Origin of the sequence: Pseudomonas putida (assembly GCF_028682455.1) — a bacterium.
GTDB lineage: Bacteria > Pseudomonadota > Gammaproteobacteria > Pseudomonadales > Pseudomonadaceae > Aquipseudomonas > Aquipseudomonas putida_AA.
In genome coordinates this window covers 228,947-286,617 of sequence record NZ_JANHLD010000002.1, presented here as the reverse complement: position 1 = coordinate 286,617, position 57,671 = coordinate 228,947, and the positions used below count along the sequence as shown (strand labels likewise).

Genomic DNA, 57,671 nt, shown 5'->3' with positions numbered 1-57,671 from the left:
CCGGCAGGTCCAGGTACTCCAGCCACAGCGGGTCGCGGTTGAACACGCATTTGTAGTGCTCGACCAGGCCGTTGTAGTCCCAGTGCTGGGGTTCGAGGTTGTCGATTGCCGCTTGCAGCTGTTCGATCTGCGCGCTGCCCAGCACCCTTGGTAACAACACGAAACCGTCACGGTGCAAGGCGCCCAGGGCCGACTGCAGGTCCATGCGCGGTTATTCACGCCAGTGCAGGTTGAGCTTGACCGGCGCGCCGCCATCGATCACCACCTGCTGGCGCTGCTGCTCGCCATTGAGGTTCGCCAGCACCTGGTAATGCCCGTTGGGCAGCTTGGCGTAGAGCATCGGGCCGACGTCCGAGAGGGTCAGTACCGGTTGACCGCCTGCCGACTCGATACGCACTTGCGCACCGCTCTGGTACTTGTTGTCCGGGCCCGATGACAGGGTGAGCTGCAGGTTGTAGCCTCGGATCTGCTGCATGGCCCGGGATTCGTCGATGCCAATGCCGCCCTTGAGGTAGCTGATGCCGTTCTGTTCCTGGGGCTGCAGTTGCACACCGGCAGGGTCGATAGGCGCCTCGTCCAGTGTTTGCGCGGCGGCCAGCGGCGCCACGCCGAGCATGACCAATGCCAGGGCGAGACCGCTCAGAAGGCTGTTCTGATGGCTGTTCATGGCGTGTCCTCCAACACGGATCCAGCCTTTATTATCCGCGCATCAGCGCCTGGGTTGCCCGGGCCTGACGCGCGGCGCGGCCGTCAGCGGTTGGAGCGCATGAAGGTGTCGAACTCAAGGTCGTCCAGGGCCGTGGACAACCGGGCCAGCCCCAGCAGCACGCAGGCCAGCAACGAAAAGGTGAAACCATAGCCGAAGAAGCTTGGCCCCAGGTGCAGGCTGAGCAGGGTCAGGCCGGCGTTGAGCACTACGAACAACAGGCACAGTTCCCGCACGATGGCGCGTTTGTCCAGGTAGAAGAACACGTTGAGGATGGCCATGAACACCACCTGGATACTCACCCCGATCAGGTCGATGTAGAACAGCGGCAGGTAGTAGCTGGAGATCCCGAGCCAGGCCAGCAGGCGCGGGCCGAACAGGAACAACAGCACCACGGTGAGACCCTGGACCTTGCAGATTTCCAGCAGGCCCTGGCGGATCGAGTAAGTCATCTCGACCTTGAGCTGGCTGATGTGCTGCAGGGTTTCGCCTTCCCGCACGGCGCGGAACAGGCGGTCGTACCACTCGGCAAAATCCGTCTCGATACGCACCAGGAAGACCGCCATGCCCGGGATGATCGCCAGGTACGCCAGGAAGATCGGCAAGTCGTAGAGGATCGAGGCGCGCAACGGACCAATCACCTGGCTGGAGGTGTAGGGGTTGAACCAGAAGATGAACTTGTCGATCCAGATTCCCAGGTTGTAGCAGAAGCCTGTGAGCAGCAGGCTGATGAACACCTTGCGCCGGTCGAGGAAATCAAACGCCACCAGCTTCTCGGCACGGTATTCGCGCAGGATGTCGAACAGGAACAGGAACAGCAGTGTGCTGTGGCCCAGCAGCAATGCCAGCAGCAGCCCTTCCATCTGCAGGTAGCGCAACCAGAAGGCGCTGCCGACCATCAACGAATAGCCCAGCAGCATCACCAGCAGGATCCGGTTGTAGGCCTTCATTCCCGACAGGAAGATGATCACCAGCCACAGGTTGCACAGCACCACGAAGTTGGCCAGCACCAACAGGCGGTAGATCAGCGGCTCATCGAACAAGGTCGCCAGTAGCACGATGCCCAGTAACCCCGAGCCCACCGTGACCAACAGCAGAATCCCCAGGAGGTTCGGCAGGATCTGGTCATAGTTGCGTTCGAACAGGCGGTCGGATACGAAGCGGGTGAAAAACAGCTGCAGGCCGCCGGTGAGGATCAGTGAGGTGGCCATCAGGTAGGTCACCGTGATCAGGAACTGGCGAATGAGCGTCTCGGGTATCACCAGCCCCAGGCTGATCACCCCCACCAGCATCACGCTCAGGATCGACAGTACCCACGGGCCGGAGCTGATCAGCCCGGCATAGACATAGGCATGCAAGGTCGAGGTGTAGGAGTCGCGCGAAAGAATCTTGCGCAGTTCGAAGCCGATGCCGGCCATATCAGACAGTCTCCATTGCAGCGTTATAGAGCGCGCGATAGCGGTCGATCATCAGGGTTTCACTGTAGTAGCGGTGCACCCGCTCGATGCCCACGGCCTGGGCCTGTTGCCAGCGCTGGCTGTCGCGCAGCAGCTCGATGATCGCAAGCGCGGTGGCCTGCGGGTCGGCAATCGCCACCACCTCGCCCGCCCGACCCAGGTCGCGGTCGGCCGCCTCGCCGCCTTCGATCAACTCGCGGCACGAGCCCACATCACTGCTGACCACCGGTGTCCCGGCGGCCCAGGCTTCAAGGATCACCAACGGCTGCGCTTCGCTGATCGAAGTCAGGACCATCAGCCCCAATTGCGGAAGGATCTCGTGGATCCGCTGGAAGCCCAGGAACTGCACTTGCTGCTCCAGGCCCAGGCTCACCACCAGGCTACGACACTCGGCGACGTACTCGGGGTCTTCCTCCTCGGGCCCGACGATCCAGCCCTGCACATCAGGCATCGCCGTGGCCACGCCACGCATGGCGCGCAGGAAGGTCTTCACATCCTTGATCGGTACCACCCGGCCGATCAGCCCGACCACCGGGGCAATGCCGGGGGCGCGCTCCTGGAGGATCTGGTCCCATTGCGTGAGGTTGATACCGTTGGGAATCACCTGGGTACGCGCAGGGTCTGCGCCGTCCTTGATCTGTCGCTGGCGGTTGCCGTCGTACAGGGCAATGATGCGGTCGGCGCTGTTGTAGATCAGGTGCCCCAGGCGCTCGAAAAAGCGCACCCAGAGCACGCGGATATACCCGGAGCCGGTGTCCAGGCTGTCGTTCAGTGCCTGGTCGGTGGACTCGGCGATCCAACTGGCCTGGGCCAGGTCGATCTTGCGTTCCTTGGTGTAGATGCCGTGTTCGCTGAGCAAGAAGGTGCACTGCCACAGCTGCTTGAGAATGCAGCCGACCAACCCTGCATAACCGGTGGAAATCGAGTGCAGTACCCGTGCCCGCGGCATGCGCCGGGCGACCTCGGCAAGCATCAGCAGGGGCGACTGCATGGTGCGCAAGGTCCAGAAATAGTTGACGAACGACGGGTCGGCGCAGTGCTGCAGGTAGCCTTCGGTCAAGGCTTCCCAGCTGGCCCGACTGTACAGTACGTCGTCCAGGCGGATGCGCCCCATGGCCAGCGAGTCCAGCATTCGCGTGCCCAGTTCGGCCGGTGGCCTGTCGGGGTGGTGCAGGTAGCGAAACAGCTCGCCAAGGTCTTCATAGGACGCTTTGTGCGCGCGCTGGGAGCGCTTGGGGTTCTGCCAGGCCTCTTCCAGGAACACTTCTTCGATGTGCACCACGTTGGGCGGCACCTCATAGCGCCGCTCGCCGTAGGCTTGGCGCTGGCCACCGATGAACAACACCGAGAATGTCAGCTGCGGCAGCCCGAGGATCAGTTGGTGTATCCAGCTCGAAACGCCACCGCGTACGTAGGGCCAGGTGCCTTCCAGCAGCAGGCAGACGTCGGCAATCGGCGCCTGGCTCGCAGTCTTTTTCATGTCCAGCTCCTGAGCAGCGAGGCGAAAGGCGGACGCTGCTGCATCTCGGCGGGGAGTTTGCGCAACAACAGTGGAATGTCGCGGTACAGCCCGGTTTCGAAGGCGATTTCAGCACGGAACGGCAGCACTTTTTCTGCCGCCATGCCGCTGCGTTCCGCCTCCAGCAAATGCACTTGGGCCTTGGCAATATCCCCCCGGCCCAAAGCGATGCGCCCGGCCAGCAGCAGCAACTCGCCGCCCCTGCCAGCGGCCAGGCCACGTTCGGCGTGCTCGCCGGCCTGCCCCAGCACGTGGTCCTGGACGCTGCCCTGGGCCAGCCCCAGGTAGGCCAGTTCGAAGTACCAACGTGCCAGCGTGGCGTGCAGCGGGCCGACCGCCTTGGGCCGCGCCTTGGCCAGCTTGCCCAGGGCGGTCTCGATACGTTGGTTGATATCGCTTTCCTGTTTATCGAGCATCGAATAGGCCAGCAGCCGCACATCGTCGCTAGGGTCACCCAGTGCCAGTTTGAGAATCGGCACTGCCTCGCGGCCCGGCATGCGCCGGGTAGCCAGCAGCGCGGCCAGACGCTGGTCGGGGTCGGGTGCGTGGCGCAATACATCCTGCAAGCCGCTGTCGGCGAAGGTCGGCGAGTGCAGTTGGGTCTTGGCCCGGAACGGCAGATCGGGAATGCCGATCGCTCGCCACAACTGGCGCTCACGCTTGCGCGGCAGGTAAAGCGCCGGGAAGATCGCGGCAATCACCCCGACACTGCCCAGGATCGGCACGAAAAACGCCAGGCTGAAAATAAACAGCGGGCTCCAGGGCAGTGGCCGGCGATAGCGCGCCGGCAACAGCAGCCAGATCGCCCCGGTCAGCATCAGGCAGGCCAGCAGGTGACTGGACGCATACAGCAGCGCCATCTGCAGGTCGGGCAACCCCAGGGTCAGGCTCGCCCAACTGCCAGCTTCGAGAAAAACCGCGCCGCTAAACAGCCACTTGCTGATCATTCAGGCCACACTCGTTATGCAGGAAGTTACGCAGCCCCCCACGATGCGGGGCTGCCTCCAGGTCATAGGCCAGCACCTTCACGCCCAGGCTGTCGAGGTCGACGTTCATGCCGAAGTGCTCGTGAATCAGCCGTCCCAGGCGGGTCAGATAGCCTTCGGCGCCCTCGGCCGAGGTCAGCGGCAGCAACACCAGCAGGCAGTCGTTGCCACGGTCGTTGCGCAGCGGCAGGTGCAGGTCCAGGCCGCGCTGGCTGCGTTCGAACAAACGCGCCAGTTCGTCATTGGGACGGGTCTGCTCGAAGATGTAGAGGCAGGCCGACAACTGATGTTTCTCGACATCGATCAACGAGCGCTTGAGCTGGCTGGTGAAATGCTGGGCATCGGCCGACGGCAGCTGCAGCACCTGCGGGTCGTGCTGGAGCAGGTCGGCGATGTGCCCGGCCAGCAGCATCAGCAGGCTCAGGGTGCGCTCGTGGAAGGCGAAGAAGGGCATCTGGCGCACCGCCAGGATTGCCTCGACCCGGCCATTGGTATCGACCAGCGGGATACACGCCTGCAGGGTCGACACGCTGGTGTGCTCGCCGGCATCCAGCACCTCCTCGAGCACACTGACCAACTCGCCCCGCTCCAGGCACAGGCTCACCAGCAGGTCGCGGTTGTCCAGTTCATCCATCACCCCGGTGGAGGCCAGCAGGGTCAGTTGCGGTGGCTGCTTGGGCGGCTGCTGGACCCGGTACAGGCCGGCCACCCGCAACGAGCCGTACTGGCCCAGCAAGGTCAGGATCGGATCGGCCAGCAATGCCAGGGCATCGCGCTCACCCGGTTGGGCCCGCAGGCGTTCGCGCAGCCCCAGCAACGAACTGCGCAGGCTCTGGTCGCTGCCGGCCAGGCGCTGTTCCAGGCGGTCATGGGATACACGCAGAATCTGGTGCGCGCGGGTGAAGTCGTCGAGGCGGTACTGGCGGTAGTCGTTGGCCATCTGCAGGCGTTGCAGGCGCCGCTCCCACAAGTCGCGCACCTCCCCCACCAACATGCCGCACACCAACACGCCTACGATGTAGGCCGGGGCGATCGCGGCGTAGGCTGCCAGGCCGTTGTGGCGCAGCACAAAGAACGCCGCCACCAGCAAACTGGCACTGAACAGCCCGCGCACGAAGCCGTAGCGCACACCGATGAGCAGTGGCGCCAGCAATGACCAGGGGAAGTCACCGTGGACCTGCAGCGGATCGTGAGGGGTGAACCACAATCCGACACCGACCACCAGGGCAGTGACCAGTACGGTCTCGACCCAGGTAGCAGGTCCATTGGCTCGCGGGGCGAGGCTGAAATCCATGTGTGGAGAGTTCATCACTATTACTCGAGCCGAAGGTCGCCAACCAGTTTGTCCAACACTTTCTGCGCAGAGCCGGCGAGGCTTTCACGCGACCAGCCGGCACGGGCGCCGCTGTTGCTCCACAGCACGCGGCCGGTGGCAGGCTCTACCACCCGCAGGCTGATGCCCACCGCCGGTTCGCCATCCAGGCCGTTCTTGTACTGCCATTCCTCGACGCTGCCGGTTACCACGTAGTCGAGCTTTTGCGAGCGCGCCCACTGCATGCCCGCCTCCTGGCGCTCGTTGTCTTCGAGCAGCGCCGTGTCGACCTTGGCCGACGGTGTATAGACCTGCGGCTGCAGGCCACGGCTGCTGAGCACACTGAGCAGGATCTGTTCGCTGCGCTCGCCGGCCTGGGGGGTCTGCGAATAGTTGACCAGCGGCAGCACACCCCATTGGGCACTGCTGGACAGTTCGGCGTTGTTCTTGCCGGTAAAACTGCTGCAACCGACCATGAGCGTCGCCGCCACGGCCAGACTCAGGCTACGAATGGCTTGCATACTGTGTACTCCTGTTGAAATTTTCATGTTCAGCGCCCGAACCGCAGGCTGTAGCTGACGCCCACGGTGCCGCCGGACTCGCCGCCGCCACCTTCGGGTGCCGATTGATACCCCACGGTCAACGCCAACTCGTCGTCGCCGAAGACCTCCATGCCGATGCCCGTGGCGAAGCCGTAGTTGACGGTGTTGTCGATCCACTGCCAGCCGGCGTTGACGTCCACCAGCCAGGTGTACTGCCCGCGGGTGCGGTTGAGCGCACCGGGGAAACCACGGCGCCACGAACTGCCGATGTACAGTTGGCCGTAACGGTCGGGCAGCAGGTCATCGGGGCGCAGCTGGTCAGGGTCGTCCAGGCCCAGGTCGGCGATATCGATAGCCCCGCCCCGGCTGCTGGCCAGGTGCGCGAGGTTGCGGTTGTCGAGGCTGTTGTGCTGGTAGTCCAGGCCGCTGCGCAGCTCCCAGTTGGGGCCGGCAAACTGCAGGGTGTGGACATACTCGATGCGCAGCGCCTGGCCGTTGCCGAGGTCGTCGCCCTCACGGGTTTCGAACCAGCGCTGGGCCAGGTTCCACGACAACAGGTCACGCGCCGAGTAGCGATGCGCACCGCCCAGCCAGGCACCGCTCTGTTGGCCCAGCGCGCGCATCAGGCCGGTGTCTTCGTTCTTGCGCTGCCATTCACCACCCACTTCGAGCATGTCGCCAGGGGTCACCTGCCAACTGCGGCTGATGCCCAGGCCGGTGCGGTCGTCGTCATCGCGCTGGCTGGTATCGGCCATGAGCTTGAGGACGCCGTCGCTCAACTGCCGTTGCAGGGTCAGCTCGACGTTACGCTCGGTGCCCAGGGCAGAACTGTCGAGGCTGTCGCCGTTATAGTCGCCCTGCTCCAGGTCGAGCCGGGTGTACCAATCGTCGCCCAGGAAACGCGCCATGCTCACCCGCGGGCCACTGAACTCCGGACCACCGTAGTTCTGCTGCTGCCAGCCGAACTGGATACCCTGGGGCGTGGCTTCGGTCAGCGAGATGGCTTGCTGGCGCAACTGGTCGCGCATGGCCGCCGTTTGCTCGTCACCGAGTTGCGAAAGGCTCGAGGCCAGGGCCTGGGCCGGACGACCAAGGCTGGTCAGTGCCTCGACCTTCTGCGCCGGGTCCAGCTCGTTGCCCGCAATCAATTGCTCCAGTGCGTTGCGATCACGCCCGCTGAGGATCTCCTGGATCTGGTCGGCCCGCTCGATGCGCAGGCCACGGCGTTGTGCCCAGGCCAACCAGTCGCCCTTCTGTGCCGACTGGTTGATGGTGTCCAGGCGCGCCAGCATCTGGTCGAACCACAGCTGCAGCATCGGATTGGAGCCGTCCTGCCACTGCAACGCCTGGCCCTGGGCCTTGCGCGCGGAGTAGCTGGTAGACAGCAGGCGCAACCAGGTGGCGTAGCCCTGCGGCGTGGCGACCACGGTCTCGGGAGTGATTTCCCGGGTGAGGCGCAAGCGCAGGCGCTGGGCGCGGTCCACCTGCCCGGCCGATTCCAGGGCGTCGGCATAGGCGGCCTGGATCAGCCAGTCGACGTCATTGCCCTTGAGGTACAGGCGGTACCAGGCCAGTGCCTCGCGGCTACGGCCAAGTTGCTGGTTGGCAGCGGCGAACGGCAGCCACAGGGTGCTGTCGCGCCGAGCCAGCGGCCGCCACTGCTGCAGCAAAGGCTTGAGCTCGTTGTTGCGGCCCATGTCCACGTACAGCCAGAGCAGACGCTCGCGGAACAGGTTGTCGTGGGGGTAGCGCTGCAACCCTTCCTGGTACAGACGGATCGCTTCGTCCGGCTGCTTGTTGTTCGCCGCCAGCGCCCCGCGTGCGGCCCATACTTCGGCACGGTCGGCCACCTGCGCAGCCTCCTTGGCTTCGTCGAGCAAGGAGGCAACCAGCGCCCACTCCTGCAGGTCCTGGGCCAGTTGCAAGGCGTAGATGAATTGCTCCGGCTCGTGGGTCCGGTGCCAGCTCTCGACCATCATGCTTAGCGCCTTGTGCGGGTCGGTCTGGCGGTAGAGGTTGATCAGCACGCTCTCGTCACCGCTGTTCAAGTGCCCCTTGAGCACCAGCAACTTTTCCAGGCTCTGGCGCAGGTCGTCGTCGCGCTCCAGGTTCCAGGCAATCTCGGAACGGGTTTCCCAGTATTCGACTTCCTTGATATTGCCGGTGTCGACCGCATCGATCACCTGCCAGGCCGACTCGTTGTCGAAGTGCTTGAGGTGGTTGCTGACCCAGTCCAGGCGCTCCGCCGTGGTCAACTTGAAGTGCGCACTGAAGTTGCTCCAGGCCACCAGGCGCTCGTCGTACTGGCCGGTGTTCTCGAGGTTCTGCAGCAGGCGCAGGTGCGCCAGGCGGTGGCCGGGGTACTTGCGCAGGTAGCTGCGCAACCAGTGCTCGGCATGCTCGGGAGTGCCGCGGGACTCTTCGGCATAGATCAGTGCATCGAGCTCGGTGTCGGTCAAGGCCCGGCTGTGCATGATGTCGGCCAGCAGCGGAATTCCCTGGTCGAACTCGAAGCCCTGCAAGGCCAGGCGCCAGGCGTGTTCGTACTGACCAGGCTCGTTGTGCAGCTTGAACAGCGCCACCCAGTGTTGCAGCGCACCGGGGATATCGCCCTGCCATTCGGCGATCAGCGCCAGCTGCTTGAGCAGGCCGATGTCTTCAGGCTCATGGACCAGCAATTGTTCCCCGGCGGCGCGGGCGCCAGCCAGGTCGCCGAAGGCCAGGCGCTTCTGTAGCTCGGTGCGCATGACCTGCGGTGTGTCGGGTTGCTGCTTGCGCCACAGAACAAAGAACTGCTCGGCCAGGTCCGGCCGGGCGTGGCCCACGGCGACGTCCACCGCCAGGTCGAGCAACTGCGGCTCGTAGGTGAGGTCCGGCTGGGCGTTGATCTCGCGGGCCAGCAACTCGATGGCTTCTTCGCCGCGGTCGGTGGCGACCAGGTCCTTGAAGGCGGCGATCAGGTATTGCTGGCGCAGGGCCGGGTCCTGGCTGCCTTCGAGCAATTGCACGTAGATGGCGGCGGCCTTGCCCGGCTGTTCGCTGGCCAGGTACCACTTGGCCGCCTGTTCGAGCCAACTGGTGGCCTGTTCGGGTTGGCGCTTGGCGAGCTCGACAAAACTGTCGGCAGCCACGGCCGGCACCTGGCTTGCCAGGGCCAGCTTGGCCAGGGTCTGCAGTTGCGCGTCGGGTAATGCCTTGTAGTCGAAAGCGCGGAACCGCTCGGCCAGGGCCAGGCGATCGGCATCGCTCACCGTGGCCGCGACACTTGCGTCGGCGTTGCTTTTGCTGGCCATTACCTGGGCGTCGAGCGCCAGTTGGTAGAACGGCTTGAGCACCGGGTCGGGGTTGGGCCACTGGTCCAGGTGCTTCTGCGCCCGGTCGAAGTTGTTCAGTTGCAACAGCAGGTCCAGCAACTGGGTGCGCAACTTCTGATCTTCGGGATAGGCACCGAGCAGCACTTCGGCGTAGCCGGCCGACACTTCATCCAGCTCCTGGCCGTTGGGCTGGAACACGTCTTCATTCTGCAGGGTGGCCCACAGCAGAATCCCCACCACCACGGCCACCGCGAGCAACGCCCAGCGGTTGAGCAGTCGTGGACTCTTAGTTACAGGAGAGTTTTGCATCGCTCACCTGCCTGTAAGGAAGTTGGAAGTGCCAGAGACCCTGGGCCGCCTTGCCGGCGAATTGCTTGCCATTGACCTGCACGCTGCAGGCGCTGGCCGAGCGCACCGAAAACTGCAGGTCGGTGTGCCCTGCAAAGCCGAAACTCACCTGCTGGTCGTTGAGGTAGCGCCAACCGGTCAGCGGCAGGTTGGCCTCCTCCAGTGCCGGGCGCGGATCGCGGTCGGGACGCAGCACCAGGCGGGCGTGGTCATCGCTCAAGTGCACATAGCGCCCTTGCGGCAAGTCGCGCACACCGGCCACCCCTTCGGAGCGGCCAAGGTCGGGCCAGCCTTGCTGGGCATCCAGGCGCAAGGTACGCAGGCCGTCCATGCCGCGTACCTGCCAGCTGCCATCGGCGCTACGCGCAAGGCTGGACTGATACAGCCCGTGCACCCGCGGCAGGTAGTCGGTCATCCACAATGAAATCGGCTGCTGCGCGTTCATGTGCTTGTAGATGTCGGCCATGACCTTGATCGAGGCCTGCTTGGTACCCGAATAGAAGTGGTAATACAGGTGCAGGCCGCGCAGGCGCCGGGGCTTGTCGGTCAGCTGGAACGTGTCGATGACATCGCGGAACCCGTAGTAAGGCCCTTTCCACAGGTTGGTGTACATGTTCTCGTTGATGATCGGCGCGTAGTACTGCAGGCCGCCGCTGGTGGGTCGCAACAGCGGCGAGAGGCCGGTCAGCGACGGGTTGGCGTTAGTCATGATGGTCTGGCCACCGTTGACGTTGGCCAGGCCCGCGTCATAGGCAATCTTGATGGTGTCGCCGCTGGGCAAGGCGTCACCAGGCCAGAACACCATCTTCACCGGCTTCTGCGGCGTGGTCAGGCGGCTGTTGATGTAGTCGCGCGAGCCGACGACTTCGCGGCGAAAATCCAGCTTGTCGTAGCCGGGGATCTTCAGGTGCAAACCGTACTCGGCGTGGAAATCATCGCGCTTGACGGTCTTCTCCGGCTGCAGGAAGAACGGGTGGCTGTAGGTGTGGGTGGCCACTTCGACCTTGGGGTCGGCCAGCACCTCCCGTGCCAGCGGCTCAAGCTCCTTGGCCAGGTACGGGAACATGCCCTTGGGCGAGGTTTCGCCTTCGATGATCGACACCGAGGTCAGGTAAGGGTTGGCGCGGATGAAGTCGTCCAGTACTACCCGACCGGAATACGGCGTGCCCGGGATCTCGGCGCGCGATGGGAAACCGTCGCCATCGATATGCACGGTGGCGATGCGCCGACCGTTTTCGGTAGTGGTGTCCGGGCGCGGCTGCATCGGCAGGCGCAGGGCCTTTTGCACGAACGCGAAGGGATCGAGCACCCAGCGGCTGCGCTCGGCATTGGACTCGATGACATAGGGTGCCAGGGCCATGCCGCCCCAGTCGGCAGTGACGATCGGGGTGTAGGTGCGGTTCTGGCCGTCGCCCAGCACCAGTCCGGGGGTCGGCCCGCCCGGCAGCGCCGTAACCAGGGTCAGGCCGCGGCTGCGCGGCACCAGCGGTGCCTCGAACTTGCCGACCAGGCTGTCGTCCTGGCTGATCACCTGCAGCGGGCCGGTTCTGGCCGGTGCACGCTCGCTCAGGCCCAGGCGTTGCAGCAGCGCACCGTCCTCGATTGGCAGGCCGGCCAGAATGGCCAACGGCACCTGTTCGTCCAGGCGCTTGTTCAGCCAGGTATAAAAGGCATTGCTGTCTTCGGGTACCCCGTTGGTCATCCACAACACCACACCGGCGTACAAGCCATCGAAACGATGCTGCGGCAGCGCCTGGTCGGTAGGCAGGTAATCGACCCGATAGCCCAGGTACTCGAGCAGCCCACCGAGAAACAGATGGCCGGGGTTCTCGGTGAGATCGCCCTCGCGCGGGTCGAACAACATGGCGATACGGCGCGGTTGCACTTCCACCGTGCTCAGGCTCATGCCGTCCAGGTCCGGGGTACTGATCACCGGGGTGAAACCTTCCTGGCTCAACTGCTTGGCCAGCTTGCGCGCTTCCTCGCGCCGCTCGCTGGGCAGGTAGTCGATGGCCACCAGCGGAATGTGCTTTTCGCGCAGCGGCTTGAGCTTGCCTTCGAGCCACTGCTGGTCGTCGGCAGGCACCGGGCGATAGCGCTTGGCGCCAGGGTCCCAACCGGCATGGATCGACTCAACCGCTACCGCGCTGGCCACGCCGTCCAATTCACCGAGCACTTCAAAGCCACGGTTGAAGAACAATTTGAGTTGCGGCTGGCGGCTGTGCAGCTCGCGCAGCAAAGAAGCCAGTGCCTTGCGCTGGGCCTCCTGGTCGGCCTTGGGCAGCAACTGGAAGCTGTCCAGGGTATCGAGGAACAACCCCGCGTAGCCTTGGGCCTTGAGCTGGGCCGCACGCTTGAACAGGTGCTCGCGCCAGGCGTCGGTGGTCAGGTCCATGACCTGGCTGTCCCAGGCCTGGTTGCGCTGGGCGCTGGCCGCCTGGGTCAGGGCGTTGCGCTGCAGCGCGGCACGGTCGCCATCGAACTCGCCGATGGACAGGTAGGCAAAGGGCTGGCTGCCCAGGCGGCGCAGGGTCTCGACATCGGCGGAGGTCAAATGGCCGGGCTCTACAACCGCCCAGTCGAACTGCGCAAGTTCGGGCAGCGGCGGATTGTCGGCGTACCAGAATGCAACACTTGCAGGCCCGTTGTCGCGAGCCTGGGCGGCAAACCCTGCCATGCACAAGGCCAGCGCCGAACACCAGCGCCAAGCCATTGAGCGAACACCTGAATTTTCCATAATCAACTCTTGAAGTACTCGAACGATACGACGATCAATCGTCAAGGGGTTCACAGGCTCTGCAGCAAAAACCTCAGGCCATCGGCCACCGTAGTGGGTTGATTGAGTTCGAAGCGTTGCTGCAATCGACGGTTGTCCGCCCGCGAGTGGCGGATGTCGCCCGGACGCGCGTCCTGATACGTGACTGTCAGGGGGGTGTCGGTGGCGGCGTCGATGGCCTTGATCAACTGATTGAGGCTGGTGGTACGCCCCAACCCGACATTCACCGCGCCACTTGCCGGGTCGTCCCCTTCCAGGGCCTGCAGGAGGATCTCGACCAGGTCGGCCACATAGACGAAGTCGCGGGTTTGCTCGCCATCACCGAACACGGTGACCGGCTGGCGCGTGCGCCCCTTCTCGGCAAAGATGCTGATGACCCCCGAGTACGGCGACGATGGATCCTGGCGCGGTCCGAAGATGTTGAAGAAGCGCAACACCACAGGCTCCAGGCCATGCTGGCGACGGTAGAAGTCGAGGTAGAACTCACTGGCCAGTTTGTCGGCGGCGTAGGGGGTCAGCGGGGCTTTTGGTGTGTCTTCATCAATGGCCGTGCCTTCGCCGTTGCTGCCGTAAACAGCGGCGCTGGAGGCGAACACCACGCGCTTGATACCGGCTGCCGCCATGCCCTGGCACACGTTGAGTGTGCCGATGAAGTTGCTGCGGTGGGTACCTGCCGGATCATCGACCGAGGCTTGTACCGAGGCGACGGCGGCCAGGTGCACGACGGCGCTGCAACCTTGCAAAGCCTGGTTCACCACCTCGGCATCGGCCACATCCCCCACTTGCAACTGCAGGGCGGGATTGTCGAGTGGCAGGTTGCTTCGCTTGCCACTGGACAGGTTATCCAACACGCGCACTTGGTAGTGTCTGCTCAGTAACTTATCGACCAGGTGCGAGCCGATAAATCCGGCGCCGCCGGTAACCAGAATGCGTTCAGCAGACATAGAGCGTCCCCCGATAAAACTCAGATAATGACCTCGGCAACAAGTTGTTTAAGGCCGCATTAATTCAATGAATAGGGCGCCTCGGGCAACACCGTCTGGAAGTTGTATTCGCCGACACTTTCGGCTTCGTCCTGAGGCCTTTTTTATATTCACTAATAGCTAATCGCCATAATGTACTGCATGCATGATGACAGTTTTAATTTGCCAATGTCAATAATCCGTTCTTTTTTGCTTCGAACCTTAAAATCGTCGGTTTTTTGTCGCTAGCATGCTCGGATCGCGGCAAAATGCCTGTGTTTCCGGGGGTTTCGCCCGGATTCGTACCTCACAACCTGTAAGCAAAACGGACACTTCTGTTAATGGGTACTGTAGTCGGCGTTATTCAGAAGTCCAATTGCCATCACCCTTCAGGTAGACAGCCTTCTGACGCCAATGAATTAGCGCCCAATAAAAAACAGCCGCAGCACGCCCCGCTTCCGGGGTTCGCTACGGCTGTTAATTGATGGTAATTACTTGTTTCTACGCGTTTTATTGCACCCGCTGGCAGCGTTTCCAGGCGTGCCATTTTCGGGCCTGCGACCCTACATGCAGCCGCCCTTTTCGCCCTTTAGTCGCAATAATCTGGCGCGACTTTCTTTACCAGGCGCAACAGTGCAGCCCACGCCAGCTGCATACCGTCCGGGTCACTCAACTCCCCCTCTTTCAAGGGGCGCGCGGGTTGGTTGAACTGGCGCTCGGTATGCGTGCATACCGCGTCCGGCGGCAGCACGATTTCGCCGGCCGCTTGCGCTGCCAACTGTATTTCACAGGCTTTTTCCAGGTAGTACATGCGCAGGAACGCCTGGCTGACGCTCTGGCCGACGGTCAGCAGGCCATGATTGCGCAGCATCAGCACCGGCTTGTCGCCCAGGTCGCGCACCAGGCGCTGCTGCTCGTCCATGTCCAGGGCCACCCCTTCATAGTCGTGGTAGGCAACCTGGCCGTAGAACTCCATGGAGATCTGATTGACCGGCAACAGCCCGCATTTGAGCGCTGCCACGGCGCAGCCGGCCTTGGTGTGGGTATGCAATACGCATTGGGCATCTTCGCGGGCACCGTGAATGGCGCTGTGGATTACGAAGCCCGCTGGGTTCACCGGGTGGGCCGAGGGCTCCAGCGCACGGCCCTGCAGGTCGATCTTGACCAGGTTCGAAGCGGTGATTTCATCGAACATCAGTCCGTAGGGGTTGATCAGAAAATGATGCTCAGGGCCCGGAATGCGCACCGAGATGTGAGTGAAGATCAGGTCGGTCATGCGAAAGTGCGCGATCAGGCGGTAGCAGGCGGCAAGTTCCTGACGCAGGCGAAGCTCGGTAGTGGACGGGTTCATTCTTATCGTTCTCAGGCAAAGACTCGCCAGACAATAGGGCTGGACATCAGGCGATGTCCAGCCAGCGGATTTACTTGCTGGCCCAGGCGTTGAAGCGCTCCTCGAGCTCATCACCGTGGTCGACCCAGAATTCCACATTCATCGACAGGGCGCCTTCCAGGTTCTGCCGGGAGGTCGGCACCCAATTGGCCAGGGACGGGTCGAGCTGGGCAGCAGCCTGGGTGTTGGTCGGCCCATAGGGGATCTGCTTGACGTAGCGCACCTGCGACTCCGGCTGGTTGGCATAGGCAATCAGGCGCTTGGCCTGCTCGGCATGGCGCGAGCCCTTGATGATCGCCCAGTAGTCCATACCGTACAGGCTCCCCGGCCACACCAGCGCCAGCGAGCTGCCCTGTTGCGCCGCCACCGCCACCCGGCCGCTGTAGGTCGAGGTCATCACCACGTCACCGGCGCTGAGCCATTGCGCCGGTTGCGCCCCCGCTTCCCACCACTGGATATAGGGCTTGAGTTCGGTGAGCTTGGCAAAGGCCCGGTCCACGCCCTGGGGCGTGGCCAGTACCTTGTAGACATCCTCGACCTTGACGCCATCGGCCATCAGGGCGAATTCAAGGTTGTACACCGCACGCTTGCGCAGGCCGCGCTTGCCGGGGATTTTCCGTACATCCCAGAAGTCGGCCCAGGACGCGGGTGCCTGGGCCAGCTTGGCGCGGTCATAGGCAATGGCCACGCTCCACACCAAGGCTGCCGACCCGCAAGGCTGGGCGGCATCGGCAATCAACGGCTGCGCCGGCCCCATGTGGCTCCAGTCGAGGGGCTCGTACATGCCCTCGTCACAGCCTCGCATCAGGTCGGGCCCCTCGATCTGCACCAGGTCCCAGTCGACGTTGCCGGTGTCGACCATCACCTTGATCCGGGCCATTTCGCCGTTGTACTCGGTCTGCATCAACGTGCTGCCGTCCTGGGCACTGAAGGGCTGGAAGATCGCCACATCCTGGGCTTTCTGGCCGGCGCCGCCGTAGCCGACGACGACCATGTCCGGTGCTGCCTGGGCACTGCCGAAGGCGAGCGCAAGCAGCCACGGGGAACGTTTGATCAGGTTCAATGACATCTGTGCGTCCTCATGCCGGTACCTCACGGGGAGGTCCGTTTTCTTGTTGTAGTGAGGTGTGCCCCTGGGCGCGGGGTGAATCGAACGCTAGTCAAAGGACAGTAAAAAAACAAGTTGATTTTTTACTGGCGGTACACTTTTATAGAGAAATAATAACAACACCCCCGCTGGAGCCTGCACAGCATGTCGACCTTCCCGCACTTGTTCACGCCACTGGACATCCGTGGCAAACGCTTGAAAAACCGCATCATGTCCAGCGGGCACGACACCTCGATCCCCACCGACAATCTGGTCAACGACCGCCTGATCGCCTACCACAAGGCCCGTGCCGAGGGTGGCGTAGGCCTGATCGTGCTGCAGGTGGCCGGGGTGCACGACAGTGCGCGATACACCTCCCACGTGCTGATGGCCACCGACGATGCCTGCATCGACGGCTACCGCCAACTGGCCCAGGCCTGCCATGCCCACGGCACGCTGGTGTTGTCGCAGATCTTTCACCCGGGGCGGGAAATCATGGAGTCCAGCGATGGCCTGCTGGCGGTGGCCTACTCGGCCTCGGCGGTGCCCAACGAACGCTTCAGGGTGATGCCCCGGGCACTGGACCAGCAAATGATCGATGACATCGTGCAGGGTTATGCCGATGCCGCCCGGCGCCTGCACCAGGCCGGGCTCGATGGCGTCGAGGTCGTCGCCAGCCACGGCTACCTGCCGGCGCAGTTCATCAACCCGCGGGTCAACCGCCGTACCGACGGCTACAACGGCGAGCTGGAGCAGCGCCTGCGCTTTTTGCGCGAGGTGATCGGTGCGGTGCGTGCCGCCACCGCCGACGACTTCATCATTGGCCTGCGCATCAGCGCCGATGAGCGCGATGCCGAGGGCCTGAGCGAAGACGAATCGCTGGCGGCGGTGCAAGCCCTGCAGGGCTCGCTCGACTACGTGCACATCGTGGCCGGTACTTCAGCGTCACTCGGCGGCGCAGTGCATATCGTGCCGCCCATGGCCATCGAGGCCGCCTACCTTGCCCGCGAAGCCGGCACCTTCAAGGCGAGCCTGGGGATACCGCTGTTCGTCACCGGGCGCATCAACCAGCCCCAGGAAGCCGAGCTCATCCTCGCCCGCGGCCAGGCCGATGTCTGCGGCATGACCCGGGCGCTGATCTGCGACCCGCAGATGCCCAACAAGTCCGACAGCGGCCATGCCGACGATGTACGCGCTTGCATTGCCTGCAACCAGGCTTGCATCGGTCACTTCCATCGAGGCTTGCCGATCTCCTGCATCCAGCACCCGGAAACCGGCCGCGAACAACAGTTCGGCCAACTGCAGCCGGCTACTGTGCGCAAGCGCGTCATGGTCGTCGGGGGTGGCCCGGCCGGCATGAAAGCGGCGGCCGTGGCGGCGGCCCGCGGGCACCAGGTGACCTTGTACGAGGCCAGCACGCAGCTGGGTGGCCAGGTATTGCTCGCGCAACTGTTGCCCCGGCGCGCCGAATTCGGCGGTGCCAGCACCAACCTGCAGCGCGAGATGCAACTGGCCGGCGTCGAGGTGGTGCGCAATACCCGGGTCGATCGTGCCCTGGTCGAACGCGAAAGACCGGACGTGGTGATCGTCGCCACCGGCGCCGAGCCCTACTGGCCCGCCTTCGAGCGTGGCGGTGAGCTGCAGGTGGTCGATGCCTGGCAGGTGCTGCGCGAGCAGGTAACCCTGGGCAGCTCGGTACTGGTGGTGGACTGGCGCTGCGACTGGATCGGCCCCGGCATCGCCGAACGCCTGGTACGCGCCGGGCACCGGGTGCAACTGGCAGTCAACGGTACCCACTGCGGCGAGAACCTGCCGCTGTACGTGCGCGACCAGATGGCGGGCGAACTGCATAGACTGGGTATTCCCATCACCCCCTATGCCCGTCTCTACGGCTGCGACGACAGCACCGTGTACCTGCAACACACGGCCAGTGGCGAAGCGATGATCTTCGAGAACATCGACACCCTGGTGCTGTGCCAGGGGCACCAACCGGTCGATACCCTGGCCGGGGAACTGCAAGGCCTGGTGCAGGTGAAACGGATCGGCGACTGCCTGGCACCGCGCACCGCCGAAGAGGCGATCTATGAAGGATTGAAAGTCGCCTGGACGCTCTGAGCCTGTTTATACTCCGGGGCTTTGCAGCGTGCGGTTCGGAGCACCCCATGAGCAACAGCAGCAAGATGCCGCCCGCCGGTGCCGTCCCCAGCCAGGATGGCACCGCCGCCCCCCAGTTTCTCGGTACGCGCATTCGCGGCCTGCGCAAGCGCCGCGGCATGACCCTGGCCGAACTTGCCCAGCAGAGCGAATTGACCGCCGGCTACATCAGCCAACTGGAACGCAACCTCTCCTACCCATCGATCCCGGCGCTGTTCAACATCGCCCGCAGCCTGGGCGTGACCATCCAGTGGTTCTTCGCCAGCGAAGCCAGTACCGACCCTGAAGACAACGGCTACGTGGTGCGCAAGCACAGCCGCCTGAGCGTGCACTACGAAGACGGCATCGTCGACCAATTGCTCACCCCGCAACCCAACCGTCAGTTGGAGATGCTTCATTCGCGCTTCCCGCCGGGCACCTATAGCCAGCAGAGCTACAGCCATGAAGGCGAAGAAGCCGGCTACCTGCTGTCGGGCAGTTTCGAGCTGTGGGTGGGGGACCGTTATTTCCAGCTGAGCGAAGGCGACAGCTTCAGTTTTTCCAGCCAGGAGCCCCATCGCTATGGCAACCCTGGCGAGGTCGATGCGGTGGTGATCTGGGTGATCACACCGCCGACCTTCTGACACCTACGACAAAGACAACAGACAAAAACAACAAAGGCTTGCCATGAACGACCTGATTGCACGTGACCTCCACAATGGCCTGTTGACCCTGACCTTCAACCGGCCAGACAAACTCAATGCTCTGAACAATGCCATGTACAGCCGCCTGGGCGACCTGCTGGTGGCAGCTGCAGAAGATGCCCAGGTCGAGGTCATCCTCATTACCGGTGGTGCCCAGTGCTTCAGCGCAGGCAACGACTTGAAGGACTTTCTCGACAACCCACCCAGCGACATGGACAGCCCTGTGTTTCGCCTGATGCGCGTGGTGATGGCGCTGGACAAGCCATTGATCGCAGCGGTGTCCGGCGCGGCCATTGGTATCGGCACGACTCTGCTGCTGCACTGCGACCAGGTCCTGGTCAGCCGCTCGGCCAAATTGCGCATGCCGTTCGTGCCGTTGGGCGTATGCCCGGAGTTCGGCTCCAGTCTGCTGTTGCCACGGCTGCTGGGCCATGCCCGCGCAGCGCGCCTGCTGCTGTGCAACGAATTGCTCAGCGGCGAACAGGCGGTCGAATGGGGACTGGCCAACGAACTGCATGAAGATGGCGAGCAGTGCCTGGCGGCGGCGCGGCAACTGGCGGCGCGGCTGCAGGCCATGCCACAGGCTGCGTTGCGGGTCAGCAAGCGGCTGCTCAAGGACACCCACCGGGCAGAGCTGGAAGCCGCCGTTCGCCGTGAAAGCCTGCTGTTTATAGAGCGACTGCATGCGCCGGAGACCAAGGCGGCGTTGCGAGCATTGGTCAAGGACTGAAGGGCTGGGAATCGGGCCTTGTCCCGCGAAGCGGTCGCATTACGGCAACAGCGGATTGATAGGCTTCACCGGCCTCTCGCGGGGCAAGCCCGCTCCTGCATCCGGGAGCGCCCTTGATAATGGATATCTCTACCAAAACCACGGAACAGCGCTGGCGAGCAAGCCGAGAACTGCTAGCGTTGTTCAGGTAATCTTCCCCCCTGCCCTGCGGCATTTGCCAAGGAACGAAAGCCGATGAACTCCACCCTGCGTTCTACCCTGCTTTGCTCTGCGCTCATTGTGTTGGCCGGTTGTGCCAGTTCCCGGGTCGATCCCAGCCAGTACTCCGGTTTTCTCAAGGACTACAGCCGTTTGAAGGAAGCAGAAAGTATCTCCGGCGCGCCGGTGATGCGTTGGATCGACCCTAACCTGAAAGCCGCCCGCTTCACCCAGGTGTTCATCGAGCCCAGCCAGTTCTACCCCAAGCCCCAACCCACCGAAGTGATTTCATCGCAAACACTGCAGGAGATCACCCGCTACTACGACACCGCGCTCAAGCGTGAGCTCGGCGCCGTGGTACCGCTGGCCAAGGCCCCCGGGCCGAACGTGCTGGTGGTGCGCCCGGCAATCACCGCGGTGGCGACCCACAACGAAGGCCTGAGGCCCTATGAAGTGATCCCCATCGCCCTGGTAGCGGCAGCGGTCAACACGGCTGCAGGCGGGCGCGACCAGGACGTGGACATCGCCACCGAAGCTGCGTTTCTCGACGGTGGCAACAATGCGGTACTAGCCCAGGTGGTGCGCAAGGGTGCCGGCAAGGAGCTCGAGAACGACACCACCAAGCTGACCGTCCAGGACGTCAAGCCGGTGCTCGACAGTTGGGCAACCGACATGCGCCGCAGCTTCGTGAAGTTCAAGAGCGAGGCACATTAATCACTCAGTTGGCTGTCGATGACGATGCTGCCGCTGAGCAGCTTGTGCACCGGACAGGCATTGGCCACGCCCAGCAGGCGCTCGCGCTGGGCTGCATCGAGATCACCGTGCAGTTCGATCACACGCTTGATCTCGGTGCGCATTGGCGTGCTCTTCTCTTCCTTGACGATATCCAACTGCACATGCACGTGCTGCAGCGGCCATTCCTTGCGCCGGGCATACATCGACAGGGTGATCGCGGTGCACGCGCCCAACGCCGAGAGCAACAGCTGGTGGGGGTTCGGGCCGCTGTCGCGGCCACCGAGCGCCTGGCTCTCGTCGGCCAGCCACTGGTTCACGCCGGCGGACAGGTTGACGCTGTAGGGGATCTCTCCCAGCTCGGCATGAACGGTCGAATCGGTCATTTGCGGGGGCTTCCTTGGCAACGGCCAAGCCAATAGGGCCTGGCGCAGGTGTGTTTACACTAGCGTCAGGCCCTTTGCCTGTGAAGTCATAATCTCAACCTTCAGCGTCCTGGCGTTAGAACAGCTTGAGGAAGTTGAAGTACAAGCGCGGCTCCTTGCCGTTATGATCTTCCAGCTCCTCGGCCGACACCGAGCGTGTCAGCGGGAACGCCAGTTCAGGCGACAGGAACATGTCCTTGGCAACCTGGAAGTGAGCACCAAAACCTGCAGACGACAGGCTCTGCGAGCCGAAATAGTCAGGGCTGTTGTTCCACACCTTTCCCACGTCCCAGAAGCCGTAGTACTGCGTCGGCACACGGTAGTCCTTGACCTGGTGCGCGGTGTTGTACTGCAACTCGACCTTGGCCGCCACGCCGTTGTCGGCGGCGATTTCCGAAGGATCGTAGCCGCGACCGAACTGGCTGCCACCCACACCGAACTGCTCGGGCGACAACAGCGCATTGCCGAAGGACGTCTGCCCTGTCAACGCCAGATAGAGGTTCAGGCCTTCGAGCACCTTGCTCATGTCCTGTATGCGCTGGGCGTCATACTGCAGTTTGGTGAAGTCGGTCTGGCCGCCCTCGCGCGACGGGTTGGCGCGACCTTCGTCGCTGGCCCCGAGCACGTCCAGGCCCTTGCTGACTTCGGCCTTGAGCAGGTTGCGGCCACCGTACTTGTCGGTGAAGTCCCAGCTGGCGCCCAGGCGCAGGGCACGAATGCGGTCGTCGCTGGAAGGCGCATGGTCAGGGTCGTCCAGGTACTCGGCCTTGCCGTTGAACCAGGTAAAGGCGGCGGACGTCTTGAAGGTCTCGGCACGGGTACGTATCCACGGGTGGGCGATGCGCACGGCCAGGGTGTCGCCACTGCTGTTGGCATTGAGGAAATCGAAGGTATCGGCATTGCCATCGTTGTGCTGGGCGAGCACGCTCAGCACCGTGCCCTGGCTGCCCAGCGGCAGCTCGTACTGCCCTTCGTAGAAGGACATCTTGTTACCCTCGACCGAACGACCAAGGCGTACCGACAGGTGATCGCCCAGGCCCAGCGGATCGTTCAGGCCGACCCCGCCATACACCTGCCAGGGCCCGAAATAGCGGCTGTCGCGGTTGTCGAAGCCGATGAAGCCTTCCCAGCGGCGCAGTTCGTTGGCGACATCGAGGTCAGTCCCCTGCCCCACGCTCGAAGGCGACAGCACCGCCCGGCTGTCCAGGCCGGAGAGGTCGTTCATCAGCAGCAGGTTGCGCTCCAGGGTCTTGCCGGTCAGTGGCGCTTCGTTGCGAATGTTCGCGGCGTAGCGTTCCACCGCCTTGTTGCTGGGGCCGCTGATCTTGACCTGGTTGACCTTGCCCTCGACCACCTGCAGGCGCAACAGGCCCTGGTCGACTTTCTGTGCCGGTACGAAGGTGCGCACCAGCAAGAAGCCGTCGTCACGGTAATGCTGGGTGATCTGGTCGGTCACCGCGTTCACTTCACCGAGCGTCACCTGGCGACCTTCGAGGCCCTTGAGCAAGCTGGCGAAGGTGCCTTGAGGATAGTGATCGGCACCTTCGAGGGTCACTTTCTTGACTTCGAAACGGGTGCTGCTGGCGGTCAATGGCCGTGGTTGGGCAGGTGCCTGTACCTCGGGCGCCTGCGGCGAGACCCGGGTGGGCGACAGCTCCAGGCTGCCGGGCATCTGCACTGCCGGGCTGCGCCGACCGTCGGGGCCGGGGGTTTCCACCCGTCCTGGGTCCAGGCCGCTCAGCGGCGCTGCCAATATCGGTTGAACAGCCAGGGCCACGGCAATGCACAGGGCCAGGGCCGATTTTTGCGCGAAAGTGTTCATGATTACTTGCCTCCTTTTTGAGGCTGTTCCAGGTGACGGGGGATCACACTGCGGTTCCAGTCAGGGATCTGGAATTTGCCGTCCTTGAGTAAGCCGTTGGCGTAGGTCAGCACGTCGGAGACGTCTGGCAGGCGGTCCTGCTTGTCGCCATAGGCGCGGGGCTTGCACACCAGCTGAACATCGTAGGTACGGGCAACGGCCGGGGTGACCGAGTAGTTGGCAACCACCGCCGACGGCGACTCCAGGGCGGTGCAGCGTTCGTTGCCCGGCGCCTGGGCGCTGATTGCCACGCCTTGGGCGCGGGGTTGGGCTGGCGTTTGCGGATCGGCGGGATCGCTCGGTTTGACCGGCGTGGGCACGTCTCCCGGAACATCAACGGGCACATCGGGAGGAACCATGGGGCCGGTAATGGTCAAGGTGCCGTCGTAGAAGGTCACCTGGTAGTTGGCGCCGGCATCGATGCCGTTCTGGCGAATGGCATAAGGGCCGACGGCCTCGCCCGGATCACGCTGAAGGCCTACCGCGATCGAGTCGTTGTACTTGAGGCCCTCGACGCTGTGGGTCAGCGCGGGATCGGCCTGGCCCTGGACCTTGGTCTTGTCATCGGCACGGATCACCAGCGGCGCCGGGCTGATGGTCAGCACACCATCCTTGAAGGTCAGGCTGTAGTTGCCGCTGGTACTGCGCAGTTCGCCCTGGCCAATCTGGTACTGGCCGACGTTTTCACCGCTGCGGGTACCGGCTCCGGCCCGTGCCAGGGCACCACCATTGAGCAACTGGTCCGGGGTTTCATCGAATTTCTGCCCGCTCACGCCGTAGGTGAGGTGCGGGTCGCTGTCGCCGTAGACTTTGCTCTGGTCATTAGCGGTAACGGTCAAGGGTGCCGGCGTAATGCTCAGTACCCCGTCGCGCACTTGGGTCTGGTAGCGCTGGCTGACGAAATCGCCGGTGGTGGCGGTGCCGTTGATGGCATAGCGGCCAACATCGGAGCGCTGGGTGGCGGAGGTCTGCGGAGTCAGGCCGACGGCAAAGCGCGGGTCGCCCAGTTGCTCGCCCACGTACTGGTCAAGTGCCTTGACCGCCTGGGTGTTGCTGTCGGCCGGGTCGGCCAGTACCAGTGGCCCGTGGCTGAAGGTGGGATTGGCATCGCCGTACTGGCGGCTGGCGTCGTCGATCTGCACGGCCAGCTTGGCCTGGTTGGCATTGAGCTTGACGGCATCGGCTCCGGCGTTCTGGGTTTCCAGGAAGTGCACCCGCGCCCGTTCCAGGAGTGGGCCGGAAGGCGCCTGGCCATCCTTGGGCTGGGCCCAGGCCTGGTCGTTCATCAGCCAGGCCAGCACCCCGTCCACGCGGCTGACCTTGTCGCCCAGGGCAACCACCAATTGTTCGGAGGTACCGTTCTGGCTGTTGTGCTGGATCTCGCCCTGGTTCATGGCACCGCCGATGGCGTAGTCATCCACGCCCCAACCGGCATCGGCGCCATTGCGCGGATCCTTGGCGACCATCACCACCCCTTTGTAGGCGTCCAGGGCAAAGCCCACCGGCAGCTCGCCTACCACCGCACCGTTTTTCTCGACCCGGGTCAGCGATGCGCTGCCGGTATCGGGCATCAGTTTCCAGTGGTCGCCTCGGCTGTCGGTGAAGCTCAGGCCGTTGACAAGATAGTCGGAGCTATCGAGGTAGTTCATCAGGATGTTCGGATCGATCGCCCGGCCATTGCCATCGACAAAGCCTGCGGCCTCGAACACCAGATAATCGAAGCGCTGGCCACCCTGCTCCAGCGTCACATTGACCGGGGCATCCACGCCCGACCACGGCGTGGCGGTGACATCCTGATAGCCCACGTACTTGATCTGCTGGGCACTGACGCCAGTCATGGATTCACCTGAATATGGCGCCGCCACGGTACCGGTAGTGGTAGTGCCGCTGGCGTTGCTCTGGTTGAAGTGGAACACCCCGTTGCTGGCCTGGCCGGCCAGGGTGCCCGCGTGGTTCAGGGGGCTGTCGAGCAGGACGCTGGCGCCCTGCACGGCCACCTTGGAGCCGATCAGGGCTGTGTTGGCGTCCTGGATCACCGATGCGGTGTTGGCGGTCTTGATCCAGATGGTGCCGTTGCCGACATCGATGATCGCGCGCTTGCCATAGGCAGCCGCGCCACTGTCGGCCGGGGTCGAGAGATCGTTCAGGCGTACATCGCCGGTGGCGGCGATATACAGGTTGCCGTCCTTGAGCAGGATCGGCGCGTTGATGTGGACCGAGCCGCTGTCGTTGCGCTTGGCCTTGTCCAGCGCAGAGCCGCTGCCCTGGCTGTCGTAGTCGGTGACGGAGCCCACGGTGCCACTGGCAATCAGTGCGAGGGTCTTGCCGCTGCCCACCACCGGGGCAACGATCGGTGCATTGACGTTGATTCGCTCGCGCGCCTCGACGCGCACATCGTTGTTGGCCAGGCTATTGGCGATCACCGCGCTGTTGACGTTATCGCCAGTAGGCACCTCGACGATGTCGACGCGATCCGGGTCCAGCAGCCAGAGGCCAGAATGCGCGCCACCGGAGGCATCCACCGCGGCGTCGCCGGTTACGCTCAGGCGCTTGCCCGAGGTTTCCACCACCCCGCCCTGGGTGCCGCCCTTGGCGCTGGCCTTGCCGGCGAACTCGGTGTTGCCCGAGGACCAGACCACCACCTTGCCACCTTCGCGGCCGCCATCGGCCTTGAGCTGCGCGCCCTTTTCCACCCGGGTGGCCTTGGCGGCCTGCTCCGGGCCCTTGCCCTGGAAGCTGCCGCCGATCAGGGCGGTCCCGCCTTTACCGGCGCTACCGGACACATCGACGTTGGCGTTGCCGGCCAGCGTGACCTGGTCGCCCAGTACACTGACCTGGCCACCGTCCCGGCCCTTGGCCGACAGATTGCCTGCCACCTGGGTCTGCTCGGCGTTGCCGAGCACGATGGTGCCGCCCTGGTTGCTGACCGAGTCGGCAATCACGGCGCCACCGACACTGATCACCGAATCCAGGTGCTTGGCAGCGCGTTGGGCGCTCATCGCCACCACACCTTCACCCACCTCGATCTGGCCACTGTTGCTTACACCGCCCTTGAGGCTGGAGTCGACACTGCTGGCTTCGGCAGGGCTGCCGCCAACGGCCAGGCTGATCAGGCCGTCGCCATGAAAATCGAGGGTGGCCCTGGGCCCGGTAGCCAGGTTGACCTGACCTTTGCGCGCCTGGATGACCCCGGCATTCTCGACCTGGGCGCCAAGCAATGCGACGGTGCCGTTGTCGAACACACTGATCTTGCCATCGTTGCGCACCAGGCCTTTGAGCTGGATGTCCAACTTGCCGCCGTTGGCGAACTCGCGCGCCTGCTCATCGGTGATGATCCCGGCGCTGGCCAGCAAGGCGCTGGTCGAAACCCTGGAATTGGGGCCGAACCAGACGCCGTTGGGGTTGAGCAGGATGACCTGGCCGTTGGAGGTGAGCACACCCATGATTTTTGACGGATCGCTGCCGATCACCCGGTTCAGGGTGACAGAGGTGCCGTCGGGCTGCTGGATGTGCACCTTATTGTCGGGGCCGATGCTGAACTTCTGCCAGTTGATACCGGTACGCGGGGTTTGCGTATCGATCTGCATGTTGGCGCCGCTCTGGTTGATGCTGCCCTGCCCGGAAATCACCTGGCCGCCCTGGGGCAGCTCATCGGCAAGCAGATCGTAAGGGGCCAGGGCATCGCCCGCTGCCAGGGCGATGGCCAGGAACAAAGGCGTCAGCGCCAGGCGCTGGGGGCTGCCGAGTCGGGTGGATCGTTTCATGGACCAATCTCCTCAATCTACGCAGCGAAGGGGCTGCGGGGTTGAGGCAATGATTGGCTTTGCGGGGGGTGGTCCGGGATCAGGGGATCATGAGAGTGATGTAGGGGATGCACTACAGCCGCCACCGAGGCCCCGGGTTCACCCCGCAGTACAGTGTGGGGCGGTATCTACGGCGTGGCCTGGGGCAGGCGCAGGCGCAAGGTCAGCAGGTAGTCGCCCTGGGGCGGCACGTGCCAGCGCAATTGGCCACCCATCAATTGCGCCAGGCGCTCGCAGAGTACCAGCGCCGGCTCCAGGGTATCGTCCGGGACATCGAACGGCTCATCGGCCTGCTGCGGACCGATCCGCAACTCCCAGAGCATTTCGGCATGCCCCAGCAGTGCGCTGCTGGCGGTCACCTGTAATGGGCTTGTCACCCATTGCCCACAATGGTGCAGCAGCAAGCCGACTATCTGCCGGTAGCGCCCACGGTCGATCCAACCCGGCGTCGGCGCCTGTGGCGCTTGCCATTCTGCACTCAATACACCGTCGGCCGTGGCTGCCTGCAGGGTCTCGCGGGTCAGGCGCACCAGGTCGGTCGCCCGTGGCCGGAGCAACAGCGTCCCGCTTTCGAGGTCCGCCAGGTCAAGCAGCACGCCGATGCGTTCGAGCATCTTGCGGATGTCCTGCCGCGCCTGGTCCAAGGCTGCACTCTCGGTAAACGTGGCGGCGACCTCGCGCAAGCGACCGGCGATCATTTCCAGCATGTGCCGGAACTCCTCGCCCACCTGGTGCAGGAACACCAGCCGGGCGCGCCTTACCGCAAGGTTCTGCTCATTGGCATGGGTCAGGCTGATCAGGGCTTGTTCGTGGGCGGTCATGTCGACAAAGGAGCACAGCATGCCCACCAGTGCCCCTTGCGCATCCCGGAACGGCGCGCCCCAATGATGCAAGGCGATTTCCTTGCCGCGGTCGTGCACTACCAGCTCCATGCTATAGGGCTGCTGCGCGGCGACCGCTTGCAGGTAGCGCTGGTGAAACTGCAGGGCCTCGTGCGGCGGTACCCGTTCGCTGTCGATGACCCGCTTGCCCACCGCCTTCTCCAGGGTTGTGTCGAGCACCTCCAGGAAGCGCCGGTTGCAGTTCAGCAGATAGCCTTCGACATCGCGCAGGCACACTGGCATCGGCATGGCTTCGAACAGCTCGTGAAAATACTTGTCGCGGCTTTCGCCGGGCAACGCGCTGGCGGTGGTCGGCAGACGCTCGATCAGGCCGCCGCGCCACGCGATCTCCAGCAGTTCGGCAAGCGAGCCGGCGTTGAGCTTTTGCAGCAAGCGCGCCTTGTAGGTGCTCACGGTGCGGTCGCTCAGGTTCAACTGGTAGGCGATGTCCTTGTTGCTGCGACCGCTGACCAGGTACTGCAGCACGGTGCGCTCACGAGGCGACAGGTTGAGCAGTTGTTCGTCCTCGGCCTGCAGGCCTTGCGGCGCGGCAACGCTGCCCAGGCTCCTGACCGGAAACCACGCGCGGCCTCGGAGCAGGGTCCGCACCGCTTCGCCCAGCTCCTCCACCGCCTCGAGCTTGCTGACAAAGCCCGAGGCGCCCGCCTGCAGGCACAGTCCGGCGATGTGCTCGGTGCTTTGCGCGGTCAGTACCAGGGTGCGGGTGGGGCTTTGCCGTTGATGCAGGCGGCGGATCACTTCGAGCCCGCCCAGCCTGGGCAGTGCAAGGTCAAGGATCAACAGCTCGGGTTCCAGCGCCAGCGCCTGTTGCAGGGCGTCGGCACCGTTGTCCAGGGCGGCCACCACCCTGTGGCCCTGGGCATTGAGCAAGGCCTGCACGGCGGCGCGCAGTAAAGGTTGCTCGTCTGCTATCACGATTGTGTGCATGGCCATCGCTCCTGCGAGTTTCCGCTACAGCGTAGTGCATAGCCTTGCATCGGCAGCGCCGGAGAGCGATCCCCGGCGCCGGGGTGGGTCAGGCGAGGAAGGAGTAGAGAATCGCCGACAGGGTGATCAGGCCGATCAGTACCACGAACACATTGGAGAGTTTGCCCGAGTACTTGCGCAGCGACGGCACCTTGTGCACCGCGTACATCGGCATCAGGAACAGCAGGCAGGCAATGATCGGCCCACCGAGGTTCTCGATCATGCCGAGAATGCTCGGGTTGAGGGTGGCCACCACCCAGCAGGCCAGCACCATGAACAATGCGGTCAACTGTTCCAGGCGCTTGGCCGGCAGTTGCTTGCCGCGGCCGCGCAGGCTCTTGACGATCAGGCCCTGGAAGCCTTCGCTGGCACCGATGTAGTGCCCCAGGAACGACTTGGTGATTGCCACCAAGGCAATCAGCGGTGCGACAAAGGCGATTACCGGAGTCTGGAAGTGGTTGGCCAGGTACGACAGGATCGAGATGTTCTGCTGCTTGGCCGCCGCCAGGTCTGCCGGGGACAGGGCCAGCACGCAGCTGAAGCAGAAGAACATGACCGTCAGCACCATCATCACATGGGCGCTTGCGAGGATCTTGCCGCTCTTGGCATCGGCCTGCTCGCCGTAGCGGTGCTTCTGGTCAACGGCAAAGGCCGAGATGATCGGCGAATGGTTGAAGGAAAACACCATTACCGGAATCGCCAGCCACAGGGTCTTGAAGAACAGGTCCAGGGGCATGCCTTCGCTGGCCTGGGCGAAGAACGCGCCGTTCCAGTTGGGAATCAGGCTCAGGGCCAGTAGCAGCAGCGCCGCGACGAAGGGATAGACCAGCAGGCTCATGACCTTGACGATGATGCCCTGGCCACTGCGCACCACGATCATCAAGCCGCAGATCAGCAGCAAGGCCAGCACCGCCCGGGGTGGCGGGGTGATGTGCAACTGGTGCTCCATGAAGCTGCCCAGGGTGTTGGTCAGCGCCACGCTGTACACCAGCAGGATCGGGAAGATGGCGAAGAAGTAGAGCAGCGTGATCAGCTTGCCGGCGCCGACGCCAAAGTGCTCCTCGACCACTTCGGTGATGTCTTCGCTTGCCCCGCGCTTGCCCGAGAGCACGAAGCGGGTCAGGCCACGGTGCGCGAAGAAGGTCATGGGGAAGGCCAGCAGCGCCAGCACCAGCAGCGGCCAGAAGCCCCCTACCCCTGCGTTGATCGGCAGGAACAGGGTGCCGGCGCCGATGGCGGTACCGTACAGGCCCAGCACCCAGGTGGTGTCTTGGCGGTTCCAGGCTTTGCTGTGTACAGGCGCAGCCGTTTGCGCACCCGTCAGGGTGGTGGTGTTTACATCAGTCATCGATATTGCCTTGTAGTTGTTTTTGTTGCTTATGAATAACTTTGCTGTAGGGGCGGGCTCAACACTCGACGAAGGCGACGGCCAGGCCGCCGCGCGAGGTCTCCTTGTAGTTGGCATGCATGTCGGCGCCGGTATCGCGCATGGTGCGGATCACCCGGTCCAGCGAGATGAAGTGCTCGCCATTACCCCGCAGGGCCATTTGCACGGCATTGATCGCCTTGACCGCGGCAATGGCGTTGCGCTCGATGCACGGCACCTGGACCAGGCCGCCGACCGGGTCGCAGGTCAGGCCAAGGTTGTGTTCCAGGGCGATTTCGGCGGCGTTCTCCACCTGCATGGGGGTTGCGCCCAGTACGTCGGCCAGCCCCGCGGCGGCCATGGCGCAGGCAGACCCCACCTCACCCTGGCAGCCCACTTCGGCACCCGAGATCGACGCGTTCTTCTTGCACAAAATGCCCACTGCAGCGGCGCTGAGCAGGAAGTCGACCACGTCGTTGTCACAGGCGTCGGGGTTGAATTTCATGTAGTAGTGCAGCACGGCGGGAATGATGCCCGCGGCGCCATTGGTGGGCGCGGTGACCATGCGCCCGCCGGCGGCGTTTTCTTCGTTGACCGCCAGCGCGAACAGGTTGACCCACTCCATGGCACTCAGGGTCGAGCCGATCACGTTGGGCTTGCCCAGCTCCTGCAAGCTGCGATGCAACTTGGCAGCACGGCGCTTGACCTTCAGCCCACCCGGCAGGATGCCTTCGTTGCGCAAGCCGTTGTCGACACACTCGCGCATGGCCGCCCAGAGTTTGAGCAAGCCGCTGCGCACTTCGGCCTCCGGGCGCCAGGCCCGCTCGTTGGCCATCATCAGCTCGCTGACGCGCAGCTGGTGCAGTTTGCACAGCGCCAGCAACTGGGCGGCGCTGTCGAAATCGTAGGGCAACTGTACCTGCTCGGCTTCGTTCTGCGCCTGGCCGAGCTGCGCGGCCTCGACGATAAAACCGCCACCCACCGAGTAGTAGGTCTGTTGCAGCAACAGGCCCCTCTCGCTGCTCGCCTCCAGGGTCATGGCATTGGGGTGGTAGGGCAGGCTTTCTTCGAGCAGCAACACATCACGGCTGCAATCGAAGGCAATCGCGTGGCTGCCGTCGAGCAACAGCGTCTGGCTGGCCTGCAGCTGTGCAATGCGTGGCTCGATGCTTTGCGGATCGATCTGGTCCGGCCATTGGCCCATCAGTCCGAGCAGGCAGGCGCGGTCGGTGGCATGGCCCACGCCGGTGGCCGACAGCGAGCCGTACAGACGAACCTCCACCCGACTCACCTGGTCCAGGGTGCCCTGCTCGCGCAAGGCCTGGGCAAAGGTGGCAGCCGCCCGCATCGGGCCTACGGTATGGGAGCTGGACGGCCCGATACCAATCTTGAAAAGGTCGAAAACACTGATAGCCATGCTAATGCCTGCACGCTCAGGCGACGAATGTCACCCTGCGGCGCTGTGAAAAAATTGATGGGTGTCGCGAAGTTGCGCGATACTGCCCGGTCACCGTGGCATTGACCAACGAATCTTTCTAAGCAAGCCTTTAGCAGTACTAAACGATGAGACGACAGATGAATGGCCAGATGTACGTCTGGCTCCACGTATTTTCTTGCGCGGCGCGGCACCTGTCGTTCACCCGTTGCGCCGAAGAACTGCACATCACTCCGGGCGCAGTTAGCCAACAAATCCGACAACTGGAAGAGCGCCTGGGCTTTCGCCTGTTCATGCGCCGCGCCCGGGGCGTGGAGCTGACGGCCGAAGGCCAGCGCCTGGCACAGACGGTCAGCGAAGCCTATGGCAGTATCGATGCCGAATTGCGCCGCCTGGACGCCGGCGAAATTCGCGGCACGCTTCGCCTGCGCTCGATCCCCTCGTTCCTGGCCAAGTGGCTGACCCCGCGCCTGCCCCGCCTGCAGCAACGCTACCCGGACATCCAGCTGCGCCTGGTGGCCGAAGACAGCAGCCAGGCCCTGCACGAAGGCGACTTCGACCTGGCCATCGACCTCAACGACGGCAGCTATCCGGGCATGCATTCAACGCCGCTGCTCGACGAACAGATCTTCCCGGTCTGCTCCCCGGCCCTGCTGCGCGGCCGCCCGCCGCTGCACGGCCCGGCAGACCTTGCGCACTATCCGTTGCTGCACGACATCACCGCCTGGCGCGGCAGCTCGGAGTACGCCGAATGGGAGTTCTACCTGCACGGAATCGGCGCTGGCGGGCTGGATGTACGCCGCGGTCATACCTTCAACCGCAACCACCTGACCATCGAGGCGGCCATCGCCGGCATTGGCGTGGCGATTGCCCGCCGCACCCTGCTCAATGACGAGCTCGAGCGCGGGACGTTGATCGTGCCGTTCGGCTCGGCCATCGCCAACCACAAGCGCTATGTATTGCACTACCCACCCGGCGGCCTGGCGCACCCGGGCGTGCGGGCGGTGCATGACTGGCTGGTGGAAGAAGCCGACGGGTTCCGCACCTTGCACCCACCGGCCTAGGTCAACCCAGTGGCTCGCGCTCCAGCTGGGCAGCGCGCAGCCATTGATCGAACTGTTGCGCCGGCATGGGCCGCCCGATCAGGTAGCCCTGCCCCTGGTCACACCCGGCGTTGCGCAGGAACGCGTACTGCTCGCGGGTTTCGATGCCTTCGGCAGTGATGCGAAATCCCAGTGCATGCCCCAGGTCGATGATCGCCCGGGTAATGGCCACGCCATCGTCATCGTCCGGAAGGTCCTTGATGAAGGCGCGATCGATCTTCAAGTGATCGATGGGCAGCATCTTCAGGTAAGCCAGCGACGAGTATCCGGTGCCGAAGTCGTCCACCGCCGTGGCCACGCCGAGCTGCTGCAACTGGGCCAGCACCGCACAGGCGTGTTGCTGGCTTTCCATCAGCAGGCTTTCGGTGATCTCCACCTCCAGCATGCTCGTCTGCAGGTCGAAGCGTTGCAGGGCCTGGGTCAGGCTGGCCACATAGTCGCTGCGCTCGATCTGCAGGGCCGCCACGTTGATCGCCACGGGGCCTGGCAAGCAATCGGCACTGCGCCAGGCCGCCAGTTGCGCGCACACCAGTTCCAGAACCCTCTCGCCCAACGGAATGATCAACCCGCTGCGCTCTGCCAAGGGGATGAACTCGGCCGGCGACACCAGCCCGTGTTCGGGGTCATGCCAGCGCAACAGTGCTTCGGCGCCCTCCACACGCCCCGTGAACAGGTCGACCTTGGGCTGGTACCACAGCTCGAATTCGTTGTGCTGCAAGGCACGGCGCAAGGCTCGTTCCAGGCACAGCTGTTGCTGCAGGCGCAGGGTCATGTCCGGGTGATAGCGGCGCCAGGCATTGCGACCGCTTTCCTTGGCCGCATACATCGCCGTGTCGGCATGGCGCAGCAACTCATCGTCGCTCTGCCCGTGGAGTGGATACCAGGCCAGGCCAATACTGCCGGTGACCAGCGCGGTGTTGCCATTGAGTTCGAAGGGCTGTTGCAAAGTCTGCAGCAAGGCCCGCACCCGGACCACGCAGGATGCCTCGGTGCCGATCAGCAAGAAGGCGAACTCATCGCCACCCAGGCGGCACACGCAATCGCCCGGGTCGATCATCTGGGCGAAGCGCGCCGTCGCCTGCTGCAACAGCAGATCACCCATGTGATGGCCGAGGCTGTCGTTCACCTGCTTGAAGCCGTCGATATCCAGCAACAGCACGGCCAGAGGCTCTGCCTTGTCCAGGGCGCCGCACAAGCGCTGCTGGAACAGCAAGCGATTGGGCAGCCCGGTGATGGCGTCATAGTGCGCCATGCGTTCAAGTTGCGCCTGGGACTGCTTGAGCTCACGGTTGCGCACGTTGATCACATGGTTGCTGCGATTGAGCTGGGCGACGAACAGGCTGAACAGCCCGGTGCAGGTCAGGGCAAACAGAAACAGCGGCGATGCGAACAGGCTCATGGAAGGCCAGCCGCCCAGCGGGCTGGCCGCCAGCTGCCAGAGCCCGCCTGGCACATCGACATTGACGGTCACCGGATGGCGCGCGAACAACTGGGGGTCGCCCCAGATCATCCCCCCCACCGCACCCTGGCCGTCGGCACCGCGCAGGGCCAGCTCGAAGCCCGGGTCAAGGTCCAGTCCAGCCGCGCTGAGCAGGCGATCTATATCGGCGACGATGGAAACATTGCCCCAATACAGCTTTACCCCTTTATGGCCCTTGAGAAACACCGGGCGCCGGTAGATCAGCCCGCGGCCGCCCTGGTACAGCTGCAAAGGGCCGGCCAGCACCGGGCTGTAGTGGTCTCGCGCACGCTGCAACAGCGGGTATTGGTCGGGCAGGTGGCGGTAGTCCACGCCGATGAGGCTCTGGTTGCCATGCAGCGGGTAGACGTCGGCAACGACATCGCCGGGAGCGATGGAGATATGCCGGATGTGCGGTACCGAGGCGATGGCCTGGCGGGCCATATTGTGAAAGTGCTCGGGGGTGATCTGCCCGTCGGCACTGATCAATTGGGCGATGCCTTCGGTCTCGCCGAACGCCGAGCGCAACTGGGCCTCCAGGGCCGCACGCACGCCAGACAACCGGGCACTGGCGTTGGCGATCAGCTCACTTTCCTGGCGTTGCACATCGAGGCGACCGAGTGCCACCGACAAACCGATGCCAATCAGTGCAAAGCCGATCGGCAGCAGGCGATTCAAGGTGGAGCGCAGACTCCTGGGCAGGACCAGACTGTCATCAAGGGCGAGGATTCTTGTGCTCATAGGTCCGTCAATTGCGCAGGCTTTACGCTTTATCGGCGCCCGTGACGCAATATTGAGCGAGGCTGGCTTTTTTTAGCGCGCTGGCGTTATGCTCGAACTGAAACGTTTCACCCAATCTAGAAAAAGAGGTGCTGCGCCCATGGACCGTCTGCTCGATTCGCTGTTTCCCACCGCCAACGAGATCCCCGAGGCGTACCGCCTGGGCGAGCCGCTGGAGCAAACGCAATACCTGGTCAACGGCCAGTTGCAGCGCTGGGACGGCCCCCTGGCCACGGTACGCAGCCCGGTCTGGCTCAAGGAAGGCGACCAGGAGACGCAAGTGATCCTCGGTAAGACGCCCCTGCTCGATGCCGATACCGCCCTCACCGCCCTGGACGCCGCCGTGCAGGCCTACGACAAGGGCCGGGGTGCCTGGCCGACCATGCGCGTCGCCGAGCGCATCCAGCATGTCGAGACCTTCCTGGCCAAAATGCGCGAACAACGCAGCGCCGTGGTCAAGCTGCTGATGTGGGAGATCGGCAAGAACCTCAAGGATTCGGAAAAGGAATTCGACCGCACCTGCGACTACATCGTCGATACCATCGGCGCGCTCAAGGAGCTGGACCGACGCTCCAGCCGGTTCGAGCTGGAGCAGGACACCCTGGGCCAGATCCGCCGCGCACCACTGGGCGTGGCACTGTGCATGGGCCCCTACAACTACCCGCTCAACGAGACCTTCACCACCCTGATCCCCGCGCTGATCATGGGTAATACCGTGGTGTTCAAGCCCGCCAAGTTCGGCGTTCTGCTGATTCGCCCGTTGCTCGAAGCCTTTCGCGACAGCTTCCCGGCCGGGGTGATCAATGTCATCTATGGCCGCGGCCGCGAGACGGTCAGCGCGCTGATGGCCAGCGGCAAGATCGATGTATTCGCCTTCATCGGCACCAACAAGGCTGCCAGTGACCTGAAAAAACTCCACCCACGCCCGCATCGCCTGCGCGCGGCGCTGGGCCTGGATGCCAAGAACCCGGGGATCGTGCTGCCCGAGGTCGACCTGGACAACGCCGTCAACGAGGCGGTCACCGGCGCCCTGTCGTTCAACGGCCAGCGCTGCACGGCGCTGAAAATCCTGTTCGTGCACGAGACCGTGGTCGACAGCTTTCTCGACAAGTTCCAGCGCAAGCTGGCCGCGCTCAAGCCCGGCATGCCGTGGGAGCCGGGTGTGAGCCTGACGCCGCTGCCCGAGGCCGGCAAGATCGACTACCTCAATGGCCTGGTGGCCGATGCCATCGACAAAGGCGCCCGGGTCATCAATGAAGGCGGCGGTGCCAGCCGCGGTTCGTTCTTCTACCCTGCGCTGCTGTACCCGGTGACCGCACAGATGCGCGTGTACCAGGAGGAGCAGTTCGGCCCGGTGGTTCCAGTGGTGCCCTACCGCGACCTGCAGACGGTGATCGACTACGTGCTCGACTCCGATTTCGGCCAGCAGTTGAGCATTTTCGGCACCAATGCGGCTGAAGTCGGTCGCCTGGTCGACACCTTCGCCAACCAGGTCGGGCGCATCAACCTCAATGCCCAATGCCAGCGTGGCCCGGACACCTACCCCTTCAACGGCCGCAAGAACTCCGCCGAAGGCACCCTGTCGGTTCACGATGCGCTGCGGGTGTTCTCGATCCGTACCCTGGTGGCCACCAAGTTCCAGGAGAGCAACAAGCAGTTGATCAGCGACATCATCCGCAACCGCGACTCGAGCTTCCTGACCACCGACTACATTTTCTAGTTGCCGTCCGTCCAGCGCCGTGGGTTTTGATTTGCCGAATCACCGAAACTGTACAAACATACAGTTTCGCGCCAATCACCCACGGCGCTTTAAGGAGGATCTATAAAATGGCCGTCAAACCAATCCCCGAAGGACAACACAGCATCACCCCTTACCTGGGCATCAAGGATGCTGCCAAAGCCATCGACTTCTACAAGGCCGCCTTCGGTGCGGTCGAGATGTTCCGCCTCGACGGCCCCGATGGGCGCGTGGGCCATGCGGAGCTGAAGATCGGTGATTCCTCGATCATGCTCGCCGACCCCTGCGACCAGGCCGGGGGGCTGACCAGCAGCCAGTCGCTGGGCGGCGCCGCCATTGGCCTGCACCTGTATGTCGAGGATGTCGATGCGCGCTATGCCCAGGCGATCAAGGCCGGGGCCACCCAGGTCAGTGCCGTGCAAGACCAGTTCTACGGCGACCGTAGCGGTACCCTGAAAGACCCGTTCGGCAACCTCTGGTTCGTCTCTACCCACAAGGAAGACCTCTCGGTGGAAGAAATCCGCGCGCGCGCTGCAAAACTGTTCGGCGGGCAGTAACCCCCAACGCCCGGCAGGCGAATGGCCGTCGGCCGGGCTTTGCATTAAGGTGGCAGGCACAGGATGGCTGGCCAGGATTGTCCATGAGAATCATCGAGAAAAACGCCGCACTGGTGCGCACCCTCACCCCCGCCGAAGACGAGCTGCTGCGCGGTTTTGTGCAGGGCAGCCTGGAAGGTCCGCGCCTGCTGCAGGCCAATCAACTACTGCTCAAGATCCGGGCCGCCGGGCACTGGCTGGCATGCGATTGCCTGCCACGGGCAATGCCGGTGCTCAATGTCAACCTCAACAGCCACACCGGCACCCTGTTCTTGAAGAACAATCCCGGTACCGCCGAGCACGCCCCCGACTGCGCCTTCATCAAGGAGGAGCGCGAAGCCGGCCAAGCCGAGGCGCTCGACAGCGTGCCCGCCGCCTGGCTGGCGCCCGATACGCCCTTGCGCCTGATCGGTGATTTTCCGCGTGCTACCGGCGCTGTGGGCCAGGACGGCGGCAACGGCGAGAAACGCGAACAGCAGCGCTTGTTATCGCTGTTGCTGACCCTGATCGAGGCCAGCGGCCTGAACGTCTACGCCACCCACCTGAAGAAGGACCTCACCGGCCAGTTCGCCGAACTGCGCAACGTGGCCAGCCGCTATCCGCTGATCGAACGGGTTCCGGCCAGCAACTACCTGGAAACCCGCCTGGACATGAAGCACATGATGATGCTCAAGGCCCGGCTGCGTGACTCCAGCGCCTTCGGCAACCATCGCCGCTACGGCCTGATGCTCGACTGCGTCAACCAGATCAAGACACGCAAGGTGTTCAACGAGCGCAGCGAAGAGGGCTTCGACTTCCAGGGCCACCATTTGCTCTGGGGTGGCAGCAAGACCCCGGGGCCGCTGCTGGCCCTGGCGATCTACTCCCCCACCACCGCCGGCAGCCACTTCTATGAACTGATCCATGTCGCCAGCGTGCCGGTGTTGTCACGCGGTCAGTTTTTCCCGGTGTATCGCGATGAAGAGCGCGAGCCGCTGAAGATGCTCGTCTCATTGATCGACTGGATGGCCGGCAAGGGTGTGCGGGTGATCATGCGCCGCCCGGTGATCGGCAGCCAGGGCATGGATACCCTGGTATTGAGTGCCGACCAGGACCGGGTGCTGTCGATATCACTCACCGACCAGCCGCTGGGGCCGGAGCCCGAAGGCGAGACCTTCAAGCGCTATGCCGACTTCAAGAGCCTGGACACCTTTCGCAAGTACGTCGCGGGGTTCTTCATGCGCGGGCGCGAGTAGCGCCGCTGGTCGCCTGCATCGCACGCTCGGCGACGGGGGCGGCCCAATGTCTGGACAGCCCATGAAAAGGAGTTTGGCCATGACCCGCACCGCCCTTGCCGCCCTGGTGTTCAGCGCACTGCTCGGCACCCAGGCCTTTGCCGGTAGCACCGGCCCCACCAACCCCAACCCCGAAACCGCACCGGCGACACCGGCACTGCCGGGTGTCAACACAGGCACCAACCCCACCGACACCCCGCTGCCCAACGGTACCGACCCTCGCACCCAAGGCAACGACAATGGCCGCCAGGGGGGAGTCGAAACCGACGGCACCCGGCGAGAGCCCAGCGAGGGAACGGGGTCGGAGAAGGGTGATCAAGATAGCGGGAGCGCAACCGGCAGCTATTAAACGGCAAGGTTCAACCTGACTGAAATGCGGCCGCTTCGCGGCCGATCGCGGGCAAGCCCGCTCCCACAGGTACGGCTTAGCTCCAAAGAACTCCACAGGCCAGCAAGAGCGCAGCGAATTGTGTTTTTGATCGTAATCTTCAGGAGGCCTTTGCTTACTTTGGGCTGGGCCGGCACACCAGTGCTTGCCAAAGTAAGGCGCCACAAGGTCCAAAGGTAACTCGGCATCACCACGAATAATGGATCTGCCTTCACCCACCTACCATTGCCGCTTGTCTGGCCGCGTCAATCCAAGCTTCTCGATCCGGTAGCGAAGCATGTCCCGGCTCAACCCCAGCAACCGTGCCGACTTGGTGACATTCCAGTCGGTACGGTCAAGCATCTTGCGGACCATGTCGCGCTCAACCTCCGGCAAGCTGGTGGTGCCTGGAATCTCTGCACTGCCTTGCAGTTCATGAGCGTGAAGCGGTGCCATCGGCACATCCAGTGGCTCGTCCACCAGGCTCATGCACACATTGAGCTGGTGCGGGGCGATCTCTTCGTCCGGTGCCAGCAGCACCGTCTGCTCAAGCATGTTGCGCAGCTCGCGCACGTTGCCCGGCCAGCTGTAGTTGAGCATCAACTCCTCGGCCTCCGGGCTGAAGAACAGGTGCGACTTGCCATAACGCTTGCCATGCAGGGCCAGAAAATGCCGGGCCAGCAGCAGGATGTCCTCGCCCCGGGCATACAGCCGGGGGACCTTGATCGAGATGATGCGCAGCCGAAAGAACAGGTCGCGACGAAACTTGCCCTGCTGGACCATCTGCTCGAGGTTGCAGTTGGTCGCGCTGATGATGCGCAAATCGACCTTGCGCTCCTTGACCGCACCGATACGGCGAATGGTCCGGTCTTCCAGCAACTTGAGCAGCTTGGCCTGCAGCACCAGGTCCATTTCGCCAATTTCGTCGAGGAACAAGGTGCCGCCATCGGCCGCTTCGACCAGACCGACCCGACGGTCCTTGGCGTCCGTGAATGCGCCCTTTTCATGACCGAACAGTTCCGCTTCCAGGAGGTTGGCCGGGATCGAGGCACAGTTGAACTCGATGAACGGCCCTTTGCTGCGGGCGCCATCAAAATGCAGGGCTCGGGCCACCAGCTCCTTGCCGGTGCCGGTTTCACCTTCCACCAGGACCGGTGGCAAGTCACCGCTGGCCATGCGCCGTTCGGCGTCGAGCAATTGCTTGAGGGTGTGCTTGAGCCCGAGCATGGCCGGCGATTCGCCGATCAATGCCTGGCCACCGGATTTCTGCGCCTCGCGCTCCTGGTAGAACGACAGCGTGCGTTCCATGCGCTCTGCGGCCAGGGCCTTGTCGAGCATCAGCTTGAGCTCGGCAAGCACCACGGGTTTGGTCAGGTAGTGGAAAGCGCCCTCTTTCATCGCCAGCACGGCGTCTTCGACGTTGCCGTAGCCGGTCATCATGATCACCTTGAGCTCCGGTGCCCGTACCGTCAGGGCCTTGAGCAGCTCGTGGCCGCTCATGCCAGGCAACGAGTTATCGGTCAGGACCGCGTCTGGCTGGCACTGCTGCAGTTGGTCCAGCGCCTGCTCGGCAGTGTGGCAGACCGTGACTTCGAAGCCCTTGCGCTCCAGATAGGTCTGGATGTTCTCAGCGAGGATTTCATCATCCTCAACTACCAGGATGCTGTGCTCCATGGTCCCCTCCCAACGCAATATTAAAGATCAGGCATACGCGGGTTCCTTCCTCTTCGCGGCTGCTCAAGGTGATCGAGCCGCCAAATCGTTCCATGATGCGCTTGACCAATACCAGGCCAACTCCGAGGCCGCCCTGCTTGGTGGTGAAAAACGGTTTGAAGACCATTCGCTCCTGCTGCTGGCTCATGCCCTTGCCGGTATCACTCAAGGTTAGCTGGACCTTCCGTTCGCTGGTGAGCTCAACCACCTCCAGGCTCAACTGCCCACCGCCAGGCATGGCTTCCAGGGCGTTGGAAAACAGGCTGTTGAGGATCTGCGTGAGCAACACCGGCTGGCTCACCACCAGCGCCGAGGGCGGCACGCTGACCTGTAGTTGCACCTTGTTGCGCTCGATCTGCTGGGCGAAGGCATTGCAGGTGTCATCGACCGCGGCCACCAGGTCGACGGCCTCGGCATCATCCTTCAAGGGCCGCAGCGACACCAGGAGCTCGCGCACCCAGCGTGACATACGGTCGACCTGGCTGATGATGTCGCCAATGTTCTTTTGCGAGCGCTCGCTGGCAACCTCCTGGGCAAGCTCGGCGCTGGAGCGAATGGTCGCCAACGGATTGCGCAGGCTGTGCGCCACGGCCGAGGACATTTCGCCCAGGGCGACGAAGGTTTCGCTGGCCACCAGTTGCCGTTGCTGGGTTTGCAGCATGCTCGCGGCACGTCGCACGATCCAGAACAGGCCGAAGTAGATCAGCGCACCGCCGAGCAGCGTCGACGTCCAGATCAGCACGTAGCCGCGCTGGATACGCCGCACCAGGTCCTGGGGCTCCTTGTACACCTCCACCATCGACAGCACCTTGGGAAACGCTGCACAAATCAGCCATCTGCCTGAGTGCCCAGCTCCGCGTATAATCACCAGACACTGCCACTACCTCAGCCAAGCCACCCGATGAAACAGATCACATTCGCCCAAGCCGAGCATCAGAACAAGAAAAAGGTTACTCGCCGGGAACGCTTCCTAGCTGAGATGAATGTACTGGTGCCCTGGCAGCGCCTGCTGGATGCCCTGTCGCCCTCATATTACCCTGACTCTGCCGGCAAGCGTGGCCGCCCACCTACTCCGCTAGAGCGGATGCTACGAATCTACTTCCTGCAGCAGTGGTATGGCCTGGCTGATGAGGCTCTTGAGGATGCGATCTACGACAGTCAGGCGATGCGTGATTTCGTCGGCATTGATCTGTCCATCGAAAGCGTGCCGGATGCTACAACACTCCTGCGTTTCCGCCACCTGCTGGAAAGGCATTCGCTGACGCAGCGGATCTTCGAGGAGATTAACGCCAGCCTGTCAGAACGCGGACTATTCATGCGCGAAGGGACCATTGTCGATGCCACCATCATTGCTGCTGCACCTTCTACCAAGAACAAGGCCAAGCAACGTGATCCATCAATGAAGCAGACTCGAAAAGGCAACCAGTGGTTTTTCGGCATGAAAGCCCATATCGGTGTTGATGCAGTAACCGGTCTGACGCACAGCGTGGTGGCCACCTCGGCCAACCAGGCGGACATAACGGTAGCCGAGCAGCTCCTGCGGGACGGCAAGGAACCAGTCTATGCCGATGCCGGTTACACGGGGCTTGGCAAGCGTCTTGCTGGGTGTGGCGACAGCCTCCCTGCACTGCGAATTGCTGCACGGCGCAGCACCATCAAAAAATGGAAGATGGCCCGGAGAAGCAGATCATGCAACGTATTGAACACTGCAAAGCGAGCATCCGCGCAAAGGTGGAACACCCGTTCCATGTGATCAAGAACCTGTTTGGCCACCGCAAGGTACGCTACCGTGGCATGGAGAAGAATCAGGCCCAGCTGTTCAGCCTGTTTGCACTGGCCAACCTGGTGTTGGCCAAGCGGTGTTATGCGATGACAGACGGGGTTATTGCGTCTTGAAACCCGGTACTGGTGAAAACTGGCCCAAATGGCCAGAATTGAAGATGATTTGCGTGGTGCTGTCGCCGAGAGCGGGTTGGCTGCATCAAAAACCATTGATTGGAACGGCCGCCGCGCCAATCTGAATTGATCAGCGATTCCCTTGGTGCCACTGTCGTCGAACATGGGGATGTAGTTCTCGATGAACAGGTACTCAGGCTCGCGCTGGAATTTCTGTTCCTCACGGTCTTCATCGGCCTTGTGGTAGCTGGCCGACACCGGCATCTGCGAGTTGAACGACTCGTCGAGGTCATGATCGGCATCGATCCTCTTGCCAATCAGCTGCGGGTTGGTGGACCAGACGATGGTCCGGTCCAAGGCATAGACATTGCTCAGCAAGGTGTCGGGCAGGTGCTCGACATGATCGAGAAACTCGTTGCGGGTGGCCGCGGCAAGGTCGGCACTGACGTGGGCATGCTGGCCATCCTGGCGCGGGTCGAGCAGCTCGGCCATGGTGGTGCCCGGTGGAATGCGCGAATGCCGCACCTCGGCCTGGGCCATGGCCTGGATGAACTGGGCGGTGAGCATGGCATCGCGTTCGACGCTGTCATTGACCACGAAGCGCGTCGAGACATAGCCAAGGCCGATCGCCACCGACGCGATGATCAACAGGCTGACCACGGAAAACCAGCGCAGCAGGTTGAACTCGCGCAGGTTGCGGTTGGGTATCGACTGCGTGTCGCGGCCCTCATCGGCCAGTTTCTTGTTCAGCACCTGCATCGGGTCTTCCTGGCGGGCTGCATTTTTCTTAGAACTTATAGCTCAGGCAGATCCCGGCGTTTTACATCAATTCTTATGGCCGTTCGCCCAGTGATAGTATTTTGCCTTTAGTGGACCTCCAGAGCCCCGCCCGCCGGGCCTCGTACCTGCTCCAGTGCCCCCTGGCGCGTGGTTTCCTGCTGGAGAAAATCAAGCAACGCATCGGCGTCCTGCAGGTTCAGGCGCAGGTTGGGCATGGCCACCCGGTCGTACTGTTCATACAGCGCGACCGCCACGGCATCCTTTTCCGCCAGCATATGATCCGGCTCGCGTATCCAACGGCTCAGCCAGGCCCGAGCACGGCGCTGGGTCACCCCCAGCAGGTCGGGCCCGACGTCACGCATACCAAGGCCCTGGCCATCCTGCGGCCCGAGGCTATGGCAGGCCGCACAGCGGGTACGAAACAGCTCTTCACCACTACTGGGAGGGCGGATTTCCGGTGCCTGGGCGTAGCTTTCCTCGACGCTGGGCTGCTTCCAGTTCTGCAGGCTGTTGGCCAACTGGTCGGCGAGTATCCAGGGATTCTCGAAGGGCGACGCCTTCATCCAGCGGCCGGTGGCCTGGTTGCCGACGATCAGGCTCAGGTTGTGGTCGCGGCTGCGACCATTGTCGACCCCTTCGATGAACAGCCCCAGGCGCCGGCGCAAGGCATCGATCTGGTCCTTGTCGCCGGTCAGAAAGCGCCAGCCCGGCCCCGCCTTGAATTTCGCGGCATAGGCCTTGAGGACTTCGGGGGTGTCGCTGAGCGGGTCGATACTGATCGAGTAGAAAAACACGTCGCGCCCCACTCGCTCGCCAAGCAGTTGCTGCACCTGGCGCAAGCGGGCCGTTTCCAGCGGGCAGGAGTCGCCACAGCCGGTGAAGATGAAATTGATCACCACCACCTTGCCCTTGATCAGGTCGTCGAAAAAATGCACCGGCTGACCGTCCTGATCGGTCAGCGCAGTATTGGGGAAAAAACCCGCCCCCCAGGGGGTGGCCTCCTCGGCCATCCCCTGGAGCGCCCAGCACAGCAACATGCACATCAGGTAACGGCTCATCATCGTTGCCTCGCTATTTGCCGACCTTGACCTGCGGGCCCTTGCCATCCCCGGTACGCCAGGTCGGCAGCGCGGCTGAGTTGATGTAGCTGACCCCGTCCCAGCTCGGCAACGGCGTGGGCATCAGTTGCAGCTGGCCGGGGTGCTCGATATCCCAGCGCAGCAGCATCGAGTTGTCCTCGTGCTGGGTGTTGTGGCAGTGCTCCATATAGGTCCCGGCAAACTCGCGAAAGTTGATTGCCAACTCCACGTTGTCCAGGCCATCGCCTTCGCTGCCTATGCGGTAGACGTCCTTGCGCGCCCACTTTTCCCACTCAGGCGGCGCCTTGCCGCCACGGCTGAGGATGATGCCTTCCTCGAAGTGCACATGCACCGGGTGGCTCCAGCCGTTGCCGCCGTTCTGGATTTTCCAGACTTCCAGGGTGCCCAAGCCACTGGCACCGGCATCGGTCGGCCCGGTCGCCAATTGCGGCGAGGCACTGAGCCGTCGTGGGTCCATGTTGTAGCCCAGGCCACCGTCGGACTTGATCGTCCACGGCACCTGGTCGGTACCGTCGGAGCGCCCGAAGATGAAGGTGCGATGGCGGGCCTGGGCCAGCCGCGCCTGGTCGGCCGGGTTATCCCGGTGCAACTTGAGCGGAAACATCACCTTGCCCTCGGCCTTGCCTGGCTTGGCCGGCTCGTAGGCGGACGGGTCCATGGCCAGGTCCTGGCCGCTGTAGGCCTTGACGTTGAGCTGCAGCACCTTGCCCACCGCCGGGTCGCCCTTGTCCCATTGCGGGCCCTTGCTGGTCTGCTTGATCACCGCCTGGTATTTCTCGGACAGCACATCGGCCAGGTCGATATCTTCCTTGGGCCCCTTGCCGGTGTCGTGGGCCTTGAGGTTGACCAGGAACAGCTTGTCGCCCGCCTTGACGCCGTTCCTGGCGAAGTTGACGACAATGTCAAAGCGCTCGGCGATGCCCTGGGTAGGCAAGATGGCGTTGTGATTCTGGCGATTGCCGTCGGCATCCAGGTCCATCGTGCCGTCGAACGGCACGGCATGTTCCATGATGTTGCCGTCGTTGGCGATCATGTGGAACGGAACCCGTGCATAGGACAGCCCCGAGCCCTTGGGCCCGGCAAACTCGCCCCCGCTACCCTTGACCTCACGGACCAGCGCCAGCTTGAAGTAGCGCGACACTGAGCCATTGAGAATTCGAAAGCGATAGCTGCGCGCACGAACATCGAGAAACGGCTTGTACTGCCAGTTCACCAATACCTGGTCGCCAAGGAAGCCATCGGTGTTGAAGGGGTTGAACCACAACTGGCCATCGGCATTCCAGGCCTTGTCGGCGATCAGCAGGTTGACGTCATAGTCGCGGTTGCCCCACGACAGCGCGGAGCCGCTGGGCAGGCGCAGGTTGACGCCATCATCGAAAGCTTCGTTGCCACGGTCCAGGGCGCTGTAGTAGTTCATCATCGCCGCGTTGCCCTTGTAGACGTTCTGCGCGGTGAAATCGAGCATGTGGTCGTGGAACCAGTGGGTGCTCATGGTCTCGCGCCAGTCACCGCGTATACGGATGCTGCCGTTGTCGCAGGTTTTCAGGCCCGGGTTGGCGTCATTGACCCACAGGGTTTCGCCGGGGGTGCATGGGAACGAGGCGCGCGGGTCTTCGGCACGGGTGTTGACACTGTCATAGCCGGCCAGCTGCAACGGCCAGCGGTAGTCGTAGTACTGGCCGGGGAAGAAGAACGCATTGGCGTAGCCATCGCTTTCGGCCGGGGAATGGCCGTTGTGCTCGTGAGTGCTGATGGTATGCAGGCCAAAGCCGTGGTTGGCTGCCGGGTCGATGGGCAAGGCGTTGTAGTGGCGCATCAGCAGGGGCTGGCCATAGCGCACCATCAGCAGCTTGGCCGGCAACGTGCCGTCGAAGGTCCACAATGACTTGTGATCCTGCAGGGGCATGTTGGGGTGAAAACGGGTGTCGATGCCCTTGGTGGTGCCCAGGGTGTTGGCCTGGCCTGCGGTGTTGTAATAGAGCCCGCCGGGCGCGAACTCACCGACGCTGTAGTGGTGCATCTGTACAGCGTCGCGCAGGCCGCCATTGATCCGTGCCCCCGCCTGCGCCGTCTTGTACGCCGCTTGCGGGTAGAACTCGTTCCAGCGCTGGTGCGACCAGCCCTTTCCCGGTGGGCGCCCTTCGGCCGGCGCGCCGACATGGCGGTTCAGGAACATCTCGATTTGTGCCTGCCAGGGGTTGCGGTCGACCACATTGGCGAACTGGCTGGGGAACGGGCTCAGGCCCGGTTGCTTGAGAAAGGCGTCCAGCGCGGGGCCACTGGGCGCACTGCGGGCAACGTTGAGCGGGTCCTGCTGCGGGGCCGGGCCAGTGCTGGGTGCCGGGAACAGCAACGGGCCCGATGGGGTGGTGGGGTCCAGGCGCGTGGGCCCGAATTCCTCGAACAGCAACAACTGCTGGCTGAAGGGCTGAGCCCCGAACATTGGGCTTGGGGCCCCATTGGTGGGGTAGTTGAACGAGGTCTGCAGCGCCGGGGGGCGCGGGTTCTCCTGGCGGGGTGTGTTGCGATCACCCTCACCCTCGGAGGTATCGAACGCCGCAACGTTGGCTTCAGGCAGCGACAGCAGGTTTCCCAGGGCCGCAGCAGGGTCGGCCGGCACATCGCTGTAGGCCGACGGATCTCCCGGCTCCGGCTGTTCGACATCGTCGATCGGGCTGGCAGGCACTTCGGCCGCCAGCAACAAAGCCAGAGCAGCGCTCAGGCACAAAGGGTAGTACACACGCTTGGCCATGATCTCTCACCCAGTTTTGTTGGACCGGTAATGTCCATTTGCAATTACTCGGCCAAAACTGTTTCAAGATATGTACATTTTATTTTTCAATGAAATAGATCAGAAATCTAATAATCAAGATTAGATTATGGTGAAAAAGAGTTCCCCGGAATCGGGTAATGAATGCGCTGCCCTCAACCGGCAGGCGGCGTCGGGATGACGCGGAAAGCCAGTTGCACGCTGGTGCCCTCGCCCTCGCTGCTGGTCAGGCGCAGCGAGCCGCCAAAGCGTTCCATGATCCGTTTGACCAGCACCAGGCCCACGCCCAAGCCGCCCTGCTTGGTGGTGAAGAAGGGCTTCACGGCCATGCGCAACTGCTCCTCGGTCATGCCCTTGCCGTTGTCGCACACCCGCACGATCAGGGTCTTGCGGTTGTGCTTGACCTTCTCGATACGCAGGGTGCCGCCTTCGGCCATGGCTTCCAGGGCATTGGCGATCAGGCTGTTGAAGATCTGCCCCAGCAACACCGGCTGGCTGAGCACCTGCACCCCGGACAGGGGGTCGGCCTGCACCTGGATACCCTGGCGACGCAACTGCAGGGTAAAGGCCAGCAGGCTGTCCTGCACCACGCGCTCGAGTTCCACCGGCTCGGCCTCATCGTTGAGCGGGCGCAGCGACTGAAGCAACTGGCGTACCCAGTGCGACATGCGATCGACCTGGCTGATGATGTCGCCGATGTTCTTTTGCGCCGGGCCCTCCTCGAACTCCTGGGCAAGTTCGGCGCTGGAGCGAATGCTGGCCAGCGGGTTACGCAAACTGTGGGCCACCGCCGACGACATCTCGCCCAGTGCCACGTAGGTTTCGTTGTTGATCAAGTGCTTTTGTTGCGCCGCCAACTGCCGGTTGGCGCGGTACATCAGCCAGTAAAGGCCGCCATAAACCAGCGCGGCGCCTACCGCGACCGCCAGCCAGATCAGGATCAGGCCGCGCTCGATTCGCAGGATCAGGTCGCGCGGCTCCTTGTAGATTTCCACCATGGCGGTGACGTTCTCGCCATCGGCGTCGAACAGCGGGATGTAGTTCTCGATGAACAGTTGCTCGGGCGGGGTGATGAACTTCTGCTCGCTGCGCGCCTGGTCGACATCGTGGTAGCTGGCCGACACCCGCACCTTGTTTTCGAAGGCCATTTCCAGGTCGTCATCGGATTCGATCATCTTGCCCACCAGCGCCGGGTTGCTCGACCAGATCACCATGCGGTCCGGCGCATAGATGTTGGCCAGGAGCATGTCGGGCAGGTTGGCGACATGATCGAGAAACTCGCCCCGGGCACTGCGCCGGGCCTGGGGATCGACTTCCGGGAAGCTCTGGTCCAGGCGCGGGTCGAGCAATTCCCCCATGGTGCGCACGTTGGGAATGGACACATGGCGCACCTCGGCCGAGGCAATCGCCTGTATGAACTGCGCCGTCAGCAACGCATCGCGCTCGACGCTTTCGTTGATCACGAAGCGGCTGGAAATAAGCCCCAGGCCCACGGCCACCGAGAGGATGATCGCCAGGCTGACAAAGGCATACCAGCGCAGCAGGTTGAACGGCCGCTTGCCCGTGCCTGCGCGGTGGGTGGTTTCTTGCAGGGGTGGCGAATCCAGGCGTGATTGCAGGTCCATCGCGAACTCCGGCAGGTGAGTTCTAAGGTTATAGCCCAGTTCCCGTGATTACCCCGCTGTGCTCCCCCAATCACCCCCAACCCTGGGTCATCGGCCCCGGCCACTGCAGCAGCGAAAATGCCCTCCACTGCCCTGCAGCCCTTGTGCCAGGCGGATTTCACAACATTGGTATGGAAGTTGCCGAGCTTCGTGCAGACGACCCAAGTCCATGGGCCCGATTGCAAGAGGGAAGACTCATGCACCGTCCAACGCCCCACCCGCTGGCTTTGCTGATCATGGCAGGCCTTATCCAGGCACCCGCCCAGGCCGCGCTGTACGAAGTAGATCCCGGGCCCTACCTCCCCGCAACCGGCGGATTCGCCGCCTGGTACCAGGACACCCACGGCCGAGTCCTCGACCTGTGCCTGACCAAGGCCGTCAGTTCGCGGGTTGCCGGGGCACCCGGCGCACCGTCGTACATGTGCGTGCTCAACCCGGCACCCGGGGTGTTCGATGACACCCGGCCGATCAGTTTCCCCACCAACTATCCCGATGAAACCTTCTGGTTCACCGCCGATGCAGCGATTGTCGATGCTGCCCGCGGCATCGACCTGAGTTACGGCACGGCCATCGAAGCGGCCTTTGCCGCCGAAGAAGTGAAAGAGGGCGAGCAAGTCAGCTTCGCCCGGGTACGTATCCGCGTCGATGTACCCACCGCAGGTACCTACATCGTCACCCACCCGTACGGCGTCGAAGTATTCGATGTGCCGGTGGCGGGACGCCGGGCGATCAACATGACCCGCGACATCGGCATCGGCGCGCCGAAAACCTACACCGGTGCACTCAAGGGCGATGTCGGCCCGTTCCTGCGCGGTGTCGGTGGCCCGTACACCGAGACCAACCCGGCCACCGGTGCCAGCGAACGCTTCATTGGCGACCCGAACCTGGAAGAAGCCGTCACCGGCAGCCCGTTCAACACCAACTTCGTGCGCATCGAGGGGCCCAATGGCATCGACGTGCGCACCGAGCTGTTCTCGGTATCGGGCAAACTGTCGGAGGTGATCCGGCCAACCCCGATCATCGCCCAGCGCAGTACCTACTCGCGCCACAGTGAAAACGGCGACCTGCGCGCCCAGCAGGATGTCTTCGTGCTGGCCCCTCCACCTCCCGGCACCGCCACACTGATCAGCCAGACCCCCAACCTGACCCTCACCGAAGCCAACAGCACCGGTGCCTGGTACGGCCAGTCCGTCCTGAATCCTGCCCTGCCGCTGAACCTGCAAGTGACCGCCGACAACCAGCTGGCGATCCCCAGCAGCACCCCTACCACCCTGACCATGCCGCTGACCGACCTGGTAGTGATCCAGCGCGCCGAGTTCAGCCTGGCCTCGGGGCAATTGACCCTGGTCGCCTCGACCAGTGATGAAACCAGCCCGCCCGTGCTCAGCGCCAGCACTGGGAACGGTGCCTCGATCGGCACCCTGAGTGGCAATGGCGCGGTCAAGACCCTCACCACCGGGCTCTCGCCGATCCCGCCAGCCGTGGTCACGGTGACCAGCGGCAATGGCGGTAGCGACAGCGAAGAAGTGGTGCTCGTGCCATGAACATCATCTCGCCACGTTCCGTAGCAGGAGGCAGCATGAACAACTGGCCACGCCTGGCGCTCTGCGCAGCCGGGCTTTCCCTCTCGCTGGCCGGCACTGCCTGGGCCGGCCTCAAGGCGGTCGATCCCGGCCCCTATACCCTGGCCACCGGGCGTTACCCGATGTGGTACCAGGACCACGACAACCTGTCGATGGAGCTTTGCCAGTCAAGGGCTGCAAGCTCCCGCCTGCCGATCTCGGTGCCACCGAACTACATGTGCACCCTGCTGCCGGAGCCGGGTGTCTACGACGATAACCTGCCCCTGGTATTCCCGGACAACTGGCCACCGGAGATGTTCTGGTTCCTGGCTGAAACCGAGATCCCGGCGGTGGGCAACAGTGGCTACGAGCTGGACGTCTATGTCGCCGGCATCGAAGCGGCATTCGCCAGCGAAAACCCGATCGATGGCGACCAGCAGAGCTTTGCGCGGATCCGCCTGCGGGTCTCGGTTCCCGTGGCCGGCACCTACGTGATCACCCACCCCTACGGCAAGGAGACGGTCAACGTCACCACCCCGGGACGTCGGGCGATCAACATTACCCGGGACATCGGCATCGGTGCGCCGGGCAACTTCAGCGGCGTGCTCAACGGCGCCGTCGGGCCGTTCCTGCGCGGTGTCGGTGGTCCTTACACCGAGATCAACCCCGATACGGGTGCCAGCGAAACCTACATCGGCGACCCCAACCTGACCGAGCGGGTCACCGGTAGCCCGTTCAACACCAACTTTGTGAGCATCGAGGGCCCGCCCGGTACCATTCGCACCGAGCTGTTCACGGTCTCCGGCAAGGTGCTCGACCCACGGTCGCAGGTGCCAGCGGAACTGGAGCGTGCCAGCTACCACCGCAACGCCGCCGGCACCCGTGTCGAGATATTCGCCAAGGCGCCCAACGCCGCCACCCTGTGCTTTCGCCAGACCCTGGCGCTGGTACCCGGCACCCCGCCTTCGCCTTGCCAGTTCAACCTGTTGGCCGACAACAACGGGCTGTTCTTCGCCAATCACCTGAGCACCGCTGCGCCTCCCCCGGTGATCGTGGTCACGGCCACCGACCCTACCGGCGCCAAGCGCCCTACAGCCTTGTCGAGAAAGCTCACCGACGTGGTCAAGGTGCAGACCGCCCGCTATGACTGGGCCAACAAGCGCCTGCGGATCGAGGCCAGCTCCAGCGACGAAGTACAGGTCCCCGACCTGGTCGCCCAGGGCTACGGTCGCCTGTCGAAGTCCGGCAACCTGCAGACCCTCACCGTCAACGACGTGGCCCAGCCGCCTTCGCACGTGACGATCAAGTCCGCCGCCGGTGGCAGCGACACGGAGCCAGTGGTGATCGTCGGCAACGCGCCGGTAGAGGCAGACAACCAGGCACCGCTGGCACAAGCCGACCTGGGCAGCACCACCTTCGGCGTGCCGCTGACCCTGAGCCTGCTGGCCAACGATAGCGATCCGGACGGCGATGTACCGCTGACCATCAGCGACCTCACCCAACCGGCCACAGGCCAGGGCACTGTCGCCTTGAGTGGCAGCGCTGCCGTGACCTACACCCCACCGGCGGTGGTCAACGCGCCGCTGGTCGCCACCTTTACCTACCGTGCCCAGGACAAAAAAGGGCTGAAATCCGAAGTGACTACCGTGACGGTCAACGTCGCCCCCAACCAGGCGCCGACAGCGGTCAACGACAGTGCCTCCACCCTGGGCGTGACGGTGCCGATCAACGTGCTGGGCAACGACACCGACCTGGAAGGCAACACCCCCCTGGCTGTCGCCAGCGTGACCCAACCGGTCGATGGACGCGGCAGCGTGAGCACCGATGGCAACCAGGTCACCTACACCCCACCGGCGACCATCACGGCAGCCTTCACAACCTCGTTCACCTACATCGCAAGGGACAGCCTCGGCGCCCTGTCGGCACCGGCCACGGTCACCGTGCAGGTCTCGCCACGGCCAGCGGCGGAAACCTTCGCCGTGACCGCCGCGACCGTCACCGCGCGCTCCAACAACCGCTTCAACTGGGACCTCTCCGGCACCTCGTCGGTGACCACCGGTAACACCATCACCGTGCAGGTCACCACCCCGACCGGGCTGGTCACCCTGGGCAGTACCACAGTGCCGCTGACCGGGCGCTGGCGGTTGACGGTGAGCAACAGCACCACGGTGGTACCGACCGCAGCACCGTCGGCGACCATCCGCAGTAGCCAGGGCACCGTCCGTACCGTGCCGGTCACCGTGCAGTAACCCGCAACAACAGGAGAAACGACCATGGCGCGCCTGACCACCTTGATGTTGTGCCTGACCTTGATCGGTCAGGCCGCCCTGGCCGATGACCTGATGGACAACGCCGACCTCGCCATGGGCGGTGACATGGGCGAACCCCTGTCGATGCAACCACTGCCCGCCGGGCAGCAGGCGCTGATCGACCAGAACGGCCAGTCCAACCGCGCTGCCATCGGCCAGGACGGCCAGGCCCTGCTGGGCCGCATCGTCCAGTCAGGCGGGGCACAGGAGGCGTACATCCTGCAGCAAGGCAGTGACCTGATGGCAACCATCACCCAGCAAGGCTATGGCAACAGCGCCTCGATCACCCAGAGCGGCAGTAACAACCGCGCGCAGATCGAGCAATACGGAAATAGCAACAGTGCCAGCATCGCCCAGGCCGGCTCGGGGCTCTCGAGTTCCGTGATCCAGGCCGGTAGCGGGCAGCACGTGCAGGTCAATCAATACCGTTAAACCTGGAGGCAACACCATGTTCAAGCTCGCTCCCCTAAGCGCCGCCATTGTTCTGGCCCTTGCCGGCCAGGTCATGGCTGACAACAGCCAGTCCACCCAGAACCAGACCGGCGACGAAAACATCGCCGAGGTCAAACAGACTGCCGCGCCCATGAGCAAGACCACCCAGAACCAGATCGGCCTGGGCAACAACCACGCCGCGGTCCAGGAAGGTGGCAACAGCACCATCAACCAGAGCACCGTGGGTGAATACAACGCAGGCTTTGCCGAGCAACTGTTCGAGTTCGGCAGCCAGATCAACCAGCAGTCGGCCGGTTCCCTGAACAATACCCATGCCAGCCAGTCCCTGGGCAACGAGAACCAGGCCCAGCAGACCCAGGAAGGCAGCGGCAACTTCTCGTTCGTCTACCAGGACGCCCAGACCGCCAGCCAGGCCACCACCCTGCAGTACGGCAACGACAACCGCGCCTTCGCCGAGCAGTTGAACCCCACCAGTGTCGTCAGTGGCATCAACAGCGCGCTGGTCATCCAGACCGGTACCAACAACTACGCCGCCGCCGAACACATCACCCACAACAGCGGCCAGGTCGGCATCTACCAGACCGGTGATGACAACTGGGCCTACGGCGACCAGCGCGAAGGCCAGGGCGGTACCGTAGCCATCACCCAGATCGGCACGGCCAACTCCACGGAAGTCTGGCAAGACACCCAGGCCGACAGCCATGCCACCGTCACCCAGATCGGCCAGACCAACGAAAGCGTCGTCGACCAGAGCTTTGGTGACCACAACGTGACCAGCGTTTTCCAGGTCGGCGACCTCAACGCCCTGTATGCCGATCAGTTCGAAGCGATTGGATCGCTCTCGACCCTGGTGCAGTCGGGCTCGGGTAACGTCAGCTACACCTACCAGAATGGCGAGAACCATGTGCTCTCGGTCACCTCCTCCGGTACCGGCAACAAGGTACTGGCCAGCAACTGGAAAGGCGACAAGGCTGGCGGCCAGTTCGGCAGCGGTCAACGCGCCGAGATCAACCAGGCTGGCATGGGCAACAGCGCCAACCTGACCCAGGACGGCATGACCCAGTTGGCGCGGCTGAACCAGAACGGCACCGACAACACCGCCGAACTGACCCAGGTCGACCGCAACAACGAGCTGTACTTCGAGCAGAACGGCACCGACAACCTGTTGATCGCCGATCAGCGCGGTAACGACAACTACGCCACCGGCAACAGCGTCGGCGTGGCCAACAACATCAAGCTGGACCAGTCCGGCACCGGCAACCAGAGCTACACCTGGCAGCTGTATGGCGACAACAACAAAGCCACCATCACCCAGACCGAGGGCGTCAACGTTGCCTTCGTGACCCAGGGCGGCTCGGGTAACCAGGCCATGGTCAACCAGAGCGGTGCGAGCATGACCGCGACCGTTCAGCAGTTTGGTGGCGCAAACCAGGCGACTGTGTTGCAGCAGTGAAACCCATCGCGGGGCAAACCCGCTCCTTCAGGAGCGGGTTTGCCCCGCGATACATGCCCCCCGTACTTTCCCGCTTGGCCGCTATCACCGATGGGGGTGATAGCGGTCCTTTTTTTTGCACCCCGCCACAACCCGCGCGCCAGGGCACTCGCCTTAATATTTTATTTCTTTCCTGACACCTTTACTTGCGAATGATAATCCATATCATTCTCGACCTTCCGAGCGGCCAGTCCCGCTCACCTCAGGTACCAGGAGAAATCTGACATGGCGTCGCGCTTCATGCTTTGCCCTTTGAGTATTGCCGTGCTGGCAACACTGGGCGCCTCCCCGCTCACCGCCGCCCCGTTGCAACCAGACCCTGGCGAGGTCCGGATCCAGCCTACCGACCTGCCGGTCGATGGTACCCGCCAGGCCATCGAACTGGAGAACACCCGGGTACTGGGCACGGCCGAAGAGGAGCTCAAGCAAGCCCCAGGGGTGTCGATCATCACCGCTGAAGACATCAAGAAGCGCCCGCCAGTCAACGACCTGTCAGACATCATTCGCCGCGAACCGGGAGTCAACCTCACCGGCAACAGCAGCAGCGGCGCGCGCGGCAACAACCGCCAGGTCGACCTGCGCGGCATGGGCCCGGAAAACACTCTGATCCTGATCGACGGCAAGCCTTCCACCTCGCGCAACGCCGTGCGCTATGGCTGGAGTGGCGACCGCGATACCCGCGGTGAAACCAACTGGGTGCCGGCCGAAGAAGTCGATCGCATCGAGATCCTGCGCGGCCCGGCCGCCGCCCGCTACGGCTCCGGCGCCATGGGTGGGGTGGTGAACATCATCACCAAGCGCCCGACCCAGGAATATCGCGGCTCGATGACCGTCTACAGCGTATTCCCCGAAGATGATGCCGAGGGCATGGGCAAGCGCGCCAACTTCAGCCTCAGCGGACCGATCAGCGATGACGTGATCTTTCGTGTATACGGCAGCCTGAACAAGACCGACGCCGATGACATGAGGATCAACAGCGGGCACCAGGCGTTCGAGGAATCCTTGATGGCGGGCCGCGAAGGCGTGCGCAACAAGGACGTGAACGGCCTGGTGAGCTGGAAGATCGACCCGTCCAACACCCTGGACCTGGAGTCCAGCTACAGCCGCCAGGGCAACATCTTTGCCGGGGACACCATGCTCAATGCCGGAGGCGAATTCGTCGAAAGCCAGGTGGGCAAGGAAACCAACGTCATGCAGCGCTCGAGCTTCGCCGGCACCCATCGCGGCGACTATGACTGGGGCACCAGCACGGCGTCGCTGTCATATGACCTGACCCGCAACGAGCGTCTCAATGAAGGCCTGGCCGGCTGGGGTGAAGGTGCGCCGTCTGACGGCGCCGGGCGTTTCGAGTCGCGCCTGCGCAATACCCGCGCCACCGGCGAGGTCAACCTGCCCCTGAGCGCAGGGGTGGAGCAGGTGCTGACCATGGGCGCCGAGTACCTCTACGAGTCGCTCAACGATCCTGGCTCGCTGCGCCCGCAAAGTTATGACCCGGGCAGCGAACTGTCGGGCTTTGATCGCTCGCAGACCAAGAGCACCGCACGCAGCTATGCCCTGTACAGCGAAGACAACATCGAGCTGGGCAGCAACACCATCGTCACTCCCGGGCTGCGCTTCGATCACCATGAAGACTTCGGCGGCAACTGGAGCCCGAGCCTGAACGCCTCGCACCAGATCACCGAGGCGCTGAGCATCAAGGGCGGTATCGCACGCGCCTACAAGACCCCGAACATGTACCAGTCCAACCCCAACTACCTGCTCTACAGCCGCGGCGCTGGCTGCAACTCCAGCGAGCTCAACGAAGGTGGCTGCTACTTGCTCGGCAACGCCAGCCTGGAGCCGGAAACCAGCGTCAACAAAGAATTGGGCCTGGCCTACGACAAAGGTACCTGGCGCACTAGCGCGACCTACTTTCGCAACGACTACAAGAACAAGATCGAGGCCGGCAACCAGACGCTGTTCCGCCTGCCCAATGGCCGCCGCATCCTGCGCTGGGAGAACACCGACAAGGCGGTGGTCCAAGGCGTGGAAGGCAATCTGTTCATCGCCCTCTCCCCCACCCTGGACTGGAACACCAACTTCACCTACATGATCGAGTCCGAAGACAAGAAGACCGGCGAGCCGCTGAGCATCATTCCCGAGTACACCGTCAACACCACCCTGGACTGGAACGCCACCGAGAAACTCTCGTTCCAGCTCAATGGCACCTACTACGGCAAGCAGGAGCCGCCCAGCTACAACGCCCGTGCCAACGAGGCACTGGACAAGAGCGTGCAGAAGGACGTCGACCCCTACGGGCTGGTGGGTATCAGCAGCGGCTATGAATTCAACCAGCACTTGAGCGTTCGCATCGGCATCAACAACCTCTTCGACAAGCGCCTGTACCGCGAAGGCAACTCGGACGAGGCCGGCGCGCTGACCTACAACGAACCCGGCCGCGCCTACTACGCATCTTTTACCACCTCATTCTGAGGTCCTACATCAGGCCGACGCTAAAACGTCGGCCTGCATCCGTGGATTTATCGTTTTAGCATCAATAGTTTGTAGGAATACTCTCAGTTTTTGCCCGTTTTAATCCACGCCAGCACACTTCCTATACTATCGCTCCTTGATTCGACATATCGTGAGCGCCCTTCCGGCTATGGCCAGATTTGCCTTCCTGAATGACTCGGGAATTAGCCCCACAGACCCGATTATGGAGTTGCACAATGACCTCGGTGTTGATTGTTGAGGATCATGCGATAGTTCGCTATGCGTTGATTACTTTACTCGAACGTGATCGCCATCAAATCGTCGGTGAAACCGCCGACGGCTCCAATGCCGTAGCATTGGCGCGCAAGCACTGCCCAGAGGTAGTGATACTCGACCTTGGACTGAAAAAAATGGACGGCCTTAGCGTGCTCAGGAGTCTACGCACGCTCGCCCCGCCCCCCCGGGTACTGGTGCTCACCGCCCAACCCC

38 protein-coding genes and 3 pseudogenes (2 of these 41 running past the window's edge) are annotated in these 57,671 nt (G+C 63.3%); 16 read left to right on the top strand and 25 right to left on the bottom strand.

The window, feature by feature from the left end:
• The 12 genes from NPS58_RS11990 to NPS58_RS11935 all read right to left on the bottom strand — a co-directional run.
• Positions 1–205, bottom strand: partial view of a phytanoyl-CoA dioxygenase family protein gene (locus NPS58_RS11990; RefSeq protein WP_274115566.1) — the 5' portion only. 542 nt of this gene lie to the left of the window's left edge; 205 of the gene's 747 nt are visible here — the first part of the coding sequence; it begins with the start codon at positions 203–205; its stop codon lies off the left edge, out of view.
• A 6-nt stretch (positions 206–211) separates the two neighbouring features.
• On the bottom strand, positions 212–667 hold the full coding sequence (locus tag NPS58_RS11985) for a carboxypeptidase regulatory-like domain-containing protein (RefSeq protein WP_274115565.1): 456 nt from the start codon (positions 665–667) through the stop codon (positions 212–214).
• A gap of 83 nt (positions 668–750) precedes the next feature.
• Positions 751–2,124: an exopolysaccharide Pel transporter PelG gene (gene pelG, locus NPS58_RS11980; RefSeq protein WP_274115564.1), complete on the bottom strand. Its 1,374-nt coding sequence runs from the start codon at positions 2,122–2,124 to the stop codon at positions 751–753.
• A gap of 1 nt (position 2,125) precedes the next feature.
• Positions 2,126–3,643, bottom strand: a complete 1,518-nt coding sequence (pelF, locus tag NPS58_RS11975; RefSeq protein WP_274115563.1) for a GT4 family glycosyltransferase PelF — start codon at positions 3,641–3,643, stop codon at positions 2,126–2,128.
• Positions 3,640–4,629 carry a HEAT repeat domain-containing protein gene (locus tag NPS58_RS11970; protein ID WP_274115562.1) on the bottom strand — a complete coding sequence of 330 codons (990 nt, stop codon included), beginning with the start codon at positions 4,627–4,629 and terminating at the stop codon, positions 3,640–3,642. Before NPS58_RS11970 ends, pelF begins: the two co-directional genes overlap by 4 nt.
• Positions 4,607–5,977, bottom strand: coding sequence for a PelD GGDEF domain-containing protein (locus NPS58_RS11965; protein ID WP_274115561.1), 1,371 nt, complete (start codon positions 5,975–5,977; stop codon positions 4,607–4,609). The genes NPS58_RS11970 and NPS58_RS11965 overlap by 23 nt, the downstream gene beginning before the upstream one ends.
• A 5-nt stretch (positions 5,978–5,982) precedes the next feature.
• Entirely contained in the window at positions 5,983–6,501 is a 519-nt protein-coding gene (locus NPS58_RS11960) for a hypothetical protein (protein WP_028945009.1), read from the bottom strand.
• Positions 6,502–6,530: 29 nt separating this feature from the next.
• Positions 6,531–10,145, bottom strand: a complete 3,615-nt coding sequence (locus tag NPS58_RS11955) for a tetratricopeptide repeat protein (protein ID WP_274115560.1) — start codon at positions 10,143–10,145, stop codon at positions 6,531–6,533.
• A complete protein-coding gene (locus NPS58_RS11950) occupies positions 10,123–12,897 on the bottom strand; it encodes a bifunctional glycoside hydrolase 114/ polysaccharide deacetylase family protein (RefSeq protein ID WP_274115559.1) in 2,775 nt (924 codons plus the stop codon). Before NPS58_RS11950 ends, NPS58_RS11955 begins: the two co-directional genes overlap by 23 nt.
• A 74-nt stretch (positions 12,898–12,971) precedes the next feature.
• On the bottom strand, positions 12,972–13,904 hold the full coding sequence (locus NPS58_RS11945; protein WP_274115558.1) for an NAD-dependent epimerase/dehydratase family protein: 933 nt from the start codon (positions 13,902–13,904) through the stop codon (positions 12,972–12,974).
• 607 nt (positions 13,905–14,511) lie between these two features.
• Positions 14,512–15,273 (bottom strand): class II aldolase/adducin family protein, encoded by a 762-nt coding sequence (locus NPS58_RS11940; protein ID WP_274115557.1) that lies wholly within the window; start codon positions 15,271–15,273, stop codon positions 14,512–14,514.
• 70 nt (positions 15,274–15,343) lie between these two features.
• Positions 15,344–16,381, bottom strand: a complete 1,038-nt coding sequence (locus NPS58_RS11935) for an ABC transporter substrate-binding protein (RefSeq protein ID WP_274115556.1) — start codon at positions 16,379–16,381, stop codon at positions 15,344–15,346.
• Positions 16,382–16,564: 183 nt separating this feature from the next.
• Here NPS58_RS11935 and NPS58_RS11930 point away from each other — a divergent pair, with 183 nt between their 5' ends.
• From NPS58_RS11930 to NPS58_RS11915, 4 genes and pseudogenes are all read left to right on the top strand, one after another.
• Positions 16,565–18,514 (top strand): FAD-dependent oxidoreductase, encoded by a 1,950-nt coding sequence (locus NPS58_RS11930; protein ID WP_274115555.1) that lies wholly within the window; start codon positions 16,565–16,567, stop codon positions 18,512–18,514.
• Between the two features lie 78 nt (positions 18,515–18,592).
• Positions 18,593–19,176, top strand: a pseudogene (locus NPS58_RS11925) (cupin domain-containing protein).
• 43 nt (positions 19,177–19,219) lie between these two features.
• Positions 19,220–19,966, top strand: coding sequence for an enoyl-CoA hydratase-related protein (locus tag NPS58_RS11920; protein ID WP_274115554.1), 747 nt, complete (start codon positions 19,220–19,222; stop codon positions 19,964–19,966).
• Between the two features lie 234 nt (positions 19,967–20,200).
• Positions 20,201–20,878 (top strand): DUF3313 domain-containing protein, encoded by a 678-nt coding sequence (locus NPS58_RS11915; RefSeq protein ID WP_274115553.1) that lies wholly within the window; start codon positions 20,201–20,203, stop codon positions 20,876–20,878.
• On the opposite strand, the gene NPS58_RS11910 is transcribed toward NPS58_RS11915, so the two are convergent.
• From NPS58_RS11910 to NPS58_RS11885, 6 genes are all read right to left on the bottom strand, one after another.
• Entirely contained in the window at positions 20,875–21,282 is a 408-nt protein-coding gene (locus tag NPS58_RS11910) for an OsmC family protein (RefSeq protein WP_274115552.1), read from the bottom strand. The genes NPS58_RS11915 and NPS58_RS11910 overlap by 4 nt on opposite strands.
• A gap of 115 nt (positions 21,283–21,397) precedes the next feature.
• Complete coding sequence (locus NPS58_RS11905; protein ID WP_274115551.1) at positions 21,398–23,143, bottom strand: ShlB/FhaC/HecB family hemolysin secretion/activation protein; 1,746 nt, start codon at positions 23,141–23,143, stop codon at positions 21,398–21,400.
• A 2-nt stretch (positions 23,144–23,145) separates the two neighbouring features.
• Positions 23,146–26,946: an MBG domain-containing protein gene (locus NPS58_RS11900; protein ID WP_274115550.1), complete on the bottom strand. Its 3,801-nt coding sequence runs from the start codon at positions 26,944–26,946 to the stop codon at positions 23,146–23,148.
• A 167-nt stretch (positions 26,947–27,113) separates the two neighbouring features.
• The gene (locus NPS58_RS11895) at positions 27,114–28,814 is read right to left on the bottom strand and encodes a response regulator (RefSeq protein ID WP_274115549.1); all 1,701 of its coding nucleotides are present in this window, start codon (positions 28,812–28,814) and stop codon (positions 27,114–27,116) included.
• 88 nt (positions 28,815–28,902) lie between these two features.
• A complete protein-coding gene (locus tag NPS58_RS11890) occupies positions 28,903–30,201 on the bottom strand; it encodes a serine/threonine transporter (protein WP_274115548.1) in 1,299 nt (432 codons plus the stop codon).
• Between the two features lie 58 nt (positions 30,202–30,259).
• Positions 30,260–31,636: an L-serine ammonia-lyase gene (locus NPS58_RS11885; RefSeq protein ID WP_274115547.1), complete on the bottom strand. Its 1,377-nt coding sequence runs from the start codon at positions 31,634–31,636 to the stop codon at positions 30,260–30,262.
• A gap of 146 nt (positions 31,637–31,782) precedes the next feature.
• Between NPS58_RS11885 and NPS58_RS11880 the strand changes: the two genes are divergently transcribed.
• A complete protein-coding gene (locus tag NPS58_RS11880) occupies positions 31,783–32,718 on the top strand; it encodes a LysR substrate-binding domain-containing protein (RefSeq protein ID WP_274115546.1) in 936 nt (311 codons plus the stop codon).
• A gap of 1 nt (position 32,719) precedes the next feature.
• On the opposite strand, the gene NPS58_RS11875 is transcribed toward NPS58_RS11880, so the two are convergent.
• Entirely contained in the window at positions 32,720–34,957 is a 2,238-nt protein-coding gene (locus tag NPS58_RS11875) for a putative bifunctional diguanylate cyclase/phosphodiesterase (protein ID WP_274115545.1), read from the bottom strand.
• A 139-nt stretch (positions 34,958–35,096) separates the two neighbouring features.
• Between NPS58_RS11875 and NPS58_RS11870 the strand changes: the two genes are divergently transcribed.
• The 4 genes from NPS58_RS11870 (at position 35,097) to NPS58_RS11855 (ending at position 38,953) form a co-directional block, all read left to right on the top strand.
• Positions 35,097–36,716: an NADP-dependent glyceraldehyde-3-phosphate dehydrogenase gene (locus NPS58_RS11870; RefSeq protein WP_274115544.1), complete on the top strand. Its 1,620-nt coding sequence runs from the start codon at positions 35,097–35,099 to the stop codon at positions 36,714–36,716.
• 107 nt (positions 36,717–36,823) lie between these two features.
• Positions 36,824–37,291, top strand: coding sequence for a VOC family protein (locus NPS58_RS11865; protein WP_274115543.1), 468 nt, complete (start codon positions 36,824–36,826; stop codon positions 37,289–37,291).
• An 83-nt stretch (positions 37,292–37,374) separates the two neighbouring features.
• On the top strand, positions 37,375–38,565 hold the full coding sequence (locus NPS58_RS11860) for a hypothetical protein (protein ID WP_274115542.1): 1,191 nt from the start codon (positions 37,375–37,377) through the stop codon (positions 38,563–38,565).
• Positions 38,566–38,644: 79 nt separating this feature from the next.
• Positions 38,645–38,953 (top strand): hypothetical protein, encoded by a 309-nt coding sequence (locus NPS58_RS11855; RefSeq protein ID WP_274115541.1) that lies wholly within the window; start codon positions 38,645–38,647, stop codon positions 38,951–38,953.
• Positions 38,954–39,211: 258 nt separating this feature from the next.
• On the opposite strand, the gene NPS58_RS11850 is transcribed toward NPS58_RS11855, so the two are convergent.
• Both NPS58_RS11850 and NPS58_RS11845 read right to left on the bottom strand, forming a co-directional pair.
• Entirely contained in the window at positions 39,212–40,645 is a 1,434-nt protein-coding gene (locus NPS58_RS11850; RefSeq protein WP_274115540.1) for a sigma-54-dependent transcriptional regulator, read from the bottom strand.
• A pseudogene (locus NPS58_RS11845) lies at positions 40,620–41,495 on the bottom strand (sensor histidine kinase); the annotation flags it as partial. The pseudogene NPS58_RS11845 and the gene NPS58_RS11850, both read right to left, overlap by 26 nt.
• Positions 41,496–41,585: 90 nt before the next feature.
• Here NPS58_RS11845 and NPS58_RS11840 point away from each other — a divergent pair.
• A protein-coding gene (locus NPS58_RS11840; RefSeq protein WP_147811342.1) for an IS5 family transposase occupies positions 41,586–42,580 on the top strand; the annotation gives its coding sequence in 2 pieces (ribosomal slippage) (positions 41,586–42,345 and positions 42,345–42,580; 996 coding nt in all).
• A gap of 132 nt (positions 42,581–42,712) precedes the next feature.
• On the opposite strand, the pseudogene NPS58_RS11835 reads toward NPS58_RS11840, so the two are convergent.
• From NPS58_RS11835 to NPS58_RS11820, 4 genes and pseudogenes are all read right to left on the bottom strand, one after another.
• Positions 42,713–43,339 (bottom strand): annotated as a pseudogene (locus tag NPS58_RS11835) (two-component sensor histidine kinase); the annotation flags it as partial.
• A 107-nt stretch (positions 43,340–43,446) separates the two neighbouring features.
• Positions 43,447–44,418 (bottom strand): SCO family protein, encoded by a 972-nt coding sequence (locus tag NPS58_RS11830; protein ID WP_274115539.1) that lies wholly within the window; start codon positions 44,416–44,418, stop codon positions 43,447–43,449.
• 13 nt (positions 44,419–44,431) lie between these two features.
• Positions 44,432–47,212, bottom strand: coding sequence for a multicopper oxidase domain-containing protein (locus tag NPS58_RS11825; protein ID WP_274115538.1), 2,781 nt, complete (start codon positions 47,210–47,212; stop codon positions 44,432–44,434).
• A gap of 173 nt (positions 47,213–47,385) precedes the next feature.
• Entirely contained in the window at positions 47,386–48,855 is a 1,470-nt protein-coding gene (locus NPS58_RS11820; protein ID WP_274115537.1) for a sensor histidine kinase, read from the bottom strand.
• A gap of 236 nt (positions 48,856–49,091) precedes the next feature.
• Here NPS58_RS11820 and NPS58_RS11815 point away from each other — a divergent pair, with 236 nt between their 5' ends.
• The 6 genes from NPS58_RS11815 to NPS58_RS11790 all read left to right on the top strand — a co-directional run.
• A complete protein-coding gene (locus NPS58_RS11815; protein ID WP_274115536.1) occupies positions 49,092–50,438 on the top strand; it encodes a hypothetical protein in 1,347 nt (448 codons plus the stop codon).
• A gap of 35 nt (positions 50,439–50,473) precedes the next feature.
• On the top strand, positions 50,474–52,705 hold the full coding sequence (locus tag NPS58_RS11810) for an Ig-like domain-containing protein (RefSeq protein ID WP_274115535.1): 2,232 nt from the start codon (positions 50,474–50,476) through the stop codon (positions 52,703–52,705).
• 24 nt (positions 52,706–52,729) lie between these two features.
• A complete protein-coding gene (locus NPS58_RS11805) occupies positions 52,730–53,197 on the top strand; it encodes a curlin (RefSeq protein ID WP_274115534.1) in 468 nt (155 codons plus the stop codon).
• Between the two features lie 16 nt (positions 53,198–53,213).
• A complete protein-coding gene (locus NPS58_RS11800; RefSeq protein ID WP_274115533.1) occupies positions 53,214–54,671 on the top strand; it encodes a curlin in 1,458 nt (485 codons plus the stop codon).
• Positions 54,672–54,935: 264 nt separating this feature from the next.
• Positions 54,936–57,182: a FepA family TonB-dependent siderophore receptor gene (locus NPS58_RS11795; RefSeq protein WP_274115532.1), complete on the top strand. Its 2,247-nt coding sequence runs from the start codon at positions 54,936–54,938 to the stop codon at positions 57,180–57,182.
• A gap of 236 nt (positions 57,183–57,418) precedes the next feature.
• On the top strand, positions 57,419–57,671 hold the beginning of the coding sequence (locus NPS58_RS11790) for a response regulator transcription factor (RefSeq protein WP_274115531.1). 359 nt of this gene lie beyond the right edge of the window; 253 of the gene's 612 nt are visible here — the first part of the coding sequence; it begins with the start codon at positions 57,419–57,421; its stop codon lies off the right edge, out of view.

Excerpts from the sequence above, each read along its gene's own strand:
- NPS58_RS11915 (WP_274115553.1), top strand. The coding sequence starts at position 20,201 with ATGAACTCCACCCTGCGTTCTACCCTGCTTTGCTCTGCGCTCATTGTG.
- NPS58_RS11830 (WP_274115539.1), bottom strand. The coding sequence starts at position 44,418 with ATGAGCCGTTACCTGATGTGCATGTTGCTGTGCTGGGCGCTCCAGGGG.
- NPS58_RS11910 (WP_274115552.1), bottom strand. The coding sequence starts at position 21,282 with ATGACCGATTCGACCGTTCATGCCGAGCTGGGAGAGATCCCCTACAGC.
- NPS58_RS11800 (WP_274115533.1), top strand. The coding sequence starts at position 53,214 with ATGTTCAAGCTCGCTCCCCTAAGCGCCGCCATTGTTCTGGCCCTTGCC.
- NPS58_RS11965 (WP_274115561.1), bottom strand. The coding sequence starts at position 5,977 with ATGAACTCTCCACACATGGATTTCAGCCTCGCCCCGCGAGCCAATGGA.
- NPS58_RS11935 (WP_274115556.1), bottom strand. The coding sequence starts at position 16,381 with ATGTCATTGAACCTGATCAAACGTTCCCCGTGGCTGCTTGCGCTCGCC.
- NPS58_RS11880 (WP_274115546.1), top strand. The coding sequence starts at position 31,783 with ATGAGACGACAGATGAATGGCCAGATGTACGTCTGGCTCCACGTATTT.
- NPS58_RS11855 (WP_274115541.1), top strand. The coding sequence starts at position 38,645 with ATGACCCGCACCGCCCTTGCCGCCCTGGTGTTCAGCGCACTGCTCGGC.
- NPS58_RS11865 (WP_274115543.1), top strand. The coding sequence starts at position 36,824 with ATGGCCGTCAAACCAATCCCCGAAGGACAACACAGCATCACCCCTTAC.
- NPS58_RS11900 (WP_274115550.1), bottom strand. The coding sequence starts at position 26,946 with ATGAAACGATCCACCCGACTCGGCAGCCCCCAGCGCCTGGCGCTGACG.
- NPS58_RS11815 (WP_274115536.1), top strand. The coding sequence starts at position 49,092 with ATGCACCGTCCAACGCCCCACCCGCTGGCTTTGCTGATCATGGCAGGC.
- NPS58_RS11920 (WP_274115554.1), top strand. The coding sequence starts at position 19,220 with ATGAACGACCTGATTGCACGTGACCTCCACAATGGCCTGTTGACCCTG.
- NPS58_RS11820 (WP_274115537.1), bottom strand. The coding sequence starts at position 48,855 with ATGGACCTGCAATCACGCCTGGATTCGCCACCCCTGCAAGAAACCACC.
- pelG (WP_274115564.1), bottom strand. The coding sequence starts at position 2,124 with ATGGCCGGCATCGGCTTCGAACTGCGCAAGATTCTTTCGCGCGACTCC.
- NPS58_RS11850 (WP_274115540.1), bottom strand. The coding sequence starts at position 40,645 with ATGGAGCACAGCATCCTGGTAGTTGAGGATGATGAAATCCTCGCTGAG.
- NPS58_RS11940 (WP_274115557.1), bottom strand. The coding sequence starts at position 15,273 with ATGAACCCGTCCACTACCGAGCTTCGCCTGCGTCAGGAACTTGCCGCC.
- NPS58_RS11795 (WP_274115532.1), top strand. The coding sequence starts at position 54,936 with ATGGCGTCGCGCTTCATGCTTTGCCCTTTGAGTATTGCCGTGCTGGCA.
- pelF (WP_274115563.1), bottom strand. The coding sequence starts at position 3,643 with ATGAAAAAGACTGCGAGCCAGGCGCCGATTGCCGACGTCTGCCTGCTG.
- NPS58_RS11870 (WP_274115544.1), top strand. The coding sequence starts at position 35,097 with ATGGACCGTCTGCTCGATTCGCTGTTTCCCACCGCCAACGAGATCCCC.
- NPS58_RS11875 (WP_274115545.1), bottom strand. The coding sequence starts at position 34,957 with ATGAGCACAAGAATCCTCGCCCTTGATGACAGTCTGGTCCTGCCCAGG.
- NPS58_RS11930 (WP_274115555.1), top strand. The coding sequence starts at position 16,565 with ATGTCGACCTTCCCGCACTTGTTCACGCCACTGGACATCCGTGGCAAA.
- NPS58_RS11890 (WP_274115548.1), bottom strand. The coding sequence starts at position 30,201 with ATGACTGATGTAAACACCACCACCCTGACGGGTGCGCAAACGGCTGCG.
- NPS58_RS11955 (WP_274115560.1), bottom strand. The coding sequence starts at position 10,145 with ATGCAAAACTCTCCTGTAACTAAGAGTCCACGACTGCTCAACCGCTGG.
- NPS58_RS11945 (WP_274115558.1), bottom strand. The coding sequence starts at position 13,904 with ATGTCTGCTGAACGCATTCTGGTTACCGGCGGCGCCGGATTTATCGGC.
- NPS58_RS11860 (WP_274115542.1), top strand. The coding sequence starts at position 37,375 with ATGAGAATCATCGAGAAAAACGCCGCACTGGTGCGCACCCTCACCCCC.
- NPS58_RS11825 (WP_274115538.1), bottom strand. The coding sequence starts at position 47,212 with ATGGCCAAGCGTGTGTACTACCCTTTGTGCCTGAGCGCTGCTCTGGCT.
- NPS58_RS11985 (WP_274115565.1), bottom strand. The coding sequence starts at position 667 with ATGAACAGCCATCAGAACAGCCTTCTGAGCGGTCTCGCCCTGGCATTG.
- NPS58_RS11810 (WP_274115535.1), top strand. The coding sequence starts at position 50,474 with ATGAACAACTGGCCACGCCTGGCGCTCTGCGCAGCCGGGCTTTCCCTC.
- NPS58_RS11895 (WP_274115549.1), bottom strand. The coding sequence starts at position 28,814 with ATGCACACAATCGTGATAGCAGACGAGCAACCTTTACTGCGCGCCGCC.
- NPS58_RS11960 (WP_028945009.1), bottom strand. The coding sequence starts at position 6,501 with ATGCAAGCCATTCGTAGCCTGAGTCTGGCCGTGGCGGCGACGCTCATG.
- NPS58_RS11805 (WP_274115534.1), top strand. The coding sequence starts at position 52,730 with ATGGCGCGCCTGACCACCTTGATGTTGTGCCTGACCTTGATCGGTCAG.
- NPS58_RS11970 (WP_274115562.1), bottom strand. The coding sequence starts at position 4,629 with ATGATCAGCAAGTGGCTGTTTAGCGGCGCGGTTTTTCTCGAAGCTGGC.
- NPS58_RS11905 (WP_274115551.1), bottom strand. The coding sequence starts at position 23,143 with ATGAACACTTTCGCGCAAAAATCGGCCCTGGCCCTGTGCATTGCCGTG.
- NPS58_RS11950 (WP_274115559.1), bottom strand. The coding sequence starts at position 12,897 with ATGGCTTGGCGCTGGTGTTCGGCGCTGGCCTTGTGCATGGCAGGGTTT.
- NPS58_RS11885 (WP_274115547.1), bottom strand. The coding sequence starts at position 31,636 with ATGGCTATCAGTGTTTTCGACCTTTTCAAGATTGGTATCGGGCCGTCC.